The sequence below is a fragment of the Streptomyces sp. NPDC003300 genome, assembly GCF_040610915.1.
In the GTDB taxonomy this organism is placed as follows: Bacteria; Actinomycetota; Actinomycetes; order Streptomycetales; family Streptomycetaceae; genus Actinacidiphila.
In genome coordinates, this window is sequence record NZ_JBEXNE010000007.1 from 284,378 (window position 1) to 337,542 (window position 53,165).

The following is a 53,165-nucleotide window of genomic DNA, read 5'->3' on the forward strand; positions in this document are numbered from 1 at the left end:
ACGCGGGGACGGGGAAGGGCGTCACCCGGTTCGCCAGGCCCTCCACCTCGACGACCACCGGGCCGTCGCCGCCGCCGCTCTCGCCCGGGTCGAGACCGCCGCCGATGGGACGGCCGTCGACCGGCAGCGCGAAGGGTGACGGCGTCGCCGAGTTCAGCGGCACCAGATACGGGCGGCAGCCGAGCGGGAACGACAGGTCGCCGGTATGAACGTCGTACACCGGGTCGAAGCCGCGCCACGACAGGAACGCGAGGTAGCGGCCGTCGCGGGTGAAGACGGGCTGCTCGTCCTCGAAGCGGCCGTTGGTGACGTCGATGATCGACTGGTCCGACAAGCGGGCGATCTTCACCGAGCGCAGACTGCGGCCGATACCGGGGTGCGACCAGGTCAGCCACGCCGAGTCGGGGGAGAAGGCCAGGTCGCGGACGGGGCCGTTGGTGGAACGGATCAGCTCGTCGACGGCGCCCGCCATGGTGCGGCCGTCGGTTGTGTGATCGTCCAGCGGTACGCGGCGTACGCCGTTTCGCGTGCCGTCACCCGCGCCGCCGGGCTCGTCGCCTGCGTCGCGCATCTCGCCCATCTCGCGCACGTCGCGTACGTCGGCCCGTACGTCGTCGCCTAGGCCGTACGGGTCATCGCCCTCGTCACCGTCCGAGTCGTCCTCCGCCTCGCCGGTCGTCACCAGCAGCAGGCGGCCGTCGTTCGTGGCGACGGCCAGCGTGCCGCCGTCGGGGGAGGAGACCAGCTCCAGGACGCGGCCGAGCTTGCCGACGGCGAGGCGGGTGGGGCGGTCCGGCTCGTGGCCGCCGCCGGTGACGTCGTCGTCCGTGTACACATCGGTGTCGGGCGATTGGCCGTCCGAGCCGGGGGTACGGGTGGGGCCTTCGCCCTTGCCGCGGCCGGCCGCGGGGTCCGTGTAGACCGTGCTCGAACGGCTGACGTCCGCGCCGGCCTTGCCGCCACCGGCCTTGCTCACGCCGCCCACCCCGCCACCGGCCTTGCCTCCGCCTGCTGTGCCGCCGTCGCCCGCCCCACCACCTGCCCCGCCGCCTGCCCCGCCGTCCGCCTTGTCGCCACCCGCGACCGGCACCACATCGGTCAGCTCCTCCGTCACCTCGGTGACGTCCTCCGCCTCCGTCACCTGCGCCTTCGCGTCCGCCGCCGCGGAATCCCGCGCGCCGCCGCGGATCGCCGTCCGCGACGCCCGCCCCGGCAGGTGCGCCAGCTCGATGCCGTCCTCGCCCTCCGCGTCCGTGACGAAGGCGACCAGCCCGGTGTCGCCGAGCATCTCCGGCAGCCGGACCCGCGCGCCGGGCTCGTCGGCGATCGTCCGGGCCGGGCCGTCGCGGTGCGTGAGCCAGTAGAGGCTGCCGCGTACGCAGACGGCGCTGGCCCGGCCCGTACCGTCCATGGCCAGGCTGTCCAGATTCGAGGCCGCGGGCACCTGGTACGGGCGCTGCCCGCTCCTCGCGCCGCCCAGCCGGATGTCCAGGCGGCGCGGCCGGGCGTCGGGCGCCGCCAGGTCCTCCACCAGCCACAGCTCGCCCGCGCACTGGTACACCACCCGCCGGCCGTCGGTGGCGGCGCTGCGGGCGTAGAACTCGGCGTGGTCGGTGTGCCGCCGCAGATCCGTACCGTCCGGGTGGCACGAGTACAGATTGCCGATGCCCTCGTGGTCGGAGAGGAAGGCGATCCGGCCCGACACGAACATCGGCGACGTCAGGTGACCGTCGATGTCCGGAACCAGCCGCTCGCCGTGCAGCCACAGCCGCCCCGTCGCGCCGCCGCGGTACCGCTTCCACGCGTGCGGCTCGTGCGGCGGCGTCCCCGTCAACAGCAGGGTGCGGCGCTCACCCGGCTCCCCGTTCTCGTCGCACACCGCGATGTCCGACACCGGCCCCCACGGCAGCGGCCCGCCGGGCCCGCCGTCCACCGGCACGCTGTGCGCCCACGTGTGGTACGCGAACGGCTGCCCGTGCGACGACACCGCCAGCACCTGGCCGTCCGGCGTCCACGAGCACACCCGCGTGTCGGAGCTGCCCCAATACGTCAGCCGCCGCGACTCCCCGCCGTCCGTCGGGACCAGATACACCTCGGGGTCCAGGCTCCGCCAGGTCGTGAACGCGATGGTCGAACCGTCGGGCGACAGCCGCGGCGGCCCCACCCGCGTCCGGTCCGCCGTCACCCGCCACGCCCGCCCTGGCGACCCCCCGGCCGCCCCCAGCGGGGCCACCCAGATGTCGTCCTCGGCGGCGAAGCTGAGCAGGTCGCCGTGGAGATGCGGGAATCGGAGGTACGCGCCGTCGCTCACCCCTCCCATGGTTCGGCCCCCGGAAACCCCCGGCAACTTTTCGCCACCTTGCGCCCCCGCCTCGCCCCCGTCCGCCGCCCATGCGCCCCGCCCCGGGAGCCCCGGGGGACCCCGTCCCACAGACCTTGGCCAGACGGCGGCGTCAGGCGGTCCCCACCGCCAGCAGGTGCGATGCGGCGGACAGCAGCTCCGGGTAGGGCTCCGCCAGCCGGGCGGCGGTCAGAGCCGCGGCGAACATCGGTGAGTCGGTCAGAGACTCGCCCGTGTGCTGCTCGGTGGCCTTCAGCAGTGCCCAGGCCGGGCCCTCGACGCCGAGGACGGTCACGTCGGTGAGGCCCGCGCAGGTCAGCTCATCCGCCAGCTCCGCCGCCGTATGGAAGTAAGCGGCTGTGAAGCCCTTGCGTCCGGGGTCGTGGCGGCCCGTCGCCAGGATGTCACCGACGGCGTCCCGGACGCGGTCCTTCGTCAGCAGCGTCGTCGCGGTGTGCTCGAAGAGCGAGGCGTACCGTCCGATCGCGGCGGCGGCGACCATGCCGCCAGGCCGTACCACCCGCCGGGCTTCCGCTAGCGCCTGATCGCGGTCGGCACGCTCCAGCAGGTGGTAGAGCGGTCCGAGCAACAGGACGGCGTCGTACGTCCCGGCCCCCGCGCTCAACGCTCGCGCGTCGCCCAACTCCGTGGTGCAGCCGACCGACTTCGCGTGCTCCACATGCCGTTCGACCGGGTCCACCAAGTGCACCCGGTAGCCGTCCTCGATCAGCCACTTCGCATGCACCCCGGCCCCGCCGCCGACATCGAGCACAGCGGCGGGCGCGGGCGGCAGATGACGCCGCAGGATCTCCCGGGTCCGCGCCAACTCCAGCGCGCCGTCGGCAGAGGAGGTCAGACGCGTCGACTCGTCGAATACCGAGCCGTAGAAGTCCAGGATCTCGGACGCTACATGGGGTGCGGTCGCCATGGTTGTGATGGTCTACCCTGACCGGTCAACCTGTCCACCGAACGGGAGTGCCCCGCCATGCCCAAGCTCAAGTACGAAGAGATCGCGGATTCGTTGCGGGCCCGGATCGCCGACGGTGAGTTCGGTTCGGGAGACGTCCTGCCGTCGGGGCGGGATCTGTGCGAGCAGTGGTCCGTGTCGCGGGCGACGGTCATCAAGGCGATGGATGTACTGAGGGGAGACGGCCTCGTGGCGGCTCGCCAGGGGCAGGGATTCCACGTACTCGCAACGCCGTTGGCGCGTCCCGCCGGTCGGCGCCGGGCAGACGCCACGCGCGTGACCGGTGGTCACCCCTTCCGACGGTTGGGCAAGCCTGTTCACGAAACGCCGCCCGACCGTGTCGCAAGGATTTTGGACCTTGCCGCGGGCGTGTCCGCTCTGCGGCGTGACCGCTTGGTGCTGCTTGACGACGGTGCTCCGCTGTCGCTGGTCACGGCGTGGTTTCCGGCGGACATCGCGGCGGCCTGTCCGAAGCTGACTCAGGCGGGTCCGATCGCCGAAGGGACGACCCATTACGTGGCCCGCCAGACCGGGCGTTCACCGGCGCGGGGTACCGACCTCACGAAAGTGCGCCTGGCGACGTCAGCGGAGGCGGAGCAGTTGCGACGTGAACTACCGCTCGCAGTCGCGGTCGTGCTCCATGTCGCGCACGACAAGGACGGCCGGGTTCTCGTCGCAGAAGAGGGCGTCACTCCTTCCGACCTGTGGGAGCTGACGGACAACTACCCGATGAGTCACGGATAGTTGACAATCACTTGACTGGACCGGTCAACCGGTCCAGTCTCAAGGGGGGCGATTTCCTCGCACCCCTTGTTCGTCGTTGGCGTGCCGCGCGGGGTCCAGGCCGGGATCGCCGCACATGCGGCACATCTGCGTGTGACTTCGCTGCGCTACACGAAGGGAACCGTCCGTGACTGATGAGAGCGCTGCGCTCAAGGCCGGAGTCTTACCCGCGGCCGTATCGAGATTCTTCGACGCGAAACGTGAATCGGTCGGGCTGGCACGCGAATTCGCCGCAGGGGCTCTGAAGGCATGGGGGTTGTCGCCTGTCGTTGACGACGTGCGGTTGTGCGTATCGGAGTTGGCGTCGAACGCGTTGGCGCACGGGACGCGGCGGGGGCACGGGTTTTTGGTGCGGGTGGTGGTGGAGGACGTGTGCGTACGGCTGGAGGTGCATGACAGTCGTGACGAGGAGGGGGAGCGGAGGCCGCGGGTGTGCGAGCCCGGCGCGGCGGATGTACGGGGGCGGGGGCTGTTGATCGTCGCGGCGGTCGCGGACGGGTGGGGGGTCGAGGGGCGGGAGCCGTTCGGGAAGGTGGTGTGGGCGCGGTTCAAGGGGGTGGCTTCGGGGCCCGCGGGCAGCCAGGGGTAATGCGGGAAGACCCGGTCGAGGCCGGGCGCAGCTCGTCGTCATCGCCTACCGCACGGGCCTGGCCCACGCCGCCCCGGAGAGCGGCGCGGACGGCCGTACGTGGTCAGGTGGTGGGGCTACGGCTACGGCTACGGCCGCGGGTAGCCGATGGCCGCGATGTCGTCGGCCAGTTCGGGGAGCGTGAGGTCGGGGTTGAGCGTGGTGACGACCTCGGCGGTCAGCGGGCGCAGGGCGAGGACGTGGTGGACGGGAGCGGGGGCGACCGGGACCTCGTAGTAGTCCTCGGCGAAGGCGCGGTAGGCGTCGGCGTCGCGGTCGGTGAGCAGCGGGAAGAGGAGTCCGGCGCCGTCGGGGTCGCCGTCGGGCGCGTCGGGGAACTCGATGGCGCCGCCGGTCCGCCACGCGGTGTCGGCGGCCTGCCGCCAGAGGCAGGCGGTGACGACGGGCATGCCGTCCTCGTCGCTGAAGGCGGGCTCCTCGACGCAGGGGCGGAAGACGGCGGGGACGTCGTCGAGGACACCGGGCCACGGCCCGTCCTCGACGTAGGGGCTCATCCGGGACTCGTGGGCGAAGCCGCGGACGTAGGCACCGAGGGGGGAGAAGACGATGGAGTATTCGTCGCCCGAGCCGTTGCTCATGGAGGCCATCTCCTCGACGTCCGACCAGTGCGCGTCGAAGGAGTAGAAGCGGCTCTCCCACGACGGGCTGAGTATCGCCTCCAGCATGGCCAGCGCGCGGCAGTGGTCACGGAGCACGGGGATGGCGGGGAGCCGCCGGGCGGTGTCGTAAACGGTCACGGCGGCGACCGTACGCCGTCCGGCGGCCGGTCCCGATGCCGGGTCCGGCGCGGCGGTGTAAGACCCGCCGCGCCAGGGTGGCGGGTCTTACGACTCGGCGGGCGTCTCCGACTCCAGCCGGGTGCGGGCGGCCTCCAGGCGGGCCAGCGCGCGCTCGCGGCCGAGGGCTTCGAGCGACTCGAAGAGCGGCAGCCCGACGGTGCGGCCCATGACGGCGACGCGGATGGGCGCCTGGGCCTTGCCGAGCTTGAGGCCGTGGGCGGCGGCGATGGACTCCAGAGCCGCCTTCAGGGGCTCGGCCGACCAGTCGGGAAGCGCGCCCAGTTCATTGGCTGCGTCGCGCAGAAGATCCGCCGCGCCCGCCTTCATCGCCTTGGACCACGACGCGTCGTCGCGCACCGGCTCGTCGAGGAAGAGGAAGTCGACGTACGACGTGATCTCGGACAGCAGGGCGATCCGGGTCTGGGCGAGCGGCGCGACGGTCTCGAAGACGGCCTCGTCGTACGACAGCGGGTCCCAGGTGGCGTGCGGGGCGGTCAGCCACGGCGCGCAGGCGCTGACGAAGGCGGCGGGGGACAGGGCGCGGATGTACTCGCCGTTGAAGGCGGTGAGCTTCTTGACGTCGAAGAAGGCCGAGGAGCCGATGACGTCCTCGATGCGGAAGAGCTGCTCCAGCTCCTCGTAGGGCAGGATCTCGCGGTCGTCGCCGGGGCCCCAGCCGAGCAGCATCAGGTAGTTGACCATGGCCTCGGGCAGGTAGCCCTCGGCGAGGTAGTCCTCGAGGGCGACCTTGTCGCGGCGCTTGGAGAGCTTCTGCCGCTTCTCGTTGACGATCACCGGCAGGTGCGCCCAGGTGGGCGGGGTGGCGCCCAGCGCCTCCCAGAGGAGCTGCTGCTTGGGCGTGTTGGACAGGTGCTCCTCGCCGCGGATGACCTGCGTGACGCGCTCGTCGAGGTCGTCCACGACGTTGGCGAGCAGGAAGACCGGGGAGCCGTCGCCGCGGGCGATGACGAAGTCCTCGATGGAGCTGTTGGGGAAGGCCGGTTCGCCGCGGATCAGGTCGACCACGACCGTCTCGCCCTCGTCCGGCGTGCGGAAGCGCATCGCCCGCCCCGGCTCGTACGCCAGCCCGCGCTCGCGGCAGAAGCCGTCGTAGCCGAGGTGTTCGGAGCCGGTGCGCTCCTTGAGCATGTCGCGCGTGCAGTCGCAGTAGTACGCGCGCCCCTCGATCTGGAGCCGGGAGGCGGCCTCGCGGTGCCGGTCGGCGTTGTGCGACTGGAAGTACGGGCCCTCGAAGGCGGGGTCGGCGCCGCTGATGCCGATGGCGGCGAGCGCGCTGATGATGCCGTCGATCCATTCGGGCTTGTTGCGCGCCGCGTCGGTGTCCTCGATGCGCAGGACGAAGGTGCCGCCCGACTGTCGGGCGACCGCCCAGTTGTAGAGGGCGGAACGGGCGCCGCCGACGTGGAACATACCGGTCGGGGAGGGGGCGAAACGGACGCGGAGCGGGGCATCAGACATGGCGTGAATCCTACCGAGCCGGGTCGGCGCCCCGCGCCTCGGATTATGCGGGGTCCCGATGCCGCTGACCCGCGCCCGCCGCTCGCGTAACGTGCTCGTCACTACGTTGACTACTGGCGAGTAAGGAGCGGTCGGATGGCGCTGGACGCGGATGTCGTGGTGGTGGGCGCGGGGCTGGCCGGTCTGGTGGCCACGGTCGAGCTGGCGGAGGCCGGACGGAAGGTGATCCTGGTCGACCAGGAGCCCGAGGCGTCCCTCGGGGGCCAGGCGTTCTGGTCCTTCGGCGGGCTCTTCTTCGTCGACTCGCCCGAGCAGCGCCGGATGCGGATCAAGGACACGCCCGACCTCGCGCTCCAGGACTGGCTCGGCACTGCCGGCTTCGACCGGCCCGAGGACTACTGGCCGCGCCGCTGGGCCGAGGCGTACGTGCACTTCGCCGCGGGTGAGAAGCGGGCCTGGCTGCACCAGCGCGGCATGCGCTTCTTCCCGGTGGTCGGCTGGGCCGAGCGCGGCGGCTTCCTGGCCACCGGCCCCGGCAACTCCGTGCCGCGCTTCCACATCACCTGGGGCACCGGGCCCGGCGTCGTCGCGCCCTTCGCGCAGCGGGTGCGCGACGAGGTCGCGCGCGGGCGGGTCGAACTGCGCTTCCGGCACCGGGTGACCGGCCTGACCCGTACCGGCGACGCCGTGGACGGTGTGACCGGCGAGGTCCTGGTGGCCAGCGACGTGGCGCGCGGCGAGGCCAGTTCGCGGGAGACGGCGGGCGCGTTCGAACTGCGCGCGCAGGCCGTGGTCGTCACAAGCGGAGGCATCGGCGGCAACCACGATCTCGTACGGGCCGCCTGGCCCAAGCGGCTCGGCACCCCGCCCGGCAAACTGCTCTCCGGCGTTCCCGCGCACGTGGACGGCCTGATGCTCGGCATCACAGAGGCGGCGGGCGGAAGGTTGATCAATGGTGACCGGATGTGGCACTACACCGAGGGCATCGAGAACTGGAACCCGATCTGGGCCCGCCACGGCATCCGTATCCTGCCCGGCCCTTCGTCGCTGTGGCTGGACGCCACCGGCAAGCGGCTGCCGGTCCCGTACTTCCCCGGTTTCGACACGCTCGGCACCCTGGAGCACATCATGGGGACGGGCCACGAGTACACCTGGTTCGTCCTCACCCAGAAGATCATCGAGAAGGAATTCGCGCTGTCGGGCTCCGAGCAGAATCCGGACCTGACCGGGAAGAGCGTGCGCGACGTGCTCAAGCGCGCGCTGCCGGGGGCGCCGGGGCCGGTCGAGGCGTTCAAGCAGCACGGCGTCGACTTCGTGGTGGAGAAGGACCTCGCCGCCCTGGTGCGGGGGATGAACGCCGTGACGGGCGAGGGGCTGGTCGACGAGGCGGTCGTACGGCGCGAAGTCGAGGCGCGCGACCGCGAGATCGCGAACACGTACACCAAGGACTTGCAGGTCACGGCCATTCGCGGGGCCCGCAACTACCTCGGCGACAAGCTCATTCGCACCGCGTCGCCGCACCGGCTGCTCGACCCGAAGGCGGGGCCGCTGATCGCCGTGCGGCTCAACATCCTGACCCGGAAGTCGCTCGGCGGCCTGGAGACCGACCTCGAAGGGCGCGTCCTGCGCGGCGGGTCGGAAGGCGCGGAGGACGGCGGCGCGGCCGGTCGCGGCGAGGTGCTCAGCGGGCTCTACGCGGCGGGCGAGGCCGCGGGATTCGGCGGCGGCGGGATGCACGGATACCGGTCGCTGGAAGGGACGTTCCTCGGCGGCTGCATCTTCTCCGGGCGCGCGGCGGGGCGGGCCGCCGCGGCCGCGACGGCATAACGCGCGAGCGGGCGCCGGGGGTTCCGCCCCCGGCGCTCCCTCCGTGCCCGGTGCCCGGCCGCCCGTCCGGGCGGGTCCGCCAACCGTCATGCGTTTCAGAGGTGTTGGCGCCCGGCCCCCGTCCGGGACCAACTCCATGGACGTAGCGCCAAGCATTGACAGGAGCGGACCGCCTGCCCACTATGGGAGCGCTCCCACGTTAAGAGCGTGTAACCGAACCATGCTTCACCGCACCACCTCCCATGACCCCGCGAAGTCGTTTCGAGGGGTCCATCCCCCCTATGGAGGTTGTTCGCACATGGCAGTCCCGACAGTCCGACGCAGAACCGCCGCGCTCGCGGCCGGCCTGATGGTCGTCGCCTCAGGCGGCGTGGTCGCCGCGATGAGTACGACATCCGCCTCGGCGGCCACCGCCGGTTGCTCGGTCGCCTACGACGTGAGCCAGTGGGATTCCGGCTTCACCGCGCAGGTGACGATCACCAACACCGGCCCGGCCATCACGAGTTGGCAACTCGGCTGGAACTTCCCCGGCAATCAGAAGGTCACCCAGGGCTGGAACGCCACCGTGAGCCAGACGGGCGCGGCCGTGACCGCGGCGAGCCTGTCGTACAACGGCGCTGTGGCGACCGGCGGTACGGCGACCTTCGGCTTCAACGGCTCGTACAGCGGCACCAACACCAAGCCGTCGTCGTTCACCCTGAACGGCGTCGTGTGCGGCGGCGGCACCGGTACGACCCCGCCGACGACGCCCCCCACGACGCCCCCGACCACACCCCCCACCACTCCGCCGACGACGCCCCCCACGACGCCGCCGACCACCCCGCCCACCTCGCCGCCGCCCGGCACCAGGGTCGACAACCCGTACGCGGGCGCCAAGGGCTACGTGAACCCGGACTGGTCCGCGAAGGCCGCGGCCGACGGGGGATCGAAGATCGCCAACCAGTCCACCGCGGTGTGGCTGGACCGGATCGCGGCGATCGCGGGCACCAACGGTGCCATGGGGCTCAAGGCCCACCTGGACGCGGCGGTGCAGCAGGCCGCAGGCCAGCCGCTCACCATCGAACTGGTCATCTACGACCTGCCCGGCCGTGACTGCGCCGCGCTCGCCTCCAACGGCGAACTGGGCGCGACGGAGATCGGCCGCTACAAGACCGAGTACATCGACCCGATCGCCGCGATCATGTCGGACCCGAAGTACGCGGGCCTGCGGATCGTCAACATCATCGAGCCCGACTCGCTGCCCAACCTGGTCACCAACGCGGGCGGCACCGCCGGTTCGACGGACGCCTGCGCCACGATGAAGGCCAACGGCAACTACGAGAACGGCGTCGGTTACGCGCTCGCCAAGCTCGGCGCGATCGGCAACACGTACAACTACATCGACGCCGGACACCACGCCTGGCTCGGCTGGGACACCAACCTGGCGCCCGCCGCGCAGGAGTTCCTGAAGGCCGCGAAGACCGGTGGCGCCACCGTCAACGACGTCCAGGGCTTCATCGTCAACACGGCCAACTACAGCGCCACCGTGGAGCCGAACTTCAAGGTCACGGACAGCGTGAACGGCACCACCATTCGCCAGTCCAAGTGGGTTGACTGGAATCAATACGTCGATGAGCAGAGCTACGCGCAGGCCCTGCGCAACCTCCTGGTGTCGGACGGCTTCAACTCCAACATCGGCATGCTGATCGACACCTCCCGCAACGGCTGGGGCGGCGCCTCGCGTCCCGCCGGTCCCGGGGCGACCACGACCGTTGACACCTACGTCGACGGTGGCCGTATCGACCGCCGCATCCACGCCGGCAACTGGTGCAACCAGTCCGGGGCCGGCATCGGTGAGCGCCCGACCGCGGCGCCCGCCGCCGGTATCGACGCCTACGTGTGGGTGAAGCCTCCGGGTGAGTCCGACGGTTCGAGCACCCAGATCCCGAACGACCAGGGCAAGGGCTTCGACCGGATGTGCGACCCGACCTACACCGGTAACGCCCGCAACGGCAACAACCCGACCGGTGCCCTGGCCAACGCCCCGCTCGCGGGTGCCTGGTTCTCGGCGCAGTTCCACCAGCTCGTGCAGAACGCGTACCCGCCGCTCCCGTAGCGGACCCCCCACCGGGCCCGTGACGGGTCCCGCGCTCCGGCCGGACACTCTCCGGCCGGGGCCGCGGGCCCGCCGCGGGCCGGGTGGTTTTCCGGCTCCTGCCGCGGGGAATGGGTGCCGCCCCGCCGCCGATCGTGGGGAACGGGCGCCGCCCGCCGCCGCCCGCGATGGAACGGGCGCCGCCCCGCCGCCGCCCGCGCTCGGCCGCGTATACGGCCCGTCCCACCGCCTGTTTACAGAACGCGCATCTTCGTCGTGCACCATGGGTGCCGCAGAGTTCGGTGCAGCGGGTGGACCGGCGGAGCGGCAGGCGGAGGCGGCATTCATGGACGCGTTCACGGACGTCCACGGCACGGCGGAGGACGGCTGGGAGCCGGTACGTACCGCTTTCGCCCAGAATTTCACCCGCCGGGGGGATGTCGGCGCCGCTTTCGCGCTCTATAGGCACGGCCGCAAGGTGGTCGACCTGTGGGGCGGTGCCGCGGCGGCCGGGGAGCCCTCGGGGAAGCCGTGGGCCGAGGACACCGTGCAGATCGTCCGGTCGGCCACCAAGGGCGTGGCCGCGGCCTGTCTGCTGCTGCTCCACCAGCGCGGCCAGTTGGATCTGGACGCGCCGGTGGGCGCGTACTGGTCGGAGTTCAAGGCGCACGGCAAGGAGCGGGTGACCGTCAGGGACGTGCTGGCGCACCGGGCAGGAGTGCCCGCGCTGGACACGCCGTTGACGCCGGAGCAGGCGCTCGACGGCACGACGGGGCCGCGCGCGGTGGCCGCGCAGAAGCCGCAGTTCCCGCCGGGCGCGGCGCACGGATACCACGCGCACACCTACGGCTGGCTGGTCGCGGAGCTGGTGCTGCGCGCGTCGGGGCGGACGGTCGGCCGCTTCGTCGCGGAGGAGATCGCCCGGCCGCTCGGCCTCGACCTGTGGGTGGGGCTGCCAGCGGGGCAGGCGCACCGGGTGGGCGGGACCGCCGAGACCGTCACGCCGGAACCGGCCGTCTCCGGCGCGCTGCGGGCCCGGCCCAAGCGGTCCGTGCAGGACGCGTACGCCGACCCCGAGTCGCTGACCATGCGCGCCTTCGGGGCGATCTCGCCGCGGCCCGACGAGAACGACCCCGCCTATCGCGCGGGTGAGCTGCCCGCCGCCAACGGCATCACCGACGCGCGCTCGCTGGCCCGCTTCTACGCGGCCCTGATCGGGGAACTGACCGACGGGCCGCGGCTGTTCGTGCCCGCCACGCTCACCGCCGCCCGGACCGTGGAGTCCGAGGGGCCGGATCGAGTATTGATCGTCAACACTCGATTCGGCCTGGGATACATGCTGCACGGCCCGGCGTCCCCGCTGCTGGCGCCCGGCTCCTTCGGGCATCCCGGCCGCGGCGGCTGCCTCGGTTTCGCGGACCCCGCGAGCGGAATCGGCTTCGGCTACGTCACCAACGGCATGCAGAAGAACGTCACCGCGGATCCCCGTGCCCAAGCCCTGGTCAGGGCGGTACGGGAGTGCCTACGCTGACCCGATGGTGCGTAACGGGACAGCTGCGGCGGCGTATTCAGGGCAACGATTCGCGACCTACACCGTCATGGTGACCGGCGGCGCGCGGGGCATCGGCGAGGCGACGGCCCGCAGATTCGCCGCGGAGGGCGCCGCCGTACTCCTCGCGGACCTCAACGGTGAAGCGGCCGAGCGCACCGCCGCCTCGATCCGCGAGGACGGCGGACGGGCGGAGGCGGTCGGGTGCGACGTCGCCGACCGTACGGCCGTGGACGCGGCGGTCGCGCACGCGGTGACGGCCTTCGGCGGCCTCGACGTCCTCGTCAACAACGCCTATTCGTGCAGCGATCACTCCGAGGACTTCACCGAGGAGCCGGACGAGAACTGGCTGCGCGACCTCGACGTCACCCTGACCGGCGCCATGCGCTGTTCCCGCGCCGCGCTGCCGCACCTGGCCGCCGCGACCGACGGGCGCGGCGCGATCGTCAACATCGGCTCGGTCAACGGCATGTCGTACTTCGGCAACCACTCCTACAGCGCGGCCAAGGCGGGACTGATCTCCCTGACCCGCACGCTCGCCGTGCACGCGGCGGCCGGCGGCGTCCGCGTCAATCTCGTCGCGCCCGGCACCATCCGCACGCCCGCGTGGGCGGGCCGCGAGTCCATGCTGGAGACCGCCGCGGGGCTGTACCCGCTCGGCCGCGTCGGCGAACCCGCCGACATCGCCGCCGCCGTCACCTTCCTGGCCTCCGCCGACGCGTCCTGGATCACCGGTGTCACGCTGCCGGTCGAAGGCGGCATCCTCTCCGCGAATCCGGGGTTCACCCACGCGCTGTCGGCCGGGACCGCCGACGACGAGGCGCCGTAGGAGCCGCGGCGGGAGCCGCCGTCGGCGCCGCCGGGAAAGAGTGACGCAGGTCACTTCCGCTTCTGTCACGCAGGTGCCGGGCCGTTTGTCCTATGGGCATCGACGAGGCGGCCGGCGTGTGTGGGTCCGGCCCCGGCACGGGACGAGGGACGGACGGCATGGACGCTGCGAAGGACACGGGAAGCGACCGGCGCACGGGCGGCGGGGGCCTGCGGATTCTGCTGGCGGGCGGCAGCGGCGTCCTGGGACGTTCCGCCGCGAAGGAGTTGACAGCCGCCGGGCATCAGGTGGTACAGCTCGGCAGGGGCGCGTCCCACGACATCCGCGCCGACCTCCTCGACCGTGACGCGCTGCTGCGCGCGGTCGACGGGCTCCGCTTCGACGTCGTCGTGCACGCGGCGACCGCGCTGTCCGGCAAGTCCATGACCAGGCACCGGGACATGGACGGCACCAATACGCTGCGTACGGCCGGAACCCGGCACCTCTTGGAGGCGGCCCGCACGACCGGCGCGTGGCGCTGCGTCACGGAGTCGATGATGTTCGGCTACGGGTACGGCGACCACGGTGAGGGTCCGGTCACCGAGGCGGGCACGCCCTTCGGGCCGCACAGCGACGACAAGCGCCTGGAGCGGCACGCCGCCGCCATGCGCGTCAACGAGGAACTGGTCCTGGGCGCGGACGGCGTCGAGGGCGTCGCCCTGCGCTTCGGCCTCTTCTACGGCGCAGGCGTCACCGATACCCTGATGCTGCCGCTGCTCCGCAAGCGCGCCATGCCGGTCGTCGACGACACCCACCGCCAGGTGTCGTGGGTGGAGGTCGGCGACGCCGCCCGCGCGGTCGCGCTCGCCGTCACCTCGGGGCGGCCGGGGCAGGCGTACAACATCGCCGACGACCGGCCGCTCGGCTTCGCCACCCACATCCGCGCGGTCGCGGACGCGTACGGAGTGGCGCGCCCGCTGACCGTACCGGCCTGGGTGCTGCGCGCCACCCCGCTGATGCGCGCGATCATGGGGACCCGCCTGAAACTGGACAGCGCGAAGGCGGCGGCAGAACTGGGCTGGCGGCCGTCGTACCGCGACAGCGCGCAGGGCGTGCGGGCGATCGCCGCCGGGCCGGTTGCCGGGGCCGGGCCGCTGCTGCCAGCCTGAGCGGATGACGGACGACACGGGGGAACGGCGCACGGGCGGCACGTACGAGCGCCCACAGGGCGACCTCGGCGGCGCGCGCGAGCACGACGCCTTCCTGCGCGACCGGCGGCTGCTGTTCTCCACCGCCTACCACCTCCTGGGCAGCGTCGCCGACGCCGAGGACGTACTCCAGGACACCTGGCTGCGGTGGGCGCGCGTCGACCGCGCCGACGTCCGCCACCCCACCGCCTACCTGGTGCGTACGGTCTCGCGGCTCTGCCTGAACCGGCTCACCTCGGCGCGCGCCACCCGCGAGACGTACATCGGCCCGTGGCTGCCGGAACCGCTGCTGACCGGGCCCGACGCCGCCGACCGCACCGACACGGCGCACTCGGTGTCCATGGCCATGCTCGTCGTCCTGGAGACGCTCAGCCCGCTGGAGCGCGCGGTGTTCGTGCTGCGCGAGGTCTTCGGCTACGAGTACGCGGAGATCGCCGCGGCCGTGGAGCGCGCGGAGCCGACCGTACGGCAGACCGCGCACCGCGCCCGCGCGCACATCCAGGCGCGCCGCTCCCGTTATGACGCCGACGACGCCACCCGCGCGGCGGTGACCGAGAAGTTCCTCGCGGCCTGCGCGGGCGGCGACCTCAACGCGGTGCTGGCGCTGCTCGCCCCGGACGTGACCGCATGGTCCGACGGCGGCGGCAAGGTGACGGCCGCCACCCGCCCGCTGCGCGGCGCCGACCACGTGGCCCGGTGGGTCCTCGGCGTCCTGGGCAAGCCCGAACTGGCCGCGATCACCGCCGCACCGGCCGCCGTCAACGGCCGGCCGGGTGTTCTTTTCACCCTGCATGGCGCGCCCGCCGGCGCCCTCACCTTCGAACTCGCCGCCGGCGGCCGCATCCACGAACTGCGTTTCCAGGTCAACCCCGACAAGCTGCGCGGCCTGTCCGGGTGAGCGTCAACTCGCGTGCAGCATCAGACCTATGCCGGTCACGACCACCACGGCGGCGACCATACGGGGACGGCCGAAGTGCTCCTTGAAGAACAGCGCGCCTATGGCGGCGCCCGCGATGATCGAGGACTCGCGCAGGGCGGCGACCGGGGCCAGCGGCGCGCGGGTCTGGGCCCACAGGACGAGGCCGTAGGCGGTGATGGACAGGGCGCCGCCGAGGAGGCCGCGCAGGGCGACGGGTCTCAGCTGCGCGGCCAATTCTCTGCGGCGCGCAGAGAATGCGACGGCCGGGATCACCAGGCCCTGGAACAGCAGCAGCCAGGCGATGTAGCCGAGCGAGCTGCCGGAGGCGCGGACGCCGACGCCGTCCACGACCGTGTACCCGGCGATGGTCAGTCCCGTACCGGCGGCTGCCGTCAGCGCGGGCCAGTTGGGGCGCTTGCCGCGCAGGCCCCACAGGGCGACGCCGCCGAGTCCGGCGCAGGAGGTGATGACGCCCGCGGTCTGCCAGGGCCCCGGCCGTTCGGCGACGAAGACGGCCGCCAGCACGGTGACGGCGAGCGGCGCGATACCGCGGGCTATCGGATAGACCTGCCCGAACTCGCCGAGCTGGAAGGACCGCATCAACAGGTACTGGTAGGCGAGGTGGATGACCACCGACGCGATCAGATACGGCCACGCGCCCGCGTGCGGCACCGCCGCGAAGGGCAGCAGGGCCAGGGCGCACAGGGCCCCGCCGCCACCCACGAGGGTGAAGGCGAGGACCTGGTCCTTGATGCCGTGCGCGATGGCGTTCCACGCGGCGTGCGTGATCGCGGCGGTGAGGACGACGGCGACGACCAGCGGCGTCATCCGCGGCTCGAACGGCCGGGGCTGCTCGTACGGTGCGGACCGCTCAGACGGCTGGGGCGGTTCGGCCGGTGCGACGGACGCATCGGCGGGTCAGGAGGCGCGCAGCACGGCCGCCACGATGGGGCCGGCGGACTGGTTGCCGTGACCGCCGCTGTGGACGACGGCGGCGGCGGCGACATGGCCCGCGTACGCGGTGAACCAGCCGTTGGCCTCCGCGGAGGTGTCGGTCTCGGCGGAACCGGTCTTGGCACCGGAGTTGGGGCCGAATCCGCTCATCACACCGCTGGCCGTGCCGCTGGTGATGGTCGCGCGCATCATCTGCCGCAGATACTGCGTCGTCTTCGACGGGATGCCGGAGGCGGTGGCGATGGGGCCCTCGATGAGGCTCTTGGCGACGATCCGCGGCTGGTGGAAGTCACCGGTGCTGGCGGTCGCGGCGACGGACGCCATGATGAGCGGGCTCATCTGAAGAGTGCCCTGTCCGATCATCTCCGACGTCAGCTCGTCCCCCGTGCCGCCCGGCACCACCGGGTCCTGGGACACGGTGCCGATGTTCCACCCCTGCGTCAGGCCGAACTGCTCGGCCGTGTCCACGAGTCCGGTCGCGCCGAGCGTCTTCGCCTGGAGGATGAAGCCGGTGTTGCAGGACTTCATGAAGTCCCATTGCAGCGAGGCGCCGGGGTTGTTCATGCCGCCGTCGTTCTTGTACGCCTTGCCGTAACCGTAGTTCGCACCATTGATGCACTTCGCGGGCGAGGACGGTGTCAGACCGCGCTGGAGCAGTGCCGCCGCCGTGACGATCTTGAACGTCGAGCCGGGCGCGGCCTTGTCCTGCAACGCGTAGTCGGTGCCGGACGCCGGGCCGTAGGCGACCGCCAGGATGGCGCCGTTCGTGGTGTCGACGGCGGTCACCCCGGACTTGTCCTTGCCCGCCACCGCCTTCTCGGCCGCCTTCTGGATCGTGGCGTCGAGCGTGGTGTCCAGCCGTACGGGCTTGCCCTTCTTGAGCACGTTCAGCGTCTTGCCGGCCGAGTCGTCCGCCTTCTGGACGTACGTCTCGATGCCGGGGGTGCCGTCGCCCAGCTTGTCCGCGTACCGCGTGCGCAGGTCGGGGATGATGCGGCTCAGCGACGGATAGTCGGCCGGGTCCATCACCCGCCCCTTGCGGTCCACGACATCCACCTCGGGCACCTTGGCCTGACCGGTGACGAGCTGGTCGCCGTCGCCCAGCTCCGGGCTGATCACGGACGGCTTCCAGCGCACGACCGGCTTCCCGCTCGCGCCGCGTACGACGGTCAGCGACGAGCGGTAGCTCCAGGGGGTGGTGACGCCGTCGTACGTGACCTGCGCGGTCACCGTGAACGGCATGGTCGTGGTGGTCGTCGCCGCCGGTGTGCCGGGGGTGAGCTGCACGGACGTCACATGGGCCTGCGTCTTGTACGCGGTGAGCGCGGCCGTCGTCGTCCGCACGGAGTCGGTCAGGGCCGCCGCCCGCGTGATGTCGCCCGACGACCACGCGGTCAGGAAGTCGTCCCCGACGTCGGTGACTTCGGCGGCGCTCGGCGGCGCGGTGTTGACCGGCGTCGGCTTGGGCCGCGCGGACTTGCCGCCGCCCCCGCCGCCGCCCTCCAGCGAGTCGTAGACGTTGTAGGCGCCGTACCCGGCGACCACGAGCATTCCGACGAACACCGTGCCGATGATCCCCGACTTGACACCCCGTGACATGGGCACGAGACCTCCCCCTCCCCTTTGAACGCGTTCAAGGAACGCGCGCTGTAGCACCCTACGGGACCCCTGCGCGGAGGAAGGTCTCAGTCCGGGCACGGGTTCGTACGGAAACAGCCCTCCCGGGACCCTCACCCGTCCCAGGAAAACTCAGCCTGGCGCCGTAGCACTGTCCGGCCCTCCGGCGCTCGGCCCCCGCGCTCGGACCCCGGCCCCCCGGACCCCGGTCAGACCCAGGAGTCGAACCACATCCTGGCCTGCCAACTGCTGTACGGAATCGTCATACCGGTATAGATCGGGAAGAAGTAGATGAAATTCCAGATGATCAATAGGACAAGCGTGCCCGCGCCGACCGCGCCCCACATACGTCTGCCCTCACTCGCGCTCGGTGGGCCGAGGAAGGCGCCGATCATCATGGCGACCGCGAGGCAGAGGTACGGGACGAAGGCGACGGCGTAGAAGAAGAAGATCGTACGGTCCTGGTAGAGGAACCAGGGGAGGTAACCGGCGCCCGCCGCGCACAGGATGGCGCCCGCGCGCCAGTCGCGGCGCATCGCCCAGCGGTAGACGAGGTAGATGAGGGCGAAGCAGGCGGACCACCACAGCAGGGGCGTGCCCAGCGCGATGATCTCGCGGGAGCAGCCGGCCGCCGCGTGGCAGCCGTCCTCGCCGTTCTTGGGGGACTGGAAGAAGTACGAGACCGGGCGGCCGAGTACGAGCCAGCTCCAGGGGTTGGACTGGTAGGGGTGCGGGGTCTGGAGATTGACGTTGAAGTCGTAGACCTGCACCTCGTAGTGCCACAGGCTGCGGATCGGGGCCGGGATCCACGACCAGGTGCCGCCGCGGGCGTCCGCCCAGTGCCGTCCGTAGGCGTTGTCGGACAGGAACCAGCCGGACCAGGAGAGCAGATACGTCACCAGGGCGACCGGCAGGATCGTCAGCGCGGCCCAGCCCAGGTCCTTGCGCAGGACGGCGAGGTACGGGCGGCGGGCGCCGGCCAGGCGGCGTGAGCCGATGTCCCAGACGACGGTCATGATGCCGAAGACCGCCAGGAAGTACAGGCCGTTCCACTTGCTGGCGCAGGCCAGGCCGAGGCAGACGGCCGCGGCGATCCGCCAGGGCCGCCAGCCCATGCCCGTCCGGTCGCCGACCTGCCGGTCGGGTCCCGCGTAACCGTCCTCGTCGACGGGCAGGGCGCGCGCGAGGCGGGCCCGCGACCAGTCGCGGTCGATCAGCAGGCAGCCGAACGCGGCGAGCGCGAAGAAGGAGATGACGAGGTCGAGCAGCGCGATCCGGCTCATCACGAAGTGCAGTCCGTCGACCGCGAGCAGGGTGCCCGCCACGCAGCCGAGCGCCGTGGAGCGGAACAGCCGTCGCCCTATCCGGCACAGCATCAGCACGGACAGCGTGCCGATCAGCGCCATCATGAAGCGCCAGCCGAAGGGGTTGAGCCCGAACATCCACTCGCCGACCGCGATCACCCACTTGCCCATCGGCGGGTGCACGACATAGCCGGGCGCGTCCGAGAGCGGGATCACCTGGGGGTGGGCCAGGATCTGCGGGTTGGAGACCTTGCCGTCGGGCCAGGTGCCCTCGTAGCCGAGCTTCAGCAGCGACCAGGCGTCCTTGGCGTAGTACGTCTCGTCGAAGACGACGTCACGCGGGTTGCCCAGGTGCCAGAAGCGGATCGCCCCGGCGAAGACGGCGACCAGCAGCGGGCCGAGCCAGCCGCTCCACTTCGCCACCCGGTGGGCCGCGACGGGGCCGAGGCCGAGCGCCTCCCACATCCGGGTGCCCGGCTCGGGGAACGGCGGTACGAGGCGGTCGCGGGTGTCGATCCGAGTCCGTTCCGCATAGCCGAACCGGCGCAGTCGTCGCGCCCACGCGCTCGACTCCGCCTCCACCCGAAAGCCCTCGTCGGCCCGGTCCTGCGTCGCGGTCTCACTTGTCACCGGCCCATCGTAGGGAAACCCCCTGAGAAAGCGATGAGGTCCGGGCTCACCGCCCGGGTTTGTCCGCAATCCCGGCCGGTAACCAGGGGTGCGCGGGCCGTGTCCGGGCGGTTTCCGGGCGGTGGGGCGGCCGGGATCGGGGCCGATGCCGTTCGTGCGGGGCCGCGGGGGCGGGCGAGGGCCCCGGCGTGATCCTGGTCACGCGCCGTGCGGCCGGCTCCGAGGAGCGGGGCGGGGGGGCGCGGGGCGGTGGGCGGGGGGGGGCGGGGGGCGCTGGGCGCGATTGAGGGGATACGGCGGGCAGGTGGGAGGCTGGGGGCGTGACCACCTCAGCCGTCGGCGTCCTCGTTCTGGCCGGAACCCCCATCGGCGACCCCGCCGACGCCCCGCCCCGCCTCAGCGCGGAACTGCTCGCCGCCGATGTGATCGCCGCGGAGGACACCCGCCGCTTCCGCCGTCTCACGCACGCGCTGGACGTGCACCCGACGGCCAGGGTCGTCTCGTACTTCGAGGGCAACGAGAGCGGGCGCACCCCGGAGCTGGTCGAGGCGCTGGAGGGCGGCGCGCGGGTCGTGCTGGTGACGGACGCGGGGATGCCGTCGGTGTCCGACCCCGGCTACCGGCTGGTGGCGGCGGCCGTCGAGCGCGACATCAAGGTGACCGCGGTGCCGGGCCCGTCGGCCGTACTGACCGCGCTGGCGGTCTCCGGGCTGCCGGTGGACCGTTTCTGTTTCGAGGGCTTCCTGCCGCGCAAGGCGGGCGAACGGCTGTCGCGGCTGCGCGAGGTCGCCGCCGATCGCCGCACCCTGGTGTATTTCGAGGCGCCGCACCGGATCGACGACACCTTGGCGGCGATGGCGGAGGCGTTCGGCGAGGAGCGCAGGGCCGCGGTCTGCCGGGAGCTGACCAAGACGTACGAGGAGGTCAAGCGCGGGCCGCTGAAGGCGCTCGCGCTGTGGGCGGCGCAGGGGGTGCGCGGCGAGATCACCATCGTGGTGGAAGGCGCACCGGAACCCGGCCCCGCCGACCTCGACCCGGCCGAACTCGTCCGCCGGGTGGCGGCCAGGGAAGAGGCGGGCGAGCGGCGCAAGGAGGCCATCGCGGCGGTCGCCGCCGAGGCGGGCCTGCCCAAGCGGGAGGTCTTCGACGCCGTCGTCGCCGCCAAGCGGACCGGCGAACTGCCCCCGGGCGCCTGAGGACCGGGACCCCGCACGGCCCGGCGGCGTGCGGCCCGAGGACCGTTTTCTGACGGCGCGGCGGCCTGCGGTCCGAGGACCGTTTTCTGACGGCCCGGCGACCGCCGTTCGCGGAATCCGTCGCCTGATGCCCTGATTCCCGGGCGCACAATCCCGACGGGCCGCCCTTTTGACGCCGTAAGAACCTAAACCGTATGCATGGCAAAGCAATATCCGCCATCTGCCACATACGGGCCCAAATCTGGCTCAAGAGTCGGGCGCATCTCCTGCGGAGCGGGCAAATCGGGCGTTCGCTGGTAGGTGCAAAGTCCCGCTCCGGACACCGTGTCCGGAGGGCACGCAGGAGCTGCCATGAGCGAGACCATCGGAAGCGATCCCCGTCCCGTCGCCGCCGCCGCACCGGGTGCGCCCGCCGTACCCGTCACGGTGACCGTCACCGGCCCCGCACCCGACGGCCCGGCTCCCGCACCCGACGGCCCGGCTCCCGCACCCGACCGCGCGGCCGCCGCGCGCGAGGAGTCGGGCCGGAACGCGGCGGAGGCGTACGCCTTCGCCTGCCTGAACTGCGGGCACGGCTGGGAGCAGGCGTACGAGATCGAGCACCATGTGGACGCGTCCGGCCACGCCTTCGTCGTCTACCTCGCGGACGGCGCGAGGGTGCCGTCACCGCTCACCCGTCCGGCGTGCCTGAACTGCGGCGGTACGCACGTACGCATCATGCGCTCGGGGCAGGTCTCCGGCGTCGCCTCCGTATGGGCCCACCCGCGGGGCGACCGCGGTGTGCGCCGCGAGCACCACTGGTCGGTCCTGCACTTCCTGCACCGCAAGCCGCACGGGGAGCGCGGCAAACACGGGGAGCGCGGCAAGCACGCCAAGCAGCACGGCAAGCACGGCGGGCGGCCCGACACCCAGCCCGGAGCGCAGCCCGGCCTCCAGTGCGATGAGCAGTCCGGGGGAGCCGACACCGCCTGACAGGACGACGGCCCCGCGTCCTTAGGATCGGGGCCATGCCCGACAAGAACGCCAAGGCCGACGACAAGAAGTCCGCCCCGCCGGCGCCCGAGCCGCTGCGGGTCGCGGTCGCCGATTCCCACACCCACCTCGACATGCAGCCGGGCACGGTTCCCCAGGCCCTCGCCCAGGCCGCCGCGGTCGGCGTCGACACCCTCATCCAGGTGGGGTGCGATCTCGCGGGTTCCCGCTGGGCGGCGAAGACGGCCGCCGCCCACGACGCGATCTGGGCCACCGTGGCCCTGCACCCGAACGAGGCGCCCCGCATCGTCCACGGAGCGCCCGAGGGCTCCTACGGGGGCGCGCAGGCGCCGCGCGGCATCGAGGGGCTCGACCGGGAGATCGACGAGATCGACGCGCTCGCCGCCCTTCCCCAGGTGCGCGGCGTCGGCGAGACCGGCCTGGACTACTTCCGCACCGGGCCCGACGGTGTCGCCGCCCAACAGCACTCGTTCCGTCGCCATATCGACATCGCCAAGCGGCACGGCAAGGCGCTGGTCATCCACGACCGCGAGGCGCACGCCGACGTGCTGCGCATCCTCGACGAGGAGGGCGCCCCGGACACCGTCGTCTTCCACTGCTACTCCGGCGACGCCGAGATGGCCGAAGTCTGCGCGGCGCAAGGGTTCTACCTCTCCTTCGCCGGCACCGTCAGCTACAAGTCGGCGCAGAATCTGCGCGACGCGGTGGCCGTCGCCCCGCTCGACCGCCTCCTGGTGGAGACCGACGCGCCTTTCCTCACCCCGGTGCCCTACCGCGGACGGCCGAATGCGCCATACCTCATTCCGGTCACGCTGCGTGCGATGGCGGCGGCCCGCGGCATCGACGAGGACACGCTCGCGACGGCCGTCGCGGCCAACACCGCCAGGGCGTTCGCCTACTGACGTTTCTACGCGCTCACCCGGACAGGTGACTTCGCGCGACCGGAGGTGACGACGCCACGTGACGGCGAGCGCTTGGCCGGTGACGACAAGTCGGCTACGTTCCCGGTTCCCCGCACCGGAACCCCGCAGCCGTGGAGCGAGCCGTCGTGAGCAATACGCAGGGCACACACCGAGCCGCCGCCCATCCGGCGGCCGCCGTCCGGCGGACCGGCCGCGCGATCGTGCCGCGGGCGCTGGTGATGGCGGTCCTGGCGGGCGGCACCGGCGCGTACGTGCTGGCCGACAAGGCGGTACGGCTGACCGTGGACGGCCGGCCGCGCACGCTGCACACCTTCGCCGACGACGTGGCCGACGTGCTGCACGAGCAGGGCGTCGAGGTGGGCGACCACGACATCGTGGCGCCGGCGCCGGGCGAGGCGCTGCACGACGGCGACGACGTGGTGGTCCGCTACGGCCGTCCGCTGACGCTCACCGTGGACGGCCGTCACCAGCGGGTGTGGACGACCGGCAAGACCGTCGCGGAAGCGCTGCGGCAGCTCGGCGTACGGGCCGAGGGCGCGTATCTCAACGCCTCCCGCGACGCGTCCATCGGCCGCCACGGCCTCTTCCTCGACGTGCGCACGGAGCGTACGGTCACCGTCCTGGCCGACGGCCGCGAGCACACCGTGCGCACCAACGCCGCCACCGTCCGGCAGGCCGTCGCGGACGCGGGCGTCATCCTCGGCGGCCAGGACGCCACCTCCGTGGACGCCGACAGCTTCCCCCGCGACGGCCAGACCGTCTCGGTGCTGCGGATCTCCGGCCACCAGGAGACCCGCGAAGAACCGATCCCCTTCCGCACCCGCAAGCACACCGACGCGACGCTCGCGCAGGGCACCGAGGCCGTGGACCGGCCGGGCCGCGACGGCGTCCGCCGCGTCACCTACGCCTACCGCACCGTCAACGGCGTCCGGGAGCGCCCGCGCGTCGTGGAGTCGGTGACCGCGCGCGAACCGGTCACCGAGGTCGTACGCGTCGGCACCAGACCGCTGCCCACCGCCGTCACGGGCGCCGACGGCCTCAACTGGGGCGGCCTCGCGCAGTGCGAGGCGGGCGGCAGACCCGACGCGGTGGACGCGACCGGCACCTATGGCGGGCTCTACCAGTTCGACGTGCACACCTGGCACAGCATCGGCGGCCAGGGCCGCCCCCAGGACGCCCCCGCCGCCGAGCAGACCTACCGGGCCAAGAAGCTGTACGTCCAGCGCGGCGCGGCTCCCTGGCCGGTCTGCGGGCGGCACCTGGGCGGTTAGGGCCGGACAGGCCCTAGGTCCGGTCCGCGAGGGCGGCCCCGGCCGCCCCGTACTCTTGCGGGTGTGAGTACGACAGATCCCGACGCCCTCCTCGGACCGGCCGACATCCGTGAACTGGCCGCGGCACTGGGGGTGCGCCCCACCAAGCAGCGCGGGCAGAACTTCGTCATCGACGCGAACACGGTGCGGCGGATCGTCAGGACCGCCGGGGTGCGGCCCGAGGACGCGGTCGTCGAGGTCGGTCCCGGACTCGGCTCGCTCACCCTCGCGCTGCTGGAGGCCGCCGACCGGGTCACCGCGATCGAGATCGACGACGTGCTGGCCGCAGCGCTGCCCGCGACCGTCGCCGCGCGCATGCCGGACCGGGCGGACCGTTTCGCCCTGGCGCACAGCGACGCGATGCGGGTGACGGAACTGCCGGGGCCGCCGCCCACCGCCCTGGTGGCGAATCTGCCGTACAACGTGGCGGTGCCCGTCCTGCTGCACATGCTCGCCGCCTTCCCGAGCATCGAGCGCACCTTGGTGATGGTCCAGGCCGAGGTCGCCGACCGGCTGGCCGCGGGGCCGGGCAACAAGGTGTACGGAGTGCCGTCGGTGAAGGCCAACTGGTACGCGGAGGTCAAGCGCGCCGGTTCCATCGGCCGCAATGTGTTCTGGCCCGCGCCCAACGTCGACTCCGGTCTCGTCTCGCTGACCCGGCGTGACCCGCCGAAGACCACCGCCACCCGCGAAGAGGTCTTCGCCGCCGTCGACGCGGCCTTCGCCCAGCGCCGCAAGACGCTGCGCGCGGCGCTGTCCGGCTGGGCGGGCTCGGCCCCGGCCGCCGAGGCCGCGCTGGTGGCCGCAGGGGTCTCCCCGCAGGCCAGGGGCGAGGAACTGACGGTGGAGGAATTCGCCGCCGTCGCCGAGCACAAGCCCGCGGCCGAGCACAAGCCCGCGGTCTGACGCCGCCGCACCGTAAACCCGCCGCCGCCCGTACCCGCCGCCCGCGAATCCCCAGCCCGTGAATCCGCCGCGCCCGGCGGACCGCCCTCCGTACGCACCACCCTCGCAAGGGAGCCAGCAGTGACCGCCGCACCCGTCACCGTCCGCGTGCCCGCAAAGGTCAACGTCCAGCTCGCGGTCGGCGGTCGCCGCCCCGACGGTTTCCACGACCTGGCGAACGTCTTTCTGGCGGTCGGCCTGTACGACCATGTGACAGCAGTGCCCGCCGACGCGTTGACGATCACCGCGTCCGGCCCGGACACCGACAGCATCCCGCTGGACGCCACCAATCTGGCGGCCAAGGCGGCGGTCGCGCTCGCCGCGCACCATGGCGTCGATCCCGTTGTGGGATTGCACATCACCAAGGACATCCCTGTGGCGGGCGGCATGGCGGGCGGCAGCGCGGACGCGGCGGCGGCGCTGCTCGCCTGCGACACCCTGTGGGGCCTGAACACCCCGCGCGCCGACCTGCTCGCGATCTGCGCGGAGCTGGGCAGCGACGTGCCGTTCAGCCTGGTCGGCGGCGCCGCGCTGGGGGAGGGCAGGGGTGAGATCCTCACGCCGCTGGAGGTGGCGGGCCCCTTCCACTGGGTCTTCGCCGTCGCCGACGGCGGCCTGTCCACCCCGGCCGTCTACCGCGAGTGCGACCGCCTGCGCCGCGAGGTCGGCGCGGGCGACACCACCGACGACGTACCTGCGCCCGTCGCCGACCCCGCGCTGATCGACGCGCTGCGCACCGGCGACCCGTACGCGCTCGCCGCCGTCCTGGTCAACGACCTCCAGGCCGCCGCCCTGTCCCTGCGGCCCGCGCTGGCCGACACCCTGGCCACCGGCACGGACGCGGGCGCGCTCGCCGCGCTGGTCTCCGGCTCGGGACCCACCTGCGCCTTCCTCGCGCCGGACGCCGACACCGCCGCCAAGATCGCGGTCACCCTCACCGCTTCCGGCACCTGCCGCACCGCCCGCCCGGCCGCCTCCCCGGCCCCCGGCGCGACCGTCGTCCCCGCCCCCTGACCGCCGGGGCACCACCCGGAACCGGCACCTCACCGCGCCGCACTACGCTGAAGCAGAACCCCCGCGAACCCCTGGAGCGTACGAGAGTGGCCGTCAACCTGGTCAACGTCGAAGCCGTCGGCAAGACATACGGCACGCGAGCGCTGCTCGAATCCGTGTCCCTCGGCGTCTCCGAAGGCGACCGCACCGGCGTCGTGGGCCGCAACGGCGACGGCAAGACCACCCTCATCCGGCTGCTCGCCAAGCTGGAGGAGCCGGACACCGGCCGCGTCACCCACCAGGGTGGGCTGCGACTGGGCGTCTTGACGCAGAGCGACAGCCTCGACCCGGCCGCGACCGTGCGCCACGAGGTGATCGGCGACCGCGCCGACCACCAGTGGGCGGGCGACGCGAAGATCCGCGACGTGCTGACCGGCCTGTTCGGCGGCCTGGACCTGCCCGGCTTCCCGCTCGGCCTGGACACCGTCATCGGCCCGCTCTCCGGCGGCGAGCGGCGCAGGATCGCGCTCGCGAAGCTGCTGATCGAGGAGCAGGACCTGCTGGTCCTCGACGAGCCGACCAACCACCTCGACGTCGAGGGCATCGCCTGGCTGGCGGGCCACCTCGGCACCCGCCGCTCCGCGCTCGTCTGCGTCACCCACGACCGCTGGTTCCTCGACCAGGTCTGCACCCGCATGTGGGACGTGCAGCGCGGCTCGGTGTACGAGTACGAGGGCGGCTACAGCGATTACGTGTTCGCGCGCGCCGAGCGGGAACGGATCGCGGCCACCGAGGAGACCAAGCGGCAGAATCTGATGCGCAAGGAGCTGGCCTGGCTGCGCCGCGGCGCCCCGGCCCGCACCTCCAAGCCGCGCTTCCGCATCGAGGCGGCGAACGAGCTGATCGCCGACGTGCCGCCGCCGCGCGACACCGCGGAGCTGATGAAATTCGCCAACTCCCGCCTCGGCAAGACGGTCTTCGAGCTGGAGGATGTGACAGTCCAAGCGGGCCCCAAGGTGCTGCTGAAGCACCTGACGTGGCAGCTCGGCCCCGGCGACCGCGTCGGCCTGGTCGGCGTCAACGGCTCGGGCAAGACCTCACTCCTGCGGGCGCTCGCCGAGGCCGCGGCGACCGGCGGCGACCAGCAGCCGGCGGCCGGCAAAGTGGTCGTCGGCAAGACGGTGAAGCTCGCTTACCTCTCCCAGGAGGTCGCCGAGCTGGACCCGAACTGGCGGGTGCTCCAGGCCGTGGAGTCGGTGCGGCAGCGCGTCGACCTCGGCAAGGGCCGGGAGATGACCGCGGGGCAGCTCTGCGAGAAGTTCGGCTTCACCAAGGAGAAGCAGTGGACGCCGGTCGGCGACCTGTCCGGCGGTGAGCGCCGTCGGCTCCAGATCCTGCGGCTGCTGATGGACGAGCCCAATGTGCTGTTCCTGGACGAGCCCACCAACGACCTCGACATCGAGACGCTCACCCAGTTGGAGGACCTGCTCGACGGCTGGCCCGGCTCGATGCTGGTGATCAGCCACGACCGGTACTTCCTGGAGCGCACCACCGACCGCGTCTTCGCGCTGCTCGGCGACGCCAGCCTGCGCATGCTGCCGCGCGGTGTGGACGAGTACCTGGAGCGCCGCCGCCGGGTCGCCGAGGCCGCGGCGCCCGCCCCGGCGCCCGCCAAGGACAAGCCCACGGGCGACACCCGCGCGGCGAAGAAGGAACTCCAGCGCATCGAGCGGCAGCTCGACAAACTCGGCCAGCGGGAGGCGAAGCTGCACACCGGCATCGCCGACAATGCGACCGATTTCGAGAAAGTCGCCTCCCTGGACGCCGAATTGCGCGCGCTGCGCGAGGAGCGCGAGGAACTGGAGATGCGCTGGCTGGAGTTGGCGGAGGACGCGTAACACCCCTTCACATGAGGCGGGTAAGACCCCTTCACATGGGGCGGGTAACACCCCTTCGCAGGTGAAGCAGAATCCCTCGACGTGTGAAGACGTGTAGCGGCCAGGTAACGGTCGGGCCGCTCCCCGAGGGGGTGGTGGGGGCGGGTGATAGAAAGAATTTCCGTTCATCCGTCCCTGATTCACCTGTGCCCGAAGGACCTGTTGATGTCGCAGCCGCCCCCGCCGCCCCCCGGAAACCCGCCGCCGCCCGGCGGTGGTTACGGATACCCGGGCCAGGCGGGCCCGGTTCCCGGTAACGAGAACCCGTACGCGCAGCCGGTGCCCCCCGGCCAGAACCCGTACGCGCAGGCGCCCACCCAACCGGCCTTCCCGCAGCAGCAGTACGGCGGCCGGCAGGGACCTCCGCCGCCGCCCGGCCAGGTGCCGCCCCCGCCCCCGCCGCCCGGTCAGGTGCCGCAGGGGCAGACACCGCCCCCGCAGTACGGCTACCCGCAGCCCGGCCAGGTCCCGCCGCAGCAGCAGGCGTACGGCTATCCGCAGCAGCAACAGCCGCCGTACGGGCCCGGACCCTCGGGCTACCCCGCCCCCTCAGGCGGTTCGTCGAACAACAAGCTGATCGTGATCGTCGCGGCGGTCGTCGCCGCGGTGCTGGTGATCGGCGGCGGAGTGTACTTCGCGACCAAGAGCGGCGGCGGCGACGACCCGGCGCCCAAGCCGCAGGCCAACGCCGGTGGTGCCAACGGCGGTACGAACACCGCCAAGACGCACAATTCGACACTGTCGTACAAGTGGGACAAGCCCGCGGACCCGGTGGCGTCGAAGGACAATCTGAAGAGCGTCCTCGGCGTCTGGTTCACCGACAAGTACGTGGTGAAGAACGAGATCGACAAGGTCGTCGGCTACGACCTGGGCACCGGCGCGGTGGCGTGGACCGTACCGACACCGTCGAGCGGCGACTGCACGGCCGCGCGCGACTCCAACAACAACCTGACGGCCGTCCAGTTCGGCGCCAACTGCGAGCAGGTAATGGTGATCGATCTCGCGGCGGGCAGGGCGGTGTGGACGGCGAAGCTGCCGGTCGGCAGTTCGGAGAAGCCGGACTTCGACTACAGCGAGATGGCGATCAGCGGCGACACGCTCGGCGTGGACTGGCTGGAGGGCTCGATCGGCTACCGGCTGAGCACCCAGAAGGTGCTGTGGCGGTCGGGCAACGGTGACTGCGAGGACGACGGCTACGCGGGCGGCAAGCAGTTCGTGGCGATCGTCAACTGCGGTTACAAGACGTACAAGGTCCAGGTCATCGATCCGGACAACAACGGCAGCGCCAAATGGTCGTGGACGGCGCCGGTCGGCACCAAGGTCTCGGCCGTCGTCTCCACCGACCCGGTGGTGGTGGTGCTCGGCACCGAGGGCGAGAGGCAGACGGACGTGGCGACGATCGTCGACGGCCGTCTCCAGTCGCGGGTCTCGCTCGGCACCGACAAGTACGACATCAGCACGGACGGCACCGAGATGCAGGCCGTGCACAATGTGATCGTCAGCAGTGACACCCTCTATCTGTCGCTGACGAGCAAGCACGACAGCAACGGCCAGGTGCTCAGCGGGATCGTCGCGTTCAACCTGAGCGACGGCAAGCAGAAGTGGATCGCCAAGCCTGACAGCAAGCACGACATCCAGGGCCTGGCGATCGAGGACGGCAAGCTCCTCGCGTACGAGCCCGCCGGCTACGACGTGCAGGGCCGTCTGGTGACCCTGGACCCGGCCAGCGGCGCGCTCACCACCTACGCGCAGTTCGACACCGACGCCTCGCAGAAGCTGAACGTGTCGGCGATGCGCAGCTACCCCGTCTGGCACGACGGTCATTTCATCATCGCGACGCGCACGGTGTACGCCTCCTCGTCCGACCAGACCTATCTGGTGACCTTCGGCTGACGAGCTACGGTAATTCCGGATTCGCCGGAACCTTCTGTTCGATAGGGGGCGCGGCCGGTGGTGGATGCGTGTAGCTTCGCCGCCTAGGGCGGTATGCGTAGGGGTCGGGGTCGGCAGTGGTCCGGACCCCGGGGGGATAGGGGATACCCGACATGGGCGTACGGCTCGTGGTCGTTGACGACCACCGCCTGCTCGCCGAGGCGCTGGCCTCGGCACTGAAGCTGCGCGGGCACCGGGTGCTCGCGGCGGCGGCGCCCGCGGCGGGCGCGGCGGAACTGGTACTGAGCAGGTCTCCCGAGGTGTGCCTGTACGGCACGGCCGCACCGGCCGAGCCGGGCGCCTTCGACGCGGTGGCCAGGATCAAGCGGGAGCGCCCGGCGGTCGCGGTGGTCGTCCTCGGGCCGGTGCCCGACCCGCGCGGCATCGCGGCGGCCTTCGCGGCCGGCGCCTCCGGTTACGTACGCCACGACGAGCGCATCGAGGGCGTGGAGCGCGCGATGGCCAAGGCGCGGGCCGGGGAGGTCGCGGTGGCGCAGACGCTCCTCCAGGGCGCCTTCGCGGAACTGCTCAACCCCGCGCGGCAGCCGGACGACGAGGGCGCGCGGCTGCTGGAGATGCTCACACCGCGCGAGATCGAGGTCCTGGTGCGGGTCGCGGAGGGCGAGGACACCCGGCTGATCGCGGCGGGCATGCGGATCGCGCCGAGCACCGCGCGGACGCATGTGCAGCGCGTCCTGATGAAGCTGGGGGTCGGCTCCCGGCTGGAGGCGGCCGCCCTGGCCGCCCGTACCGGCCTGCTGGACCGCGCGGCGGCCGAAGGCGCCCCGGCGTCCGCGGCGTTCCCGCAGTCCTCCGCGGCCGGTCCCGGCGCGGCGGGCTGACGCACCGACCCCAGCACCCCCCTTTTTCCACACGTTTTCCGCACGTCTTCCGCCCGCGGGGCGGCACCTCCGGACAGGAGGTGCCGCCCCGCTCTCGCGTGCGCGGACACTTACCACCACAATCAACCTGTTTCAAGCATCTTCCCGGAGTCCCCATTGACCGGGCTGTTATTTTGTGGTTCCTTGTGTTTGATTATGTTGAGTGCTTGTGATGAGGGGCCTCAAGGGTGAAGAAGACGACGACCCGGCTCGCCGACGGCCGTGAGCTGATCTATTACGACTCCAGGGACGACGTCGTGCGCGACGCCGTGGACCGCCGTCCGCTGGAGCCCGTCGCCACCGAGTCCGAGCTGCGCGCCGACCGGCTGCTGGGCGACACCGTCGCCGTCGCCTCGCACCGGCAGGGCCGTACGTACCACCCGCCCGCCGACGAGTGCCCGCTGTGCCCCTCGCGCGAGGGTCGGCTGAGCGAGATCCCGGACAGCGACTACGAGGTGGTCGTCTTCGAGAACCGCTTCCCCTCGCTGGCCGGTGACGCGGGCCGCTGCGAGGTGGTCTGCTTCACCCCCGACCACGACGCGTCCTTCGCCGACCTGAGCCCCGCCTCCGCCCGCCTGGTGCTGGACGCCTGGACCGACCGCACCCGCGACCTGGGCCAGCAGCCCGGCGTGGAGCAGGTCTTCCCGTTCGAGAACCGCGGCGCGGAGATCGGCGTCACCCTCGGCCACCCGCACGGCCAGATCTACGCCTATCCGTTCGTCACACCGCGCACCGCCCTGATGCTGCGCTCGCTCGCCGAGCACCGCGAGCGCACCGGCGGGCGCAACCTCTTCGACGACGTCCTCGCCGACGAGCGCGCGGACGGCCGCCGAATCGTCCTCACGGGTGAACACTGGACCGCCTTCGTGCCGTACGCCGCGCACTGGCCGTACGAGGTGCACCTGTATCCCCACCGGCGGGTGCCCGACCTGCTCGGCCTCGACGAGGACGCGCGCGCCGAGTTCCCGCGGGTCTATCTGGAGCTGCTGCGCCGCTTCGACCGGATCTTCGGCGAGGGCCAGCCGCGTACCCCGTACATCTCCGGCTGGCACCAGGCGCCGTTCAACGCGCCGGACCGCCGCGATTTCGCGCTCCATCTGGAGCTTTTCACTATCCGGCGCACATCGGGCAAGCTGAAGTTCCTCGCGGGCTCCGAGTCCGGAATGGGCGCTTTCATCAACGATGTGCCGCCGGAGTCCGCGGCGTTGCGACTGCGAGAGGTAGCGAGTCAGTGAGCACCGAGCGAGCGGGCACCGAGTCGACGACCGCCCAGCGGGAGACGGCCGCCCGGCCCAAGAAGGTCCTGGTCACCGGCGGCGCCGGATACGTCGGCGGGGTCGTCGCCGCCCATCTGCTGGAGGCCGGGCACCGGGTGACGGTGCTGGACGACCTGTCGACCGGCTTCCTCGCGGGCGTGCCCAAGGGCGCCGACTTCGTCGAGGGCCGCGTCCAGGACGCCGACAAGGTGCTCGACAGCACCTATGACGCGGTGCTGCACTTCGCCGCCTCCTCGCAGGTCGGCGAGTCCGTCGCCGTACCCGAGAAGTACTGGCGCAACAACGTCGGCGGCACCCTCGAACTGCTCGCCGCCATGCGGGACTCCGGCGTACGCACCCTCGTCTTCTCCTCCACCGCCGCCACCTACGGCGAGCCCACCGCCATCCCCATCACCGAGGACGCGGCGACCGCGCCCACCAACCCGTACGGCGCGACGAAGCTCGCCGTCGACCACATGATCACCAGCGAGTGCGCGGCGCACGGCCTGTCCGCCGTCTCCCTGCGGTACTTCAACGTCGCGGGCGCGTACGGCGGCCACGGCGAGCGGCACGACCCCGAGTCGCACCTGATCCCGCTGGTCCTCCAGGTCGCGCAGGGCCGCCGCCGCGCGGTCTCGGTCTTCGGCGACGACTACCCGACGCCGGACGGCACCTGCCTGCGCGACTACATCCACGTCGCGGACCTGGCCGAGGCGCATCTGCTGGCGCTCGACAAGGCGCCCGCGGGCGAGCACCTGATCTGCAACCTCGGCAACGGCAACGGCTTCTCGGTCCGCGAGGTCATCGAGACCGCCCGCCAGGTCACCGGCCACCCCATCCCGGCCACCGACGAGCCGCGCCGCGCGGGCGACCCCGCCGTACTGGTCGCCTCCGCGGAGCGCGCCAGGCAGCGGCTCGGCTGGCAGCCCAGCCGCACCGACCTCGCGGAGATCATCCGCGACGCATGGAATTTCACCCGGTCGCTGTCGCAGGACCACTCGCCGACGCAGGGGGAGGACGGACGATGACGGAAGCCACGACGGAAGCCGCGTTCGAGATCGCGTTCAAGAACATCTTCGGGCGCGCGCCCGAGGGCATATGGGCGGCGCCCGGCCGGGTCAATCTGATCGGCGAGCACACCGACTACAACGACGGCTACGTCATGCCGTTCGCGCTCCCGCACCGCACCCGGGCGGCCGTCGCCCGCCGCGACGACGGGCTGCTGCGCGTGCACTCCGCCGACATGGACGGCGGCGTCGTCGAACTGCGCGTCGACGAACTGGCTCCCGGTACGACCGGCGGCTGGGCCGTGTACCCCGCGGCCGTCCTGTGGACGCTGCGGCAGGCGGGCCACGCCATCGGCGGCGCCGACATCCACTACGACAGCAATGTGCCGGTCGGCGGCGGGCTCTCGTCCTCCGCCGCCCTCCAGGTCGTCACCGCCCTGGCCCTCACCGAACTGCACGGCCTGGACCTGCCCCGCCAGGAGTTGGCCCTGCTCTGCCAGTCCTCGGAGAACACCTACGTCGGCGCGCCCGTCGGCGTCATGGACCAGACCGCGTCCGCCTGCTGTACGCAGGGGCACGCGCTCCACCTCGACGTGCGCGGGCTCACGCAGCGCCAGGTGCCGTTCGACCTGGCCGCGCAGGGGCTGCAACTGCTGGTGGTCGACACCCGCGTCAAGCACGCGCACGCCGACGGGGCGTACGGCGAACTGCGCGCGGGCTGCGAGGCCGCCGCCGCGGCCCTCGGCGTCCCCGCCCTGCGCGACGTCCCCTACGACGGGCTCGACGCCGCGCTGGCCGCCCTCCCCGACGAGCGGCTGCGGCGGCTCACCCGGCACGTGGTGACCGAGAACCGGCGCGTCGAGGAGGTCATCGCGCTTCTGGACGCCGGGCGCACCCGCGAGATCGGGCCCGTCCTGACCGCGGGGCACGTCTCGCTCCGCGACGACTTCCGGATCTCGTGCGCCGAACTCGACCTCGTGGTCGACACCGCGCTCGCCAACGGCGCCCTGGGCGCCCGTATGACCGGCGGCGGCTTCGGCGGCTCCGCCATCGTCCTGGCGGAGGCTGCCGACATCCCGGCGCTGTCCGCGACCATCCAGGCCGCCCTTCCGGCGGCCCGGCTCTTCCCGACGACGGCGGGCCCCGGAGCGCACCGGCTGGTTTAGCGGGGCCCGGATCTCAAACCCGGTTCCCAGACCCGGTTTCCATACCCGGTTTCCAGACCCCGTTCTCCCACCCCGTGCTCAAATCCCGTTCCCCGCTCCCGTTCCCCGCTGTCTGACGGGCCGGTCCGTGTGAAGCTCGGCACGTGCGGACCGGCCCGTTCGGCGCGCGCGGGGCCGCTCCCGTCACCGTGGTCACTCCGGTACCACAAGGCGAGGGAATCCGGAATTCCGCGACGGAGAACTTCCGTCAAGACGGTGTTAACGGGGGCGCGACGCCCTACGCTTTTGAGACAGCGCCGGTGGGGGCCGGCGTGCATCAGGGGGCGAGACGCAAGGGGTTCGGCACCCGGGGAGGGGCGGCGGTCCCGATCCGGGTGCCGGATCCCGCGCGAATGCCGCCCCGCCACTGGGGGAGTGCCCAACACCGGGAGTGGTACCCGTGGGACGAATCCGCGTTCTCGTCGTCGATGATCATCGCATCTTCGCCGAGTCGCTTGCCGCCGCGCTCGCGGCGGAGCCCGACGTCGACGTCTCGGCCGCGGGGAGCGGCCCGGCCGCTCAGCGCTGCCTGGACCGCGCGGCGGCCGACAACCGGCGCTACGACGTCCTGCTGGTGGACGCCGATCTGGGGGACGGTCCGCGACCGCCGGTGACGCTCGCGGCGGTGCCGCGCATCCCGGTCGAGCAGGAACCGGTCCTGGACGGCCTGGCGCTGGTGGAACGGGTCAGGGCCGAGTATCCGGGGACCCGTACCGTCGTGCTGGCCGAGCGGGACGACGCCCGCAGGGCGGCCCGCGCGCTCCAGGCCGGGGCGTCGGGGTGGGTCGCCAAGGACTGCTCGCTGTCACGGCTGCTCGCGGTCGTACGCGGCGTGCTGCGCGACGAGACGCATCTGCCGCCCGCCCTGCTGACCGGTGTGCTGCGCGAGCTGACGGCCGCCCGCAGGCACCGCACCGAGAGCGAACGGCTGGTGGAGTCGCTGACGCCGCGCGAGCAGGAGGTGCTGCGCTGCATGGTCGCGGGCCTGGGCCGCAAAGCCGTCGCCGAGCGGCTGTTCCTGTCGCCGCACACCGTCCGCACCCATATGCAGAATGTGCTGGGCAAGCTCGGCGTGCACTCGACGCTGGCGGCGGTCGCGCTGGCCCGCAGGGCGGGCGTGGGGCCGGTGGAGCTGGTGCCGTCAGCCGGGGACGTTGTCGAAAGGCGCGGTCAACTGTCGTAGCAGCCCGGCCAGTTCACCGCGCTGCCGGGCGGACAGCTCGCCCAGGATCGCGCGTTCCTGCGCGAGCAGTCCGGCCAGCGACTGGTCCGCGCGCTCCTGGCCCTCCACGGTGAGCCGGACGAGCACGCCGCGCCGGTCGCTGGGGTCGGGCAGCCGCTCGACGAGCCCGCGCTGGGCGAGCCGGTCGATCCGGTTGGTCATCGTGCCGGAGGTGACCAGCGTCTGGGTCAGGAGCTGGCCCGGCGAGAGCTGGTACGGCGGTCCCGCGCGGCGCAGCGAGGTGAGCACGTCGAACTCCCACGGTTCGAGACTGTGCTCGGCGAAGGCCAGCCGCCGCGCGCGGTCGAGGTGCCGGGCGAGTCTGCTGACCCGGCTGAGCACCTCCAGCGGCTCCACGTCGAGGTCGGGGCGCTCTCGGCGCCATGCAGCGACCAGCCGGTCGACCTCGTCCTCCATGCGCTCAGTGTAGTAGGTCTGTCGATATGAAGTCTCTTGATATGAAGCCTCTTGACTTCAAGAGATATGTCGGAGGAGCCTGGACACCGACCAGAGGGCAGAACCTCGCCCTCCGTTTCGGTAGCGGCTGTGCGCAGCCGGCTATGAAAAGCCAGGGAGTACGACGATGCACGCAGCGCCAACGTGGGACCCGCAACAGTATCTCCGGCACTCCACCCACCGCACCCGCCCTTTCCTCGACCTCCTCACCCGTATCCAGGATCTGCCGGGCGGCGACGCGCCCCGGATCGCCGACATCGGGTGCGGTCCGGGCAATGTCACCGCGCTGCTCGCCGACCGCTGGCCCGGAGCCCGGATCACCGGCTTCGACAGCTCCCGCGAGATGCTGGACGCGGCGGCGCGGTACGCGGGACCCACGGCGGGCGGCGGTGAGCTGGACTTCCGGCAGGCCGACGCGGCGCACTGGGCGCCCGAGGAGTCCTTCGACCTGATCGTCTCCAACGCCGCGCTCCAGTGGGTGCCCGGCCACGCCGACCGCTTCCCCGGCTGGCTCGACCACATCACGCCCGGCGGCACCCTGGCCTTCCAGGTGCCGGGCAACTTCACCGCGCCCAGCCACGCGCTGCTGGGCGAGCTGTGCGACACCCCGCGGTGGCGCGACCGGCTCGACGGACACGGCCGCCGCTACGTCCACATCCTCAGCCCGGCCGACTATCTGGAGCGGCTGACCGAACTGGGCTGCGCGGCCGATGTGTGGGAGTCGACGTATGTGCAGTTGCTCCAGGGCGAGGACCCGGTGCTGGAGTGGACCAAGGGCACCGCGCTGCGGCCGGTGCTGACCGCGCTGGACGGCGACCGGGGGGCGGTGACGGAATTCGTCGGCCAGTACCGCGACCTGCTGCGCAAGGCGTACCCGCCGGGCCCGCACGGGACGGTCTTCCCCTTCCGGCGGATCTTCACCGTCGCGCGCAAACAGGGGCAGGAGGCGGCGGCGTGACGCGGGGAGTGGCAGGGGGGACGGCGGGGGGCGCCGACGGCTTCGGGATCGCGGGGGTCGACCACGTCCAGCTCGCCGCGCCGCCGGGCAGCGAGGAGGCGCTGCGCGCGTACTACGTCGGGGTGCTGGGGATGGCCGAGTTGACCAAGCCGCCGGTGCTCGCGGCGCGCGGCGGCTGCTGGTTCGCGGCGGGGGACGCGGTGCTGCACTTAGGGATCGAGGAGGACTTCAGGCCCGCCCGCAAGGCCCACCCGGGCATCCGCGTCACCGGGATCCACGCCTTCGGCAAGGAGCTCCAGGCGCGCGGCGCCAAGGTCGTCTGGGACGACGACCTGCCGGGCCACTCCCGCTTCTACTCCGAGGACCCGGTCGGCAACCGGCTGGAGTTCCTGGAGCCGATGGCGATGAGAGCCTGACGTCCGTGCGCGGGGGCGTCGGGCGAGCGTGCCTGACGCCCCCGCGCGTCCTACAGCAGCAAGAAGGCCGCACCGATAAGCGCCGCCCCCAGCGCCGCCAGCGTCCACGCCGTGCGCCGCATCCGCAGCGCCCCGCCGGCCACGACCGCGGCCAGCAGCAGGGCTCCGGCCAGCGGCACCCAGGAGAAGAACAGGCCGCCCCAGTCGGACCGTACGACCGTGTTCGTCCCGGGCTTCACCACGACCGGCACACGGTCGCCGACATGGTGTGTGACCGGCAGGCTGATGACCACCTTCGGGCGGGCGACGGCCGACCCCTTCGGCGCGAAGGGTCCGGTGCAGGTGGAGTCGCCGCAGTTCGTCAGCGTCATCGTGCCGTGCTCGTGCCCCTTGGTGAGCATCACGTATTGCGCGGTCTTCCACGAGTCCCAGGCGCCGGACGCCAGGAGCAGCAGCACCAGCGCCCACCCGCCCACCACCCGGGCCAGCAGGACCAGCCCCCAGGTGCCCTCGGCCATCCGGCGGGAACGGCTGCGTTTCACCATGCGGGCGATCTTTGGCCATCGCATGCCGTCCGGTCAACCTCGGTACGCGCCCGCCCTCGACAAGGGTGAGCGCCGTGTCCGGCGGTTGACCGGTCGCGCGTCCGGTCAGGTGTTGTACGTGCTCTGCGCGCGCTCCAGGCCCTCGGTGATCAGCGCCTCGACCGCGTCCGCCGCCCGGTCCACGAACCAGTCCAGCTCCTTGCGCTCGGTGGACGAGAAGTCCTTGAGCACAAAGGCCGCCACGTCCATCCGGCCCGGCGGACGACCGATCCCCGCGCGCACCCGCAGATAGTCGGGGCCCATCGACTTGGTCATCGACTTGAGGCCGTTGTGGCCGTTGTCGCCGCCGCCCAGCTTGAGCCGCAGCGTGCCGAAGTCGATGTCCAGCTCGTCGTGGACGGCGATGATCCGCTCGGTCGGCACCTTGTAGAAGTCGCGCAGCGCGGTCACCGGGCCGCCGGACAGATTCATGTACGACTGGGGCTTCGCCAGCACCACCCGCTGGTTCGCGGGACCGGGCGGGCCGATCCGGCCCTCCACGACCACGGCCTGCGCCTTCTGCGCGCGCTTGAACTTGCCGCCGACCCGCTGGGCGAGCAGATCGGCCACCATGAAGCCGATGTTGTGCCGGTTCCCCGCGTACTCGGGGCCCGGATTGCCGAGGCCCGCGACCAGCCAGGGCCCTGAGGTGTCACTCATCCACGTCTCCGACTCCGTGTCGCCGACTTCGTACCGGGAAAACGGCCGCCGCCGCACTCCGTGAGGGTGCGGCGGCGGCCGGGGTCACACGCGAGCACGTCGGCACGCGAGCGCGCGGGCACGTGAGCGTACGCACACGAGCACGTCAGCATACGAGCGCATAAGCGCGCGAGGACCGGGGGAGCGCGGGGGACTACGCCTCGGCGGCGGCGTCCTCGGTGCCCTCGGCGGCCTCGTCGCCCGCCTCGTCGGCGGCCTCGGCCTGGGCCGAGACGACCTGGATGACGACCGCGTCCTCGTCGATCGCCAGGGTGGAGCCCTTGGGCAGGGTGATGTCCTTGGCGAGGATGGAGGCGCCGGCCTCCAGGCCCTCGATGGAGACGGTGACCGCGGTCGGGATGTGGGTCGCCTCGGCCTCGACGGGCAGCGTGTTGAGCACGTGCTCCAGCAGGTTGCCGCCGACGGCCAGCTCGCCCTCGGTCTGCACCGGGATCTCGACGGTGACCTTCTCGCCGCTCTTCACGGACAGCAGGTCGACGTGCTCGATGGTGCCGCGCAGCGGGTCGCGCTGGACCGCCTTGGGGATGACCAGCGCGGTCTTGCCGTCGAGCTGGAGGGAGATCAGCACGTTCGCGGTGCGGAGCGCGAGCAGCAGCTCGTGGCCGGGGACGGTGACGTGCTGCGGGTCGGCGCCGTGACCGTAGATGACGGCGGGGACCTGGTGGGCGCGGCGCACGCGGCGGGCGGCGCCCTTGCCGAACTCGGTGCGCGGCTCTGCGGCGATCTTGACCTCGGCCATGATGCTCAACTCCTCGATACGGAAAACTCGGTACGCGAAAGGGGGGTCATACGGTCGCCCGACCCACGACGGGCCGTTCCACGACTCACCCCCGCTTGCGCGGAGACCGTTACGAGGAGCGCGCCGATAACGGAGGTCCGCCGGAAAAACCGGGGCCTCCCTCGCCGAGCAACGCGGACAGCGTAACCGGCGGGGAGGCCCCGGGAGAAATCGATCTAGCTCAGTGCTCGGAGTCCTCGAACAGGCTGGTGACCGAGCCGTCCTCGAACACCTCGCGCACCGCGTTGGCGATGGTCGGCGCCATGGACAGCACGGTGATCTTGTCGAGGTTCAGCTCGCGCGGGGTCGGCAGGGTGTCGGTGAGGATGAACTCGCTCACCCGGGAGTTCTTCAGCCGGTCCGCGGCGGGCCCGGAGAGCACACCGTGGGTGGCGGTCACGATGACGTCCTCGGCGCCGTTGGCGAACAGCGCGTCGGCGGCGGCGCAGATCGTACCGCCGGTGTCGATCATGTCGTCGACCAGGACGCAGACCCGGCCCTTGACGTCACCGACGACCTCGTGGACCTTCACCTGGTTGGCGACGTCGGGGTCGCGGCGCTTGTGGACGATGGCCAGCGGCGCGCCGAGCCGGTCGCACCAGCGGTCGGCGACCCGTACCCGGCCGGCGTCCGGGGAGACCACCGTGAGCTTGGCGCGGTCGACCTTGGCGCCCACGTAGTCCGCGAGGACCGGCAGGGCGAAGAGATGATCGACCGGGCCGTCGAAGAAGCCCTGGATCTGGTCGGTGTGCAGGTCGACCGTGAGGATGCGGTCGGCGCCCGCGGTCTTGAACAGGTCCGCCATCAGCCGGGCCGAGATCGGCTCACGGCCGCGGTGCTTCTTGTCCTGCCGGGCGTAGCCGTAGAAGGGCACGATCACGGTGATGCTCCGGGCGGAGGCCCGCTTGAGAGCATCGAGCATGATGAGCTGCTCCATGATCCACTTGTTGATGGGAGCGGTGTGGCTCTGGATGAGGAAGCAGTCCGCGCCGCGGGCCGACTCCTGGAACCGCACATAGATCTCGCCGTTGGCGAAGTCGAAAGCCTTGGTCGGCACCAGGCCGACTCCGAGACTGTGTGCCACCGCCTCCGCCAGATCGGGGTGGGCGCGGCCGGAGAAGAGCATCAGCTTCTTCTCACCGGTCGTCTTGATCCCGGTCACTGCACCGTCTCCTTGGAGTTTTCGACTGGTGTTCGGCACAGCGTCGCCTTCGGTTAGGCGTGCTGGCGGAATTGTGTGCAAGCCACACGGTACGCCCCAACCGGCGCATCTGTGCACCTCAAGAGGCCCGGATGAGACGTCCCTCACTCGCCCTGCGGCGTGTCTCCTCGTTGTGCGCGTTCGGCGGCCTCGGCGGCGGCGCTGCCGGGACGCTTGCGCGCCACCCAGCCCTCGATGTTGCGCTGCTGACCGCGGGCGACGGCCAGCGACCCCGCGGGAACGTCCTTGGTGATCACCGATCCGGCGGCGGTGTACGCGCCGTCCCCGACGGTGATCGGCGCCACGAACATGTTGTCGGAGCCGGTCTTGCAGTAGCTGCCGATGGTGGTGTGGTGCTTGGCCTCGCCGTCGTAGTTCACGAAGACGCTGGCGGCGCCGATGTTGGTGTACTCGCCGATCGTGGCGTCCCCCACATAGCTGAGGTGCGGCACCTTGGTGCCCTCGCCGATCGAGGCGTTCTTCATCTCCACGTACGTGCCCGCCTTGGCCTTCGGGCCGAGCTTGGCGCCGGGGCGCAGATACGCGTACGGGCCGACGGTCGCCTGCTCGCCGATCTCGGCCTGGTCGGCGACGGTGTTGGACACCCGTGCGCCGGGGCCGACCGCGGTGTCGGTGAGCGTGCAGTTGGGGCCGACCTCGGCGCCCGCGCCGACGCTGGTGGCGCCCAGGAGCTGGGTGTTGGGGTGCACCAGGCAGTCCTGCTCGAAGCGGACGTCGACGTCGACCCAGGTGGAGGCGGGGTCGACGACCGTGGCGCCGTCCAGCATGGCGCGGTGGAGCAGCCGGTCGTTGAGCACCCGGCGGGCCTCGGCGAGCTGCACCCGGTTGTTCACCCCGGCGATCTCGCGGTGGTCGGGGGCGACGTACGCGCCGACGCGGTGGCCGGCCTCGCGCAGGATGCCGAGGGCGTCGGTCAGATACTCCTCGCCCTGCGAGTTGTCCGTGGTGATCTTGCCGAGCGCGTCGGCGAGCAGGGCCGCGTCGAAGGCGTAGACCCCGGAGTTGATCTCGGCGATCGCCAGTTGGGCCGGTCCGGCGTCCTTCTGCTCGACGATCGCGGTGACCCGGTCGTCGGAGGAGCGGATGATCCGGCCGTAGCCGGTGGGGTCGGGCACCTTCGCGGTGAGGACCGTCACGGCGTTGCCGTCGCCCTCGTGCGCGCCGACCAGGGTGTGCAGGGTCTCGGCGGTGAGCAGCGGGGTGTCGCCGTAGGTGACCACCACGGTGCCGTCCAGGACGACGCCCTGCGCGGACAGCGCGTCCAGGCCGATCCTGACCGCGTGCCCGGTCCCGTTCTGCTCGTGCTGCACGGCGGTGAGCGCCTGCGGGTCGATGCCGTTGAGGTGCTCGGTGACCCGCTCGCGGGCGTGGCCCACGACCACCACGAGGTGCTGCGGCGCCAGTTCGCGGGAGGCGGCGACCACATGGCCGACCAGGGAACGGCCGCAGATGGGGTGGAGGACCTTCGGGGTGGCCGACTTCATGCGGGTGCCCTCACCCGCGGCGAGGACGACGACGGCAGCCGGACGGTTCGGGCTCACGTGAGGAGACTCCTCGGCTTCGGGTGCTGGACATCCGCAGGATACCGACGGGTTCCCGGATGGACGCCGGGCGGCCCCGGCCGGACCGGCCGGGGCCCCGGTGAGGTGCTCCGCCGCCAGGACTCGAACCCGGACATAAGGCACCAAAAGCCCCAGTGCTGCCAATTACACCACGGCGGATCAACCCGCGCTTTCGACCCGTTGGCGAGCCGGGCGGGCTGGACTTCACCATCATGCCGTACGAGCCGGGGTGGACGCGACGTAGATCCGGGGTAGAGATCGCACGACGGGCCGCATGAAGTGGTTCTGTCGCTCGTCGTCGGCCGCTGCAATACTTACGGCGGCGTAAGTTACGGGCTTGACCGGCTGAAACCAGCCCCCTCAGATCCCCAAGGGACAGACATGACCACGCACACGGACGTGAGGCCCGAGTCCCGGGAACCCGGGCCCTCGGGACAGGAAGACGCGCTGAACAGCGCCACCCGCGGTGGTGAGAGCAAGCGGTCGATCGAGCAGATCGCGCTGCTGCTGTTCATCAGCATCCCCTTCGTGGCGCTGGTGGCGGCCATCCCGCTCGCCTGGGGCCGCGGCATGAGCTGGCTGGATCTCGGCCTCATGATCGGCATGTACTTCCTCGGCTGCCACGGCATCACCATCGGCTTCCACCGGCACTTCACCCACGGTTCGTTCAAGGCCAACCGCCCCCTGAAGATCGCGCTCGCCATCGCCGGATCGATGGCCGTCGAGGGCCCGATCGTGCGCTGGGTGGCCGACCACCGCAGGCACCACAAGTTCAGCGACGCCGAGGGCGACCCGCACAGCCCGTGGCGGTACGGCGAGACGCTGCCCGCGCTGATGAAGGGCCTGTGGTGGGCCCACATGGGGTGGCTGTTCGACGAGGAGCAGACCTCGCAGGCGAAGTACGCGCCCGACCTGATCAAGGACTCCGCGATCCGCCGCGTCTCGCGCGACTTCTGGCTGTGGACCGTGATCTCGCTGGCCATCCCGCCGGTGGTCGGCGGCCTCGTCACCATGTCGTGGTACGGCGCGTTCACCGCGTTCTTCTGGGGATCGCTCGTTCGGGTGGCGTTGCTGCACCACGTCACCTGGTCGATCAACTCGATCTGCCACGCGGTCGGCAAGCGCCCCTTCAAGTCCCGTGACCGCTCCGGCAACGTGTGGTGGCTGGCGGTGCTGTCCTGCGGCGAGTCCTGGCACAATCTGCACCACGCCGACCCCACCTCCGCCCGGCACGGTGTGCTGCGCGGCCAGGTCGACTCCAGCGCCCGGATCATCCGCTGGTGCGAACAGCTCGGCTGGGCCACCGACGTCCGCTGGCCGAGCGCGGACCGTATCGCGGCCCGCCGTAAGGAAAACATCAGTGAAGCGGCATGATTGACGCGTGAGCGACGGCAGCGGATCGAACGGCGACGGCGGAAGCGGCAGGGCCTCGGGTACGGATTCGGGTGCGAAGTCGGGCTCACGTCCGGCCACGGCCTCAGGCGTGGCGGGACCCACCGCCCGGCGCGCCCGCCGGGTCCGTATGACCGGCAAGGAACGGCGCGAGCAGCTTCTGGACATCGGCCGCACGCTCTTCGCCGAACGCGGCTTCGAGGGCACCTCGGTCGAGGAGATCGCCCACAAGGCGGGCGTCTCCAAGCCGGTGGTGTACGAGCACTTCGGCGGCAAGGAAGGGCTCTACGCCGTCGTCGTCGACCGTGAGATGCGCCGGTTGCTCGACATGGTGACCGGCGCCCTCACCGGCGGCCACCCCAGGGAGCTGCTGGAACAGGCCGCCTTCGCGCTGCTGGACTACATCGAGCAGTACACCGACGGTTTCCGCATCCTGGTGCGCGATTCACCCGTCGCCCAGTCCACCGGCACCTTCGCCTCGCTGATCAGCGACATCGCCACCCAGGTCGAGGACATCCTCGGCCACGAGTTCAAGCGGCGCGGCTTCGACCCCAAACTCGCCCCGATGTACGCGCAGGCGCTGGTCGGCATGGTGGCGCTCACCGGCCAGTGGTGGCTGGACGCGCAGAAGCCGAAGAAGGCCGAGGTCGTCGCCCACCTGGTGAACCTCTCCTGGAACGGCCTGGCGGGCATAGAGCCCAAGCCGCGGCTGATCGGCCACCGCAAGAACTGAGGCGGCCGACGACGTACAGGCGCGTAGGCGCGCAGGCGCACAGGCGCACAGGCATACAGACGTACAGGCATACAGACGTACAGAAGAAGGCGCCCGGCAGACCGATCATCGGTCCGCCGGGCGCCTTTCTCCGATCGCTCAGCCGGTGTTGCGCAGCCCCGCCGCCACACCGTTCACCGTCAGCAGCAGCGCGCGCGACAGCAGCGGGTCGGGGCTCTCGCCCCGCTCCGCTGCCGCCCGCTGCCGGGCCAGCAGCGTCACCTGGAGATACGAGATCGGGTCCAGGTACTGGTCACGGATGTGGAAGGTCTGCGCCAGCAGCGGGCTGCCCGCCAGCAGCTCGGACTCCCCGGTGATCCGCAGCACCTCGCTGACCGTCAGCGCGTGCTCCGCCTCGATCGTGGCGAAGACGTGCTTGAGCTCGTCGGGCACCAGGGTGTCCACGTAGTGCCGGGCGATCCGCAGATCGGTCTTGGCCAGGGTCATCTCGACGTTGGACAGGAAGTTGCGGAAGAAGTGCCACTGTCCGAACGCCTCGTCTATCACCGGGCCGAGCCCCGCCTCGCGGGCGGCCTTCAGACCGGCGCCGACCCCGAACCAGCCGGGGACGATCTGCCGGGACTGCGTCCAGCCGAACACCCACGGGATGGCCCGCAGACCGTCCAGGCCCGCACCGGAGTCCGGGCGGCGCGAGGGGCGCGAGCCCAGGTGCAGCTCGCCGAGCTGGTCGACGGGCGTGGAGGCGAAGAAGTACGGCGGCAGGTCCGGGTCCTCGACCAGCTTGCGGTACGCGTCGTGGGCCGCCTCGGAGACGATGTCCATCGCCGCGTCCCAGCGCGACAGCGCCTCGTCGGACTGCCGGGGCGCGGTGTGCAGCGCGGACGCCTGGAGCGTGGCGGCGACCGTCAGTTCCAGGTTCTCCCGGGCCAGCGACGGGATCAGGTACTTGTCCGAGATCACCTCGCCCTGCTCGGTCACCTTGATCTCGCCCTCCAGGGTGCCCCAGGGCTGGGCGAGGATCGCGGTGTGCGAGGGGCCGCCGCCGCGGCCGACGGTGCCGCCGCGGCCGTGGAACAGCCGCAGCCGCACCCCGTGCCGGTGCGCGACGTCACGCAGCCGCCGCTGCGCCCGGTGGATCTCCCACTGCGAGGTGGTGATGCCGCCGAACTTCGACGAGTCGCTGTAGCCGAGCATGACCTCCTGCACGTCACCGCGGAGCGACACCAGCCGCCGGTAGGACGGGTCGGACAGCATCTCGTCCAGGAGCTGGTCGGCGATCTTCAGCTCGTCGGTGGTCTCCAGCAGCGGCACGATGCCGATCTTGGCGATCCCGGCGTGCAGGTCGATCAGCCCGGCCTCGCGCGCCAGCACCGCCGCCGCGAAGACGTCGTCCGAGCCCAGGCACATCGAGATGATGTACGACTCCACGACCTCCGGACCGAACCGCTCGAACGCCTCCCGGATGGTGTGGAACACCCCGAGCGTCTTGGCGCCCGCCTCGTCCAGCGGGGCGGGCGTCGGCGCCAGCGGGCGGCGCGAGCGCAGCTCCTTGGCCAGCAGCTTGCGCCGGTAGTCGCGCGGCATGTCCGCGTACCGCCAGGACTCCTCGCCGAGCCGGTCGAAGAGCTGCCCCAGCGCGTGGTGGTGCGCCTCGGCGTGCTCGCGCACGTCCATGGTCGCGAGCTGGAGGCCGAAGGCGGACAGGGTCCGGATCGTACGGTCCAGGCGGCCGTCGGCGATCAGGCCGCCGCGGTGGACGCGCAGCGAGTCCTGGATGAGCTGGAGGTCGTGCAGCAGACCGCCGGTGCCCAGGTAGTCGCGGCCGGGGACGTGCGGGGTGCCGCCGGCCAGCCGCTCGCGGGTGTTGACGAGCTTCTGCCGGATGCAGGTCGCCTTCAGCCGGTACGGCTCCTCGGCGTTCAGCCGCTTGTAGCGCGGGCTGATCTCGGGCAGCGCCACCAGGTCCGTGGCGAGCGAGTCCAGCAGGTCGGTGCTCGCGCCGCAGTTGCGGATCGAGTTGGACAGCGCGCCGCGCAGCACGTCCACCAGGTCGAGCGCGTCGGTGATGCCGTGCTCGTGCTGGAGGATCAGCACGTCCCAGGTGACCTGCGGGGTCACATTGGGGTTGCCGTCGCGGTCGCCGCCGATCCAGGTGCCGAAGGTCAACGGACGGGTCCCCGCGGGCAGCGGCAGCCCGACCCGCTCCAGCTCGGCCGCCAGGTCCTCCAGGACGTCGCCGACCGCGCCCGCGTGCAGTTCGTCCAGGTAGTAGATGGCGTTGCGCGCCTCGTCGGCGGGCTCAGGGCGCACCACCCGCAGCTCGTCGGTCTGCCACAGCAGGTCGATGTTCTCCGCGAGCCGCAGGTCCGCGCGGCGCCGGTCGCCCGTGCCCTGCCCGGTGGTGTCGTCCAGCAGCTCCGCGATCCTGCGCAGCTTGTTCAGCACACTGCGCCGCGCGGCCTCGGTGGGGTGCGCGGTGAACACCGGCCGCACGTTCAGATTCCGTACGGTCTCGCGTACGTGCTCGGGGTCGCCGTCCTTCAGCAGGTCGGCGGTCTGGGCGAGCAGGCCGCCCTCCTGCGCGCGGCGCTCGCGCAGGTCCCGGCCGCGGTGCACCTGCTCGGTGACGTTGGCCAGATGGAAGTAGGTGGAGAAGGCGCGTACCAGCTTGGCGGCGGTCTCCAGGTCGGTGTCGCCGAGAAGCGTGGCGGCTGCCTCGCCGTCGGTGCGGGTCAGGGCACGTACCCGCTCGACGAGATCGAGGAGTTCCTGGCCTTCCTGTCTCACCAGCGTGCCGCCGAGCAGTTCTCCCAGGCGGCGGATGTCGGCTCGCAGGGCGGTACTGCTCTCCGGGGCGGTGTCGGCGCTGCTCACAGGTGCGGCTCCTTGTGCAGTGGAAGTGGACGACGGCATACAAGGCGTAGGGAAAGACGTGGCTGCGGACCGCGCTGTCCGACCGCTCCAGGATAGGTGGCCGCCTCCGCGGCGAGACGGCCCGCCCATCTGGCGGACACGGCACCCGGTCGCGCTTACCCCTGGAGACCCTTACCGGTCCCGCCGGCCGATACCGCGCCGATACGGGGCTGACACGGCCGCCACGCCGCCTCGGGCACCGCCTAGTCTGGACGCCATGAGTACGACGGGGGCGCACGTACCGGACGACGGGGCTGGAGGACGGCCCGGGTCCGGCTGGTGGTGGTGGACGCGGCGGCGCGGCTTCCTCCTGGACCTGGCGCTGGCCGTGGCCTCGGCCGTGGAGTGCGCCTTCGAGGGCGTGACCTTCGCCCACAAGACCGGGGTGACGCCCGCGGTGGCGGCGCTGATCGGGCTGCTTGCGGGCGGCACCTTGCTGCTGCGCCGCCGCTGGCCGATCGCCGTGGTCCTGGTGGGCATCGCCCTGAGCCCGGCCGAGCTGGGCTTCCTGCTGTCGGTGGTCGGCCTCTACTCCCTGACCGTCTCCGAGGTGCCGCGCCGGATCACCGCCGCGCTCGCCGCCATGAACGGCCTCGGCACCTTCCTGGTCTCCTTCATCCGCCTCCACGACAGCCTGCGCAACGCGGACGACAACCGCTCGATGTCCCTGCCGATCGTCCTGAGCACCTCACTCCTGCTCGCCCTCGGCCTCACCGCCCCGCCGGTCCTGCTCGGTCTGTACGTACGGGCCAGGCGCCGGCTGGTGGAGAGCCTGCGGGAGCGGGCCGACGGCCTGGAACGCGAGCTGGAACTCCTCGCGGAGAAGGCGGCCGAGCGCGCCGAGCGGGCCCGCGCCGAGGAGCGGACCCGGATCGCCCGCGACATGCACGACGTGGTGGCCCACCGGGTGAGCCTGATGGTCGTCCACGCGGCGGCCCTCAAGGCCGTCGCCCTCAAGGACCCGGCCAAGGCGTCCAGCACCGCGGAGTTGCTCGGCGACATGGGGCGCGAGGCGCTGACCGAACTGCGCCAGATGCTCGGGGTGCTGCGTACGGCGGCGCCCGAGCGGGCACCCGCGCCCGCGCCGCGGCTTCCCGCGCCGCGGGTTCTTGAGCCGGAGCCGGATACGGATACGGATACGGCTATGGAGCCGGAGCCCGAGGGGCCGTGCATCGACCAGCTCGGCGAACTCGTCGAGCAGTCCCAGGCCGCCGGGATGACCGTCGAGTTCACCGTCGAGGGCGAGGAGCGGCCCTGCGGCGCCCGCGTCGAACAGACCGTCTACCGCGTGGTGCAGGAAGCGCTCACCAACGTCCACAAGCACGCCGGGGGCGCCAGGGCCCATGTCCGGCTCGCCTACCGCGAGCTCGAGATCGCCGTCCTCGTTCTCAACGGGCCCTCCGACGGCACCCCGGCCACGCCGCTTCCCAGTGGGGGGCACGGGCTGGTCGGTATGAAGGAACGTGTCACCACCCACGGCGGGGGCTTCGCCGCGGGCCCCACCCCCGACGGCGGTTTCCGCGTCTCCGCCTTGTTGCCCCTGGCAGCCCGCCCGATCTGACGCCCGCCTGGCGCCGGACGGTGAGCCGCTCTTCGGGGGCGGGGCCCTGGGCGGTTCTTCTCCCAAGGCGGCTGGCCGATCCTTGAGGGGCGCGGGGAACTGCGCGCTCAGCCACCGACGGTGGCGCGGCCATTGGCCACCGGCCCCAGCGGGGCAGACGCGGTTGTTCCCGGGCTGACAGCCCGGTGGGGGCTGGCCGCGCAGTTCCCCGCGCCCCTCAAGACAACGCCCTGCGCAAGGGCAAGGCACCTTCCCCGCGCCCCTCAAGACAACGCCCTGCGCAAGGGCAGCGCACCTTCCCCGCGCCCCTCAGGACAGCGCCCTGCGCAATGGCAGCGGGCTTTCGGGGTCAGGCCGGGTCGGACGGGTCGGCTTGTTCGGGGAGGCCGGGGGCGCCCGGGGCTTCGGGGTGGTCCGGCCCGGAGGGCGGGAGGTGGCGGCCGGTCAGGGAGGCGAGGGTGGCCCGTACGTGCGCGAGATGCGCGCGAATCTCGTCGCGGTGCTGCTCGTGCTCGCGCAGCGAGCGCTCGCTCTCGCGGCGGGTGCGCTCCTCGTGCATGCGCGCCTGGGCGAGCAGTTCGGACGCCCGCTCCTCGGCCTCCTGCTGCTGCACCCGCAGGGCCTCCTCGGCGTCGGCACGCTCCTGGTGCGCCTCGTGGAGGCGCCGTTCGGCGTCGCCGAGGAGATCGGCGAGCCTGCTGTCGACCCCGGCCTCGCGCTCGGCGAGCTCGTGTTCGAGGGTGTCGAGCCGTTCGCGGCGCTCCTTGTCGACCTCGGCCAGGGTCCGGCCGACGTCCTGCCGCATGGCGTCCAGGGCGCGGCCCGCCTCGCCGCGTACGGCCTCGGCTTCCGCGCGGGCCTGGCCGAGGATCTCGGAGGCGCGTCCGCACGCCTCGTCCAGGAGCCGTTCCGCCTGCTCCTCGGCGGCGGCGAGCCGGGCGGAGGCGGCGGCGCGGGCCTCGTCCTGAAGGGTGCGGCGGGCGGTCTCCGCGGTGTCGCGCGCGTGCTGCGCCTCGGCCTCGGCGCGGTCGCGTACGGCGGCGGCCTCCTCCTCGACCAGCCGCAGCAACTCCTGGGCGCCGTCGCCGAGCGCGTCGAACGAGGTGGCGCCGAGCGCTTCGACCTGGTGCCGCAACGAGGCGCACTCGGCGTCCATCTCGTTGGCGAGCACCGTCAGCCGGGCGGCCCGCTCCCAGGCGGCGTCCCGGTCCTCCGACAACTCGTCGAGGAAACGGTCGACCTGTTCCGGCCGATAGCCGCGTCCGCGCGCGGTGTCGATGTTGCGGGCTGACGATGCGGTGTTGCTGCTCATGCCCTGCCCCTCGCCGTCGGCCGTTCCGTCCTGCCTATTTTTGGCTTATGTCCGAATTGTACGGGCTGCGACACTCCGACCTGTCTCCTACCCATCCACTCCCTTCCCGATGGCCCCGAACGCAGACGGGCCGGGTGAAGAAGGGAAGTGCCCTTCGTCACCCGGCTCTTCGCCGCGTGCGGGGTGGGGGTCAGCGTGCGAGGGAGACGGCGAACGGCGTGAAGCCGTTCCGGCGCAGGACGTGGGGCACGACCAGGATCATGGCCTCGGCGGCGCGGGCGGTGCGAATGCCGCCGAGGTCCTCGATCCATGCGGGCCGCCAGCCCAGGTCGGCGAGCAGACCGTTGACGGTCTTCTTCGCGTCCTCGTCGTCCCCCGACACATAGGCGGTCGGCGGGGTGGCCAGGATCTCGGGAGCGGTCATGACCATGAACAGCATGGTGTTGAGGGTCTTGACCACACGGGTGTCGGGGAGTGCGGCCTGGAGATGCTCGGCGAGGCTGCCGCCGGGGTAGCACAGGTCGCCGGGCAGCCCGTCCTCGGCGTCGCGGGTGGCGTTGGAGACATCGACGAGGATCTTCCCGGAGAGTTCGGCGCGCAGGCCGGTGAGGCGTTCCAGCGAAGTGTCGCCGGGCGTCGCGTTGATCACGATGTCCGCGCCGCGGGCGGCGGTGGGCTGGTCGGCGAAGGCGACCGTCGGGGCGGCCCCGGCGGCGCGGGCGGCGGTCTCCACCGGGGTCCGGCCGCCGAGGGTGACCTGGTGTCCCGCGGCGGAGAGCTTGTTGGCGAGGTGGGTCCCGACGCGGCCCGCGCCCAGGATGCCGATGGTGGTCATGAGGTGATGCTCCTTGCGGTGTCGAGCGGGTAAGGGCGGGGCGTCCGGTCAGACGATCGGCGACAGGACCTCGCGGGCGGCGGCGTGGACGCCGGGGGCCGCGGCCAGGAAGTCGCGGCTGCGGGTGCTCCAGGGCTCGCCCGCCAGGTCGGTGACGGTGCCTCCGGCCTCGGAGACCAGCAGGGCGCCGGAGACCAGTCCCGAGCGGACGTCGGAGAACTGCCAGAAGGCGTCCATCCGTCCGGCGGCGACGTGGATGAGCTGCATCGTGGCGGGCACGGACACGCGTACGACCAGGCCGTTGACGAGCATGGCGGTGACGGAGTCGCCGATCCGCCGGAAGGTGCGCTCGTCCTCGCCGGGCCTGGCCTGACCGGTGCCGATGAGCGAGGCGGCCAGACCGGTCTTGGCGGACACCGCCAGGGGCCGGTCGTTGAGGCGGGCGCCGCCGCCGGCCACCGCGGTGTACGTGTCACCGGTCAGCGGCAGGTGGACGACGGTGAGCACCGGCTGGTTGTCGCGGACCAGGGTGGCGGTGACGGCCCAGTCGTCCATGCCGTGCACGTGGTTGATGTTGCCCTCGGCGGGGTCGACCACCCACCACTCCCCGGGCGGGAGCGCGCCGCCCGCCAACTCGTCCTCGGCCCACCGCGATCCCGGCCGGGCCCGCAGCAGCGGTTCGCGCAGCACGCTCAGCACCGCGTCGTCGTTGGCGTGGATCTCCGCGACGACCTCGTCCAGGCTCACGCCGCGGGCGTGCGTGGTGTGGCGGTCGCGCAACGTGCGACCGGCGGTCCGCACCGCGGCCGTCACGTCGGACAGGAGGGTCGTGCCGGCGGCGAAAGGCATGGCTGTGCTCATGGGGGGCTCCCTGGTGTCGATGGCCGCGGGGCGGTTCTTCTCGCGCCCGCACTTCGACGGTAGGTCGCCCATGGATTAACAACAAGTGCATGCTTTTCACTTGTAGATTTACTGTCATGCAACTGGATCTGAACCTGCTCACGGCCCTGGACGCGCTGCTGGAGGAGGGGAGCGTCACCGGCGCCGCGGCCCGCCTCCATGTGACCGCGCCCGCGATGAGCCGGTCCCTGGGCCGTATCCGCAAGGTCACCGGTGACCAGATCCTGGTCCGCGCCGGGCGCGGCATGCTCCCCACCCCTCGCGCGCTGGCCATGCGCGCCGAAGTCCACGCCCTCGTGCAGCAGGCCCACCGCCTGCTGTCCGCACGGCAGAGCCTCGACCTGGCGGCTCTGGACCGGGTCTTCACCGTGCGCTGGCACGACGCGCTGACCGCGGCCTGCGGCACCGCTCTGACCACGGCCGTCCGCGAGCAGGCGCCCGGCGCCCGGCTGCGGTTGTCCGCCGAACCCGGCACGGACACGCCCGAGTCGCACCGGGGCGAGGTCGACCTCGAATCCAGCTCCGGCCGGTCGGCGCTTCCCGACATCCGCCACCGCCTCGTCGGCAGGGACCGGCTGGTCGTCGCCGTCCGGCCCGGCCACCCGCTGGCCGAGGGCCCGTTGAGCCCCGAGCGTTACGCGGCGGCGGAACACCTCACCGTCTCCCGGCGCGGAAGCCTGCGCGACTCGGTCGACGACGCCCTGGCCGCGCACGGCCTCGAACGGCGCGTCGCCGCCGCCGGGCCCACCGCCGCCTTCGCGCTGCGGCTGGTCCTCGACACCGACCTCGTGGTCACCGTGCCCGACGCGGTCACCCGCGAGGCCAGGGACCACCTCGGCCTGCTCACCCTGCCGACGCCGCTCCCGCTGCCCGACGTCCCCTTGTACCTGCTGTGGCACCAGCGCTACGACGAGGACCGCGCCCACATCTGGCTGCGCGACCTGGCCACCGAAACCGTCCAGGCGCTGTTCGCACCACTGAACGCCTGACCGGCCCCCAGATCGGCCCGCTTGACCGGCCCGCCTGAACGGCACAGCGGACGGCCCCGCCGCGGCGGGGCCGTCCCCTGACGCCGCAGCAACGACCCCGCGCCGCGGTTCAGCCGTCCGCCCGGCCCTCAGTGGGGCGTAACAGC

At 72.1% G+C, this 53,165-nt stretch carries 44 protein-coding genes and 1 tRNA gene (1 of these 45 cut by a window edge); 27 read left to right on the forward strand and 18 right to left on the reverse strand.

Annotation, left to right across the window (positions count from 1 at the left end; genetic code table 11):
* Together ABZX65_RS13895 and ABZX65_RS13900 are read right to left on the reverse strand one after the other, a co-directional pair.
* Window positions 1-2,320, reverse strand: the 5' portion of a protein-coding gene (locus tag ABZX65_RS13895) for a S41 family peptidase (protein WP_355337912.1). Its footprint begins 1,538 nt before the window's first position; only the first 2,320 of its 3,858 coding nucleotides appear in the window; its start codon is at window positions 2,318-2,320; its stop codon lies beyond the left edge, outside the window.
* Window positions 2,321-2,453: 133 nt separating this feature from the next.
* Window positions 2,454-3,269: a class I SAM-dependent methyltransferase gene (locus ABZX65_RS13900; RefSeq protein ID WP_355337915.1), complete on the reverse strand. Its 816-nt coding sequence runs from the start codon at window positions 3,267-3,269 to the stop codon at window positions 2,454-2,456.
* A gap of 57 nt (window positions 3,270-3,326) precedes the next feature.
* Between ABZX65_RS13900 and ABZX65_RS13905 the strand changes: the two genes are divergently transcribed.
* Window positions 3,327-4,052 carry a GntR family transcriptional regulator gene (locus ABZX65_RS13905; protein WP_355337918.1) on the forward strand — a complete coding sequence of 242 codons (726 nt, stop codon included), beginning with the start codon at window positions 3,327-3,329 and terminating at the stop codon, window positions 4,050-4,052.
* 166 nt (window positions 4,053-4,218) lie between these two features.
* Entirely contained in the window at window positions 4,219-4,680 is a 462-nt protein-coding gene (locus ABZX65_RS13910) for an ATP-binding protein (RefSeq protein WP_355337921.1), read from the forward strand.
* 128 nt (window positions 4,681-4,808) lie between these two features.
* On the opposite strand, the gene ABZX65_RS13915 is transcribed toward ABZX65_RS13910, so the two are convergent.
* Together ABZX65_RS13915 and gltX are read right to left on the reverse strand one after the other, a co-directional pair.
* Complete coding sequence (locus ABZX65_RS13915; RefSeq protein WP_355337924.1) at window positions 4,809-5,477, reverse strand: hypothetical protein; 669 nt, start codon at window positions 5,475-5,477, stop codon at window positions 4,809-4,811.
* Window positions 5,478-5,564: 87 nt separating this feature from the next.
* Entirely contained in the window at window positions 5,565-6,950 is a 1,386-nt protein-coding gene (gltX, locus tag ABZX65_RS13920; RefSeq protein ID WP_355338096.1) for a glutamate--tRNA ligase, read from the reverse strand.
* Between the two features lie 183 nt (window positions 6,951-7,133).
* Here gltX and ABZX65_RS13925 point away from each other — a divergent pair, with 183 nt between their 5' ends.
* The 6 genes from ABZX65_RS13925 to ABZX65_RS13950 all read left to right on the forward strand — a co-directional run bounded on the left by ABZX65_RS13925 (window position 7,134) and on the right by ABZX65_RS13950 (window position 15,362).
* Window positions 7,134-8,825 carry an FAD-binding dehydrogenase gene (locus ABZX65_RS13925; RefSeq protein WP_355337927.1) on the forward strand — a complete coding sequence of 564 codons (1,692 nt, stop codon included), beginning with the start codon at window positions 7,134-7,136 and terminating at the stop codon, window positions 8,823-8,825.
* A gap of 298 nt (window positions 8,826-9,123) precedes the next feature.
* A complete protein-coding gene (locus tag ABZX65_RS13930) occupies window positions 9,124-10,920 on the forward strand; it encodes a glycoside hydrolase family 6 protein (protein ID WP_355337930.1) in 1,797 nt (598 codons plus the stop codon).
* A 325-nt stretch (window positions 10,921-11,245) separates the two neighbouring features.
* Window positions 11,246-12,430, forward strand: coding sequence for a serine hydrolase domain-containing protein (locus ABZX65_RS13935; RefSeq protein ID WP_355337933.1), 1,185 nt, complete (start codon window positions 11,246-11,248; stop codon window positions 12,428-12,430).
* Between the two features lie 4 nt (window positions 12,431-12,434).
* A complete protein-coding gene (locus tag ABZX65_RS13940) occupies window positions 12,435-13,277 on the forward strand; it encodes an SDR family NAD(P)-dependent oxidoreductase (RefSeq protein ID WP_355337936.1) in 843 nt (280 codons plus the stop codon).
* 158 nt (window positions 13,278-13,435) lie between these two features.
* On the forward strand, window positions 13,436-14,425 hold the full coding sequence (locus tag ABZX65_RS13945; RefSeq protein ID WP_355337939.1) for an NAD(P)-dependent oxidoreductase: 990 nt from the start codon (window positions 13,436-13,438) through the stop codon (window positions 14,423-14,425).
* Between the two features lie 4 nt (window positions 14,426-14,429).
* On the forward strand, window positions 14,430-15,362 hold the full coding sequence (locus tag ABZX65_RS13950; RefSeq protein ID WP_355337942.1) for an RNA polymerase sigma-70 factor: 933 nt from the start codon (window positions 14,430-14,432) through the stop codon (window positions 15,360-15,362).
* A gap of 3 nt (window positions 15,363-15,365) precedes the next feature.
* On the opposite strand, the gene ABZX65_RS13955 is transcribed toward ABZX65_RS13950, so the two are convergent.
* The 3 genes from ABZX65_RS13955 to ABZX65_RS13965 all read right to left on the reverse strand — a co-directional run bounded on the left by ABZX65_RS13955 (window position 15,366) and on the right by ABZX65_RS13965 (window position 19,840).
* Window positions 15,366-16,211, reverse strand: coding sequence for a DMT family transporter (locus tag ABZX65_RS13955; RefSeq protein WP_355337945.1), 846 nt, complete (start codon window positions 16,209-16,211; stop codon window positions 15,366-15,368).
* 90 nt (window positions 16,212-16,301) lie between these two features.
* Entirely contained in the window at window positions 16,302-17,936 is a 1,635-nt protein-coding gene (locus ABZX65_RS13960) for a penicillin-binding transpeptidase domain-containing protein (protein ID WP_355337948.1), read from the reverse strand.
* Window positions 17,937-18,163: 227 nt separating this feature from the next.
* Window positions 18,164-19,840, reverse strand: a complete 1,677-nt coding sequence (locus ABZX65_RS13965) for a phospholipid carrier-dependent glycosyltransferase (protein ID WP_355338099.1) — start codon at window positions 19,838-19,840, stop codon at window positions 18,164-18,166.
* A 368-nt stretch (window positions 19,841-20,208) separates the two neighbouring features.
* Between ABZX65_RS13965 and rsmI the strand changes: the two genes are divergently transcribed.
* The 13 genes from rsmI (at window position 20,209) to ABZX65_RS14030 (ending at window position 35,649) form a co-directional block, all read left to right on the forward strand.
* On the forward strand, window positions 20,209-21,084 hold the full coding sequence (rsmI, locus tag ABZX65_RS13970) for a 16S rRNA (cytidine(1402)-2'-O)-methyltransferase (protein WP_355337951.1): 876 nt from the start codon (window positions 20,209-20,211) through the stop codon (window positions 21,082-21,084).
* 351 nt (window positions 21,085-21,435) lie between these two features.
* Complete coding sequence (locus ABZX65_RS13975; RefSeq protein WP_355337954.1) at window positions 21,436-22,056, forward strand: hypothetical protein; 621 nt, start codon at window positions 21,436-21,438, stop codon at window positions 22,054-22,056.
* A 35-nt stretch (window positions 22,057-22,091) separates the two neighbouring features.
* Window positions 22,092-22,979, forward strand: a complete 888-nt coding sequence (locus ABZX65_RS13980) for a TatD family hydrolase (protein WP_355337957.1) — start codon at window positions 22,092-22,094, stop codon at window positions 22,977-22,979.
* 146 nt (window positions 22,980-23,125) lie between these two features.
* A complete protein-coding gene (locus ABZX65_RS13985) occupies window positions 23,126-24,271 on the forward strand; it encodes a ubiquitin-like domain-containing protein (protein ID WP_355337960.1) in 1,146 nt (381 codons plus the stop codon).
* Window positions 24,272-24,334: 63 nt separating this feature from the next.
* Window positions 24,335-25,216: a 16S rRNA (adenine(1518)-N(6)/adenine(1519)-N(6))-dimethyltransferase RsmA gene (gene rsmA / locus ABZX65_RS13990; RefSeq protein WP_355337962.1), complete on the forward strand. Its 882-nt coding sequence runs from the start codon at window positions 24,335-24,337 to the stop codon at window positions 25,214-25,216.
* 120 nt (window positions 25,217-25,336) lie between these two features.
* Window positions 25,337-26,269, forward strand: a complete 933-nt coding sequence (locus ABZX65_RS13995; protein ID WP_355337965.1) for a 4-(cytidine 5'-diphospho)-2-C-methyl-D-erythritol kinase — start codon at window positions 25,337-25,339, stop codon at window positions 26,267-26,269.
* A gap of 86 nt (window positions 26,270-26,355) precedes the next feature.
* Entirely contained in the window at window positions 26,356-28,146 is a 1,791-nt protein-coding gene (locus ABZX65_RS14000) for an ABC-F family ATP-binding cassette domain-containing protein (RefSeq protein WP_355337968.1), read from the forward strand.
* Between the two features lie 204 nt (window positions 28,147-28,350).
* Window positions 28,351-30,078: a hypothetical protein gene (locus ABZX65_RS14005; protein ID WP_355337971.1), complete on the forward strand. Its 1,728-nt coding sequence runs from the start codon at window positions 28,351-28,353 to the stop codon at window positions 30,076-30,078.
* Between the two features lie 152 nt (window positions 30,079-30,230).
* Entirely contained in the window at window positions 30,231-30,959 is a 729-nt protein-coding gene (locus ABZX65_RS14010; RefSeq protein ID WP_355337974.1) for a LuxR C-terminal-related transcriptional regulator, read from the forward strand.
* Window positions 30,960-31,186: 227 nt separating this feature from the next.
* Window positions 31,187-32,233, forward strand: coding sequence for a galactose-1-phosphate uridylyltransferase (galT, locus tag ABZX65_RS14015; protein WP_355337977.1), 1,047 nt, complete (start codon window positions 31,187-31,189; stop codon window positions 32,231-32,233).
* A 68-nt stretch (window positions 32,234-32,301) separates the two neighbouring features.
* Window positions 32,302-33,282: a UDP-glucose 4-epimerase GalE gene (gene galE / locus ABZX65_RS14020; protein WP_355338102.1), complete on the forward strand. Its 981-nt coding sequence runs from the start codon at window positions 32,302-32,304 to the stop codon at window positions 33,280-33,282.
* Window positions 33,279-34,427, forward strand: a complete 1,149-nt coding sequence (gene galK, locus ABZX65_RS14025) for a galactokinase (protein WP_355337980.1) — start codon at window positions 33,279-33,281, stop codon at window positions 34,425-34,427. Before galE ends, galK begins: the two co-directional genes overlap by 4 nt.
* A 439-nt stretch (window positions 34,428-34,866) precedes the next feature.
* Window positions 34,867-35,649, forward strand: a complete 783-nt coding sequence (locus tag ABZX65_RS14030; protein WP_188282377.1) for a response regulator transcription factor — start codon at window positions 34,867-34,869, stop codon at window positions 35,647-35,649.
* Here ABZX65_RS14030 and ABZX65_RS14035 read toward each other — a convergent pair.
* Window positions 35,608-36,105: a MarR family transcriptional regulator gene (locus tag ABZX65_RS14035; protein ID WP_355337983.1), complete on the reverse strand. Its 498-nt coding sequence runs from the start codon at window positions 36,103-36,105 to the stop codon at window positions 35,608-35,610. The genes ABZX65_RS14030 and ABZX65_RS14035 overlap by 42 nt on opposite strands.
* Window positions 36,106-36,271: 166 nt before the next feature.
* Between ABZX65_RS14035 and ABZX65_RS14040 the strand changes: the two genes are divergently transcribed.
* Together ABZX65_RS14040 and ABZX65_RS14045 are read left to right on the forward strand one after the other, a co-directional pair.
* The gene (locus ABZX65_RS14040) at window positions 36,272-37,102 is read left to right on the forward strand and encodes a trans-aconitate 2-methyltransferase (protein ID WP_355337986.1); all 831 of its coding nucleotides are present in this window, start codon (window positions 36,272-36,274) and stop codon (window positions 37,100-37,102) included.
* The gene (locus tag ABZX65_RS14045; RefSeq protein ID WP_355337989.1) at window positions 37,099-37,518 is read left to right on the forward strand and encodes a glyoxalase; all 420 of its coding nucleotides are present in this window, start codon (window positions 37,099-37,101) and stop codon (window positions 37,516-37,518) included. The genes ABZX65_RS14040 and ABZX65_RS14045 overlap by 4 nt, the downstream gene beginning before the upstream one ends.
* A 50-nt stretch (window positions 37,519-37,568) precedes the next feature.
* Here ABZX65_RS14045 and ABZX65_RS14050 read toward each other — a convergent pair whose 3' ends face one another.
* The 6 genes from ABZX65_RS14050 to ABZX65_RS14075 form a co-directional block, all read right to left on the reverse strand.
* Window positions 37,569-38,036, reverse strand: coding sequence for a hypothetical protein (locus ABZX65_RS14050; protein WP_355338105.1), 468 nt, complete (start codon window positions 38,034-38,036; stop codon window positions 37,569-37,571).
* A 132-nt stretch (window positions 38,037-38,168) separates the two neighbouring features.
* A complete protein-coding gene (gene pth, locus ABZX65_RS14055; protein WP_355337992.1) occupies window positions 38,169-38,762 on the reverse strand; it encodes an aminoacyl-tRNA hydrolase in 594 nt (197 codons plus the stop codon).
* 193 nt (window positions 38,763-38,955) lie between these two features.
* On the reverse strand, window positions 38,956-39,561 hold the full coding sequence (locus ABZX65_RS14060; RefSeq protein WP_355337995.1) for a 50S ribosomal protein L25/general stress protein Ctc: 606 nt from the start codon (window positions 39,559-39,561) through the stop codon (window positions 38,956-38,958).
* 220 nt (window positions 39,562-39,781) lie between these two features.
* Window positions 39,782-40,762 (reverse strand): ribose-phosphate diphosphokinase, encoded by a 981-nt coding sequence (locus tag ABZX65_RS14065; protein ID WP_355337998.1) that lies wholly within the window; start codon window positions 40,760-40,762, stop codon window positions 39,782-39,784.
* A gap of 143 nt (window positions 40,763-40,905) precedes the next feature.
* A complete protein-coding gene (gene glmU, locus ABZX65_RS14070) occupies window positions 40,906-42,363 on the reverse strand; it encodes a bifunctional UDP-N-acetylglucosamine diphosphorylase/glucosamine-1-phosphate N-acetyltransferase GlmU (RefSeq protein ID WP_355338001.1) in 1,458 nt (485 codons plus the stop codon).
* A 108-nt stretch (window positions 42,364-42,471) separates the two neighbouring features.
* Window positions 42,472-42,543, reverse strand: a tRNA-Gln gene (locus ABZX65_RS14075).
* A 222-nt stretch (window positions 42,544-42,765) separates the two neighbouring features.
* On the opposite strand from ABZX65_RS14075, the gene ABZX65_RS14080 reads away from it, so the two are divergent.
* Window positions 42,766-43,758 (forward strand): acyl-CoA desaturase, encoded by a 993-nt coding sequence (locus tag ABZX65_RS14080; protein ID WP_355338004.1) that lies wholly within the window; start codon window positions 42,766-42,768, stop codon window positions 43,756-43,758.
* A 148-nt stretch (window positions 43,759-43,906) separates the two neighbouring features.
* Window positions 43,907-44,509 carry a TetR/AcrR family transcriptional regulator gene (locus ABZX65_RS14085; protein WP_188282429.1) on the forward strand — a complete coding sequence of 201 codons (603 nt, stop codon included), beginning with the start codon at window positions 43,907-43,909 and terminating at the stop codon, window positions 44,507-44,509.
* 138 nt (window positions 44,510-44,647) lie between these two features.
* On the opposite strand, the gene ppc is transcribed toward ABZX65_RS14085, so the two are convergent.
* On the reverse strand, window positions 44,648-47,383 hold the full coding sequence (gene ppc, locus ABZX65_RS14090; RefSeq protein ID WP_355338007.1) for a phosphoenolpyruvate carboxylase: 2,736 nt from the start codon (window positions 47,381-47,383) through the stop codon (window positions 44,648-44,650).
* Window positions 47,384-47,639: 256 nt separating this feature from the next.
* Between ppc and ABZX65_RS14095 the strand changes: the two genes are divergently transcribed.
* Window positions 47,640-48,983, forward strand: a complete 1,344-nt coding sequence (locus ABZX65_RS14095; RefSeq protein WP_355338010.1) for a histidine kinase — start codon at window positions 47,640-47,642, stop codon at window positions 48,981-48,983.
* 349 nt (window positions 48,984-49,332) lie between these two features.
* Here ABZX65_RS14095 and ABZX65_RS14100 read toward each other — a convergent pair whose 3' ends face one another.
* From ABZX65_RS14100 to ABZX65_RS14110, 3 genes are all read right to left on the reverse strand, one after another.
* Entirely contained in the window at window positions 49,333-50,295 is a 963-nt protein-coding gene (locus ABZX65_RS14100; RefSeq protein ID WP_355338013.1) for a DivIVA domain-containing protein, read from the reverse strand.
* A 190-nt stretch (window positions 50,296-50,485) separates the two neighbouring features.
* Entirely contained in the window at window positions 50,486-51,130 is a 645-nt protein-coding gene (locus tag ABZX65_RS14105) for an NAD(P)-binding domain-containing protein (protein ID WP_355338016.1), read from the reverse strand.
* Window positions 51,131-51,178: 48 nt separating this feature from the next.
* Complete coding sequence (locus tag ABZX65_RS14110; RefSeq protein WP_355338019.1) at window positions 51,179-51,991, reverse strand: inositol monophosphatase family protein; 813 nt, start codon at window positions 51,989-51,991, stop codon at window positions 51,179-51,181.
* A gap of 116 nt (window positions 51,992-52,107) precedes the next feature.
* On the opposite strand from ABZX65_RS14110, the gene ABZX65_RS14115 reads away from it, so the two are divergent.
* Window positions 52,108-53,019 (forward strand): LysR family transcriptional regulator, encoded by a 912-nt coding sequence (locus ABZX65_RS14115; protein ID WP_355338022.1) that lies wholly within the window; start codon window positions 52,108-52,110, stop codon window positions 53,017-53,019.
* The last annotated feature ends 146 nt before the right edge of the window (window positions 53,020-53,165 follow it).

Coding starts and splice junctions, on each gene's coding strand:
- ABZX65_RS13900 (WP_355337915.1), bottom strand. CDS start 3,269: ATGGCGACCGCACCCCATGTAGCGTCCGAGATCCTGGACTTCTACGGC.
- ABZX65_RS13905 (WP_355337918.1), top strand. CDS start 3,327: ATGCCCAAGCTCAAGTACGAAGAGATCGCGGATTCGTTGCGGGCCCGG.
- gltX (WP_355338096.1), bottom strand. CDS start 6,950: ATGTTCCACGTCGGCGGCGCCCGTTCCGCCCTCTACAACTGGGCGGTC.
- ABZX65_RS13925 (WP_355337927.1), top strand. CDS start 7,134: ATGGCGCTGGACGCGGATGTCGTGGTGGTGGGCGCGGGGCTGGCCGGT.
- ABZX65_RS13930 (WP_355337930.1), top strand. CDS start 9,124: ATGGCAGTCCCGACAGTCCGACGCAGAACCGCCGCGCTCGCGGCCGGC.
- ABZX65_RS13935 (WP_355337933.1), top strand. CDS start 11,246: ATGGACGCGTTCACGGACGTCCACGGCACGGCGGAGGACGGCTGGGAG.
- ABZX65_RS13940 (WP_355337936.1), top strand. CDS start 12,435: ATGGTGCGTAACGGGACAGCTGCGGCGGCGTATTCAGGGCAACGATTC.
- ABZX65_RS13945 (WP_355337939.1), top strand. CDS start 13,436: ATGGACGCTGCGAAGGACACGGGAAGCGACCGGCGCACGGGCGGCGGG.
- ABZX65_RS13950 (WP_355337942.1), top strand. CDS start 14,430: ATGACGGACGACACGGGGGAACGGCGCACGGGCGGCACGTACGAGCGC.
- ABZX65_RS13955 (WP_355337945.1), bottom strand. CDS start 16,211: ATGACGCCGCTGGTCGTCGCCGTCGTCCTCACCGCCGCGATCACGCAC.
- ABZX65_RS13960 (WP_355337948.1), bottom strand. CDS start 17,936: ATGTCACGGGGTGTCAAGTCGGGGATCATCGGCACGGTGTTCGTCGGA.
- ABZX65_RS13975 (WP_355337954.1), top strand. CDS start 21,436: ATGAGCGAGACCATCGGAAGCGATCCCCGTCCCGTCGCCGCCGCCGCA.
- ABZX65_RS13980 (WP_355337957.1), top strand. CDS start 22,092: ATGCCCGACAAGAACGCCAAGGCCGACGACAAGAAGTCCGCCCCGCCG.
- ABZX65_RS14005 (WP_355337971.1), top strand. CDS start 28,351: ATGTCGCAGCCGCCCCCGCCGCCCCCCGGAAACCCGCCGCCGCCCGGC.
- ABZX65_RS14010 (WP_355337974.1), top strand. CDS start 30,231: ATGGGCGTACGGCTCGTGGTCGTTGACGACCACCGCCTGCTCGCCGAG.
- galK (WP_355337980.1), top strand. CDS start 33,279: ATGACGGAAGCCACGACGGAAGCCGCGTTCGAGATCGCGTTCAAGAAC.
- ABZX65_RS14035 (WP_355337983.1), bottom strand. CDS start 36,105: ATGGAGGACGAGGTCGACCGGCTGGTCGCTGCATGGCGCCGAGAGCGC.
- ABZX65_RS14040 (WP_355337986.1), top strand. CDS start 36,272: ATGCACGCAGCGCCAACGTGGGACCCGCAACAGTATCTCCGGCACTCC.
- ABZX65_RS14050 (WP_355338105.1), bottom strand. CDS start 38,036: ATGGCCGAGGGCACCTGGGGGCTGGTCCTGCTGGCCCGGGTGGTGGGC.
- pth (WP_355337992.1), bottom strand. CDS start 38,762: ATGAGTGACACCTCAGGGCCCTGGCTGGTCGCGGGCCTCGGCAATCCG.
- ABZX65_RS14060 (WP_355337995.1), bottom strand. CDS start 39,561: ATGGCCGAGGTCAAGATCGCCGCAGAGCCGCGCACCGAGTTCGGCAAG.
- ABZX65_RS14080 (WP_355338004.1), top strand. CDS start 42,766: ATGACCACGCACACGGACGTGAGGCCCGAGTCCCGGGAACCCGGGCCC.
- ABZX65_RS14085 (WP_188282429.1), top strand. CDS start 43,907: ATGACCGGCAAGGAACGGCGCGAGCAGCTTCTGGACATCGGCCGCACG.
- ABZX65_RS14095 (WP_355338010.1), top strand. CDS start 47,640: ATGAGTACGACGGGGGCGCACGTACCGGACGACGGGGCTGGAGGACGG.
- ABZX65_RS14100 (WP_355338013.1), bottom strand. CDS start 50,295: ATGAGCAGCAACACCGCATCGTCAGCCCGCAACATCGACACCGCGCGC.
- ABZX65_RS14105 (WP_355338016.1), bottom strand. CDS start 51,130: ATGACCACCATCGGCATCCTGGGCGCGGGCCGCGTCGGGACCCACCTC.
- ABZX65_RS14110 (WP_355338019.1), bottom strand. CDS start 51,991: ATGAGCACAGCCATGCCTTTCGCCGCCGGCACGACCCTCCTGTCCGAC.
- ABZX65_RS14115 (WP_355338022.1), top strand. CDS start 52,108: ATGCAACTGGATCTGAACCTGCTCACGGCCCTGGACGCGCTGCTGGAG.